Annotated in this window: 54 protein-coding genes, 1 other RNA gene and 2 pseudogenes (2 of these 57 only partly in view); 24 read left to right on the forward strand and 33 right to left on the reverse strand. The window is 56.3% G+C overall.

Translation table 11 applies throughout. The annotated features are described in order from the left end of the window. The 5 genes from pnp to mtr all read left to right on the forward strand — a co-directional run. On the forward strand, window positions 1–940 hold the end of the coding sequence (gene pnp / locus H7R58_RS03080; RefSeq protein ID WP_106927214.1) for a polyribonucleotide nucleotidyltransferase. Its footprint begins 1,196 nt before the window's first position; 940 of the gene's 2,136 nt are visible here — the last part of the coding sequence; its start codon lies off the left edge, out of view; the stop codon is at window positions 938–940. Between the two features lie 111 nt (window positions 941–1,051). Beyond that, the gene (nlpI, locus tag H7R58_RS03085) at window positions 1,052–1,936 is read left to right on the forward strand and encodes a lipoprotein NlpI (protein WP_106927212.1); all 885 of its coding nucleotides are present in this window, start codon (window positions 1,052–1,054) and stop codon (window positions 1,934–1,936) included. Between the two features lie 106 nt (window positions 1,937–2,042). Continuing rightward, window positions 2,043–2,123, forward strand: a complete 81-nt coding sequence (gene yrbN, locus H7R58_RS03090) for a protein YrbN (protein WP_100249910.1) — start codon at window positions 2,043–2,045, stop codon at window positions 2,121–2,123. Beyond that, entirely contained in the window at window positions 2,116–4,068 is a 1,953-nt protein-coding gene (locus H7R58_RS03095) for a DEAD/DEAH family ATP-dependent RNA helicase (protein WP_182928506.1), read from the forward strand. The genes yrbN and H7R58_RS03095 overlap by 8 nt, the downstream gene beginning before the upstream one ends. A 145-nt stretch (window positions 4,069–4,213) precedes the next feature. After that, entirely contained in the window at window positions 4,214–5,458 is a 1,245-nt protein-coding gene (gene mtr, locus H7R58_RS03100; RefSeq protein WP_182929957.1) for a tryptophan permease, read from the forward strand. 87 nt (window positions 5,459–5,545) lie between these two features. Here mtr and H7R58_RS03105 read toward each other — a convergent pair whose 3' ends face one another. The 3 genes from H7R58_RS03105 to ubiU form a co-directional block, all read right to left on the reverse strand. Further along, complete coding sequence (locus H7R58_RS03105; RefSeq protein ID WP_106927206.1) at window positions 5,546–6,553, reverse strand: luciferase-like monooxygenase; 1,008 nt, start codon at window positions 6,551–6,553, stop codon at window positions 5,546–5,548. 134 nt (window positions 6,554–6,687) lie between these two features. Then, window positions 6,688–7,566 carry a U32 family peptidase gene (locus H7R58_RS03110; protein ID WP_106927204.1) on the reverse strand — a complete coding sequence of 293 codons (879 nt, stop codon included), beginning with the start codon at window positions 7,564–7,566 and terminating at the stop codon, window positions 6,688–6,690. An 8-nt stretch (window positions 7,567–7,574) separates the two neighbouring features. Beyond that, window positions 7,575–8,570, reverse strand: coding sequence for a ubiquinone anaerobic biosynthesis protein UbiU (ubiU, locus tag H7R58_RS03115; RefSeq protein ID WP_106927202.1), 996 nt, complete (start codon window positions 8,568–8,570; stop codon window positions 7,575–7,577). 219 nt (window positions 8,571–8,789) lie between these two features. On the opposite strand from ubiU, the gene ubiT reads away from it, so the two are divergent. Next, window positions 8,790–9,314, forward strand: a complete 525-nt coding sequence (gene ubiT, locus H7R58_RS03120) for a ubiquinone anaerobic biosynthesis accessory factor UbiT (RefSeq protein WP_106927200.1) — start codon at window positions 8,790–8,792, stop codon at window positions 9,312–9,314. Next, a complete protein-coding gene (locus tag H7R58_RS03125) occupies window positions 9,308–9,811 on the forward strand; it encodes a GNAT family N-acetyltransferase (RefSeq protein WP_106927197.1) in 504 nt (167 codons plus the stop codon). The genes ubiT and H7R58_RS03125 overlap by 7 nt, the downstream gene beginning before the upstream one ends. Here the strand turns inward: H7R58_RS03125 and H7R58_RS03130 are convergent. Further along, entirely contained in the window at window positions 9,798–10,082 is a 285-nt protein-coding gene (locus H7R58_RS03130; RefSeq protein WP_106927195.1) for a GIY-YIG nuclease family protein, read from the reverse strand. The two genes, H7R58_RS03125 and H7R58_RS03130, sit on opposite strands and share 14 nt — an antisense overlap. A 54-nt stretch (window positions 10,083–10,136) precedes the next feature. Between H7R58_RS03130 and H7R58_RS03135 the strand changes: the two genes are divergently transcribed. After that, window positions 10,137–10,562: a YhbP family protein gene (locus H7R58_RS03135; RefSeq protein ID WP_106927193.1), complete on the forward strand. Its 426-nt coding sequence runs from the start codon at window positions 10,137–10,139 to the stop codon at window positions 10,560–10,562. Here H7R58_RS03135 and H7R58_RS03140 read toward each other — a convergent pair. The 3 genes from H7R58_RS03140 to H7R58_RS03150 form a co-directional block, all read right to left on the reverse strand. Continuing rightward, complete coding sequence (locus H7R58_RS03140) at window positions 10,559–11,995, reverse strand: Cu(+)/Ag(+) sensor histidine kinase (protein ID WP_182929959.1); 1,437 nt, start codon at window positions 11,993–11,995, stop codon at window positions 10,559–10,561. The two genes, H7R58_RS03135 and H7R58_RS03140, sit on opposite strands and share 4 nt — an antisense overlap. Further along, window positions 11,985–12,668 carry a copper/silver response regulator transcription factor gene (locus H7R58_RS03145; protein ID WP_106927189.1) on the reverse strand — a complete coding sequence of 228 codons (684 nt, stop codon included), beginning with the start codon at window positions 12,666–12,668 and terminating at the stop codon, window positions 11,985–11,987. Before H7R58_RS03145 ends, H7R58_RS03140 begins: the two co-directional genes overlap by 11 nt. A 175-nt stretch (window positions 12,669–12,843) precedes the next feature. Continuing rightward, the gene (locus H7R58_RS03150) at window positions 12,844–14,130 is read right to left on the reverse strand and encodes an ABC transporter substrate-binding protein (protein ID WP_106927187.1); all 1,287 of its coding nucleotides are present in this window, start codon (window positions 14,128–14,130) and stop codon (window positions 12,844–12,846) included. Between the two features lie 507 nt (window positions 14,131–14,637). Here H7R58_RS03150 and H7R58_RS03155 point away from each other — a divergent pair. From H7R58_RS03155 to H7R58_RS03175, 5 genes are all read left to right on the forward strand, one after another. Further along, window positions 14,638–16,020, forward strand: coding sequence for a Cu(I)/Ag(I) efflux RND transporter outer membrane protein (locus H7R58_RS03155; protein WP_182929960.1), 1,383 nt, complete (start codon window positions 14,638–14,640; stop codon window positions 16,018–16,020). 22 nt (window positions 16,021–16,042) lie between these two features. Next, window positions 16,043–16,387 carry a copper-binding protein gene (locus tag H7R58_RS03160; protein ID WP_106927183.1) on the forward strand — a complete coding sequence of 115 codons (345 nt, stop codon included), beginning with the start codon at window positions 16,043–16,045 and terminating at the stop codon, window positions 16,385–16,387. Between the two features lie 5 nt (window positions 16,388–16,392). After that, on the forward strand, window positions 16,393–17,652 hold the full coding sequence (locus tag H7R58_RS03165; RefSeq protein ID WP_182929961.1) for an efflux RND transporter periplasmic adaptor subunit: 1,260 nt from the start codon (window positions 16,393–16,395) through the stop codon (window positions 17,650–17,652). Further along, on the forward strand, window positions 17,645–20,788 hold the full coding sequence (locus tag H7R58_RS03170) for a CusA/CzcA family heavy metal efflux RND transporter (protein ID WP_182929962.1): 3,144 nt from the start codon (window positions 17,645–17,647) through the stop codon (window positions 20,786–20,788). Before H7R58_RS03165 ends, H7R58_RS03170 begins: the two co-directional genes overlap by 8 nt. 125 nt (window positions 20,789–20,913) lie before the next feature. Continuing rightward, entirely contained in the window at window positions 20,914–21,552 is a 639-nt protein-coding gene (locus H7R58_RS03175; RefSeq protein ID WP_182929963.1) for an NAD(P)H-binding protein, read from the forward strand. A gap of 22 nt (window positions 21,553–21,574) precedes the next feature. Here the strand turns inward: H7R58_RS03175 and dolP are convergent, their stop codons facing one another. Genes dolP through H7R58_RS03195 form a run of 4 tightly spaced genes read right to left on the reverse strand, consistent with a single transcriptional unit; the run spans window position 21,575 to window position 25,204 of the window. After that, a complete protein-coding gene (dolP, locus tag H7R58_RS03180) occupies window positions 21,575–22,150 on the reverse strand; it encodes a division/outer membrane stress-associated lipid-binding lipoprotein (protein WP_106927175.1) in 576 nt (191 codons plus the stop codon). Between the two features lie 9 nt (window positions 22,151–22,159). Beyond that, window positions 22,160–22,750: a DnaA initiator-associating protein DiaA gene (diaA, locus tag H7R58_RS03185; protein WP_064542037.1), complete on the reverse strand. Its 591-nt coding sequence runs from the start codon at window positions 22,748–22,750 to the stop codon at window positions 22,160–22,162. Between the two features lie 16 nt (window positions 22,751–22,766). Continuing rightward, window positions 22,767–23,156 (reverse strand): YraN family protein, encoded by a 390-nt coding sequence (locus H7R58_RS03190; protein ID WP_106927174.1) that lies wholly within the window; start codon window positions 23,154–23,156, stop codon window positions 22,767–22,769. Further along, on the reverse strand, window positions 23,114–25,204 hold the full coding sequence (locus H7R58_RS03195) for a penicillin-binding protein activator (RefSeq protein ID WP_182929964.1): 2,091 nt from the start codon (window positions 25,202–25,204) through the stop codon (window positions 23,114–23,116). Before H7R58_RS03195 ends, H7R58_RS03190 begins: the two co-directional genes overlap by 43 nt. A gap of 62 nt (window positions 25,205–25,266) precedes the next feature. Here H7R58_RS03195 and rsmI point away from each other — a divergent pair, with 62 nt between their 5' ends. Beyond that, window positions 25,267–26,130 (forward strand): 16S rRNA (cytidine(1402)-2'-O)-methyltransferase, encoded by an 864-nt coding sequence (rsmI, locus tag H7R58_RS03200; RefSeq protein WP_106927170.1) that lies wholly within the window; start codon window positions 25,267–25,269, stop codon window positions 26,128–26,130. Between the two features lie 65 nt (window positions 26,131–26,195). On the opposite strand, the gene H7R58_RS03205 is transcribed toward rsmI, so the two are convergent. The 11 genes from H7R58_RS03205 to kbaZ form a co-directional block, all read right to left on the reverse strand. Continuing rightward, complete coding sequence (locus H7R58_RS03205) at window positions 26,196–28,085, reverse strand: alpha-galactosidase (protein WP_182929965.1); 1,890 nt, start codon at window positions 28,083–28,085, stop codon at window positions 26,196–26,198. A 14-nt stretch (window positions 28,086–28,099) separates the two neighbouring features. Beyond that, window positions 28,100–29,275, reverse strand: a complete 1,176-nt coding sequence (locus tag H7R58_RS03210) for a MalY/PatB family protein (protein ID WP_182929966.1) — start codon at window positions 29,273–29,275, stop codon at window positions 28,100–28,102. A gap of 11 nt (window positions 29,276–29,286) precedes the next feature. After that, the gene (malX, locus tag H7R58_RS03215) at window positions 29,287–30,858 is read right to left on the reverse strand and encodes a maltose/glucose-specific PTS transporter subunit IIBC (RefSeq protein WP_106927164.1); all 1,572 of its coding nucleotides are present in this window, start codon (window positions 30,856–30,858) and stop codon (window positions 29,287–29,289) included. A gap of 114 nt (window positions 30,859–30,972) precedes the next feature. Continuing rightward, window positions 30,973–31,845, reverse strand: a complete 873-nt coding sequence (kbaY, locus tag H7R58_RS03220) for a tagatose-bisphosphate aldolase subunit KbaY (RefSeq protein ID WP_106927162.1) — start codon at window positions 31,843–31,845, stop codon at window positions 30,973–30,975. Between the two features lie 12 nt (window positions 31,846–31,857). Further along, complete coding sequence (locus tag H7R58_RS03225) at window positions 31,858–33,012, reverse strand: AgaS family sugar isomerase (protein ID WP_182929967.1); 1,155 nt, start codon at window positions 33,010–33,012, stop codon at window positions 31,858–31,860. Window positions 33,013–33,310: 298 nt separating this feature from the next. Continuing rightward, the gene (gene nagA, locus H7R58_RS03230; RefSeq protein ID WP_106927158.1) at window positions 33,311–34,444 is read right to left on the reverse strand and encodes an N-acetylglucosamine-6-phosphate deacetylase; all 1,134 of its coding nucleotides are present in this window, start codon (window positions 34,442–34,444) and stop codon (window positions 33,311–33,313) included. Continuing rightward, window positions 34,441–34,875 carry a PTS galactosamine/N-acetylgalactosamine transporter subunit IIA gene (agaF, locus tag H7R58_RS03235; protein WP_106927156.1) on the reverse strand — a complete coding sequence of 145 codons (435 nt, stop codon included), beginning with the start codon at window positions 34,873–34,875 and terminating at the stop codon, window positions 34,441–34,443. The genes nagA and agaF overlap by 4 nt, the downstream gene beginning before the upstream one ends. Before the next feature lie 17 nt (window positions 34,876–34,892). Next, on the reverse strand, window positions 34,893–35,771 hold the full coding sequence (agaE, locus tag H7R58_RS03240; protein ID WP_182928508.1) for a PTS N-acetylgalactosamine transporter subunit IID: 879 nt from the start codon (window positions 35,769–35,771) through the stop codon (window positions 34,893–34,895). Beyond that, window positions 35,761–36,540, reverse strand: a complete 780-nt coding sequence (gene agaW, locus H7R58_RS03245) for a PTS N-acetylgalactosamine transporter subunit IIC (RefSeq protein ID WP_106927154.1) — start codon at window positions 36,538–36,540, stop codon at window positions 35,761–35,763. Before agaW ends, agaE begins: the two co-directional genes overlap by 11 nt. 10 nt (window positions 36,541–36,550) lie before the next feature. Further along, complete coding sequence (gene agaV / locus H7R58_RS03250) at window positions 36,551–37,024, reverse strand: PTS N-acetylgalactosamine transporter subunit IIB (RefSeq protein WP_106927152.1); 474 nt, start codon at window positions 37,022–37,024, stop codon at window positions 36,551–36,553. Window positions 37,025–37,043: 19 nt separating this feature from the next. Beyond that, on the reverse strand, window positions 37,044–38,321 hold the full coding sequence (gene kbaZ / locus H7R58_RS03255) for a tagatose-bisphosphate aldolase subunit KbaZ (RefSeq protein WP_264988179.1): 1,278 nt from the start codon (window positions 38,319–38,321) through the stop codon (window positions 37,044–37,046). A gap of 269 nt (window positions 38,322–38,590) precedes the next feature. Between kbaZ and H7R58_RS03260 the strand changes: the two genes are divergently transcribed. Beyond that, window positions 38,591–39,406 (forward strand): DeoR family transcriptional regulator, encoded by an 816-nt coding sequence (locus H7R58_RS03260; protein WP_106927148.1) that lies wholly within the window; start codon window positions 38,591–38,593, stop codon window positions 39,404–39,406. Between the two features lie 118 nt (window positions 39,407–39,524). Here the strand turns inward: H7R58_RS03260 and garD are convergent, their stop codons facing one another. Continuing rightward, window positions 39,525–41,096, reverse strand: coding sequence for a galactarate dehydratase (gene garD / locus H7R58_RS03265; RefSeq protein WP_106927146.1), 1,572 nt, complete (start codon window positions 41,094–41,096; stop codon window positions 39,525–39,527). A 413-nt stretch (window positions 41,097–41,509) separates the two neighbouring features. On the opposite strand from garD, the gene H7R58_RS03270 reads away from it, so the two are divergent. The 3 genes and pseudogenes from H7R58_RS03270 to garR (H7R58_RS03280) form a co-directional block, all read left to right on the forward strand. Further along, window positions 41,510–42,850, forward strand: coding sequence for an MFS transporter (locus H7R58_RS03270; RefSeq protein ID WP_106927144.1), 1,341 nt, complete (start codon window positions 41,510–41,512; stop codon window positions 42,848–42,850). Window positions 42,851–42,877: 27 nt separating this feature from the next. Beyond that, window positions 42,878–43,648 (forward strand): 2-dehydro-3-deoxyglucarate aldolase, encoded by a 771-nt coding sequence (garL, locus tag H7R58_RS03275; RefSeq protein WP_182929970.1) that lies wholly within the window; start codon window positions 42,878–42,880, stop codon window positions 43,646–43,648. 29 nt (window positions 43,649–43,677) lie between these two features. After that, window positions 43,678–44,496, forward strand: a pseudogene (gene garR, locus H7R58_RS03280) (2-hydroxy-3-oxopropionate reductase); the annotation flags it as partial. A gap of 11 nt (window positions 44,497–44,507) precedes the next feature. Here garR (H7R58_RS03280) and H7R58_RS03285 read toward each other — a convergent pair. After that, window positions 44,508–45,113, reverse strand: coding sequence for a recombinase family protein (locus tag H7R58_RS03285; RefSeq protein ID WP_080901903.1), 606 nt, complete (start codon window positions 45,111–45,113; stop codon window positions 44,508–44,510). Window positions 45,114–45,207: 94 nt separating this feature from the next. Between H7R58_RS03285 and H7R58_RS03290 the strand changes: the two genes are divergently transcribed. The 4 genes and pseudogenes from H7R58_RS03290 (at window position 45,208) to rnpB (ending at window position 49,890) form a co-directional block, all read left to right on the forward strand. Beyond that, window positions 45,208–48,105 carry a Tn3-like element Tn5403 family transposase gene (locus H7R58_RS03290; protein ID WP_001553819.1) on the forward strand — a complete coding sequence of 966 codons (2,898 nt, stop codon included), beginning with the start codon at window positions 45,208–45,210 and terminating at the stop codon, window positions 48,103–48,105. Between the two features lie 27 nt (window positions 48,106–48,132). Then, window positions 48,133–48,237: pseudogene (garR, locus tag H7R58_RS03295) on the forward strand (2-hydroxy-3-oxopropionate reductase); the annotation flags it as partial. Between the two features lie 94 nt (window positions 48,238–48,331). After that, complete coding sequence (garK, locus tag H7R58_RS03300) at window positions 48,332–49,477, forward strand: glycerate 2-kinase (protein ID WP_106927138.1); 1,146 nt, start codon at window positions 48,332–48,334, stop codon at window positions 49,475–49,477. A gap of 32 nt (window positions 49,478–49,509) precedes the next feature. Beyond that, an RNA gene (rnpB, locus tag H7R58_RS03305) (RNase P RNA component class A) lies at window positions 49,510–49,890 on the forward strand. 115 nt (window positions 49,891–50,005) lie between these two features. Here the strand turns inward: rnpB and H7R58_RS03310 are convergent. Then, entirely contained in the window at window positions 50,006–50,167 is a 162-nt protein-coding gene (locus H7R58_RS03310) for a hypothetical protein (protein WP_181358003.1), read from the reverse strand. 26 nt (window positions 50,168–50,193) lie between these two features. Continuing rightward, window positions 50,194–50,895: a pirin family protein gene (locus H7R58_RS03315; RefSeq protein ID WP_106927137.1), complete on the reverse strand. Its 702-nt coding sequence runs from the start codon at window positions 50,893–50,895 to the stop codon at window positions 50,194–50,196. A 104-nt stretch (window positions 50,896–50,999) separates the two neighbouring features. On the opposite strand from H7R58_RS03315, the gene H7R58_RS03320 reads away from it, so the two are divergent. After that, complete coding sequence (locus H7R58_RS03320; RefSeq protein WP_182934591.1) at window positions 51,000–51,896, forward strand: LysR family transcriptional regulator; 897 nt, start codon at window positions 51,000–51,002, stop codon at window positions 51,894–51,896. Between the two features lie 109 nt (window positions 51,897–52,005). Here the strand turns inward: H7R58_RS03320 and H7R58_RS03325 are convergent, their stop codons facing one another. The 3 genes from H7R58_RS03325 to H7R58_RS03335 form a co-directional block, all read right to left on the reverse strand. Continuing rightward, window positions 52,006–52,371: a DUF805 domain-containing protein gene (locus tag H7R58_RS03325; protein WP_106927135.1), complete on the reverse strand. Its 366-nt coding sequence runs from the start codon at window positions 52,369–52,371 to the stop codon at window positions 52,006–52,008. A gap of 130 nt (window positions 52,372–52,501) precedes the next feature. Beyond that, window positions 52,502–53,488, reverse strand: coding sequence for a glutathione S-transferase family protein (locus H7R58_RS03330; RefSeq protein WP_106927134.1), 987 nt, complete (start codon window positions 53,486–53,488; stop codon window positions 52,502–52,504). 67 nt (window positions 53,489–53,555) lie between these two features. Next, window positions 53,556–53,948, reverse strand: coding sequence for a DoxX family protein (locus H7R58_RS03335; protein WP_106927133.1), 393 nt, complete (start codon window positions 53,946–53,948; stop codon window positions 53,556–53,558). Between the two features lie 273 nt (window positions 53,949–54,221). On the opposite strand from H7R58_RS03335, the gene H7R58_RS03340 reads away from it, so the two are divergent. Next, window positions 54,222–55,133 carry an Rpn family recombination-promoting nuclease/putative transposase gene (locus tag H7R58_RS03340; RefSeq protein ID WP_182929971.1) on the forward strand — a complete coding sequence of 304 codons (912 nt, stop codon included), beginning with the start codon at window positions 54,222–54,224 and terminating at the stop codon, window positions 55,131–55,133. A gap of 6 nt (window positions 55,134–55,139) precedes the next feature. On the opposite strand, the gene H7R58_RS03345 is transcribed toward H7R58_RS03340, so the two are convergent. The 4 genes in view from H7R58_RS03345 to H7R58_RS03360 are tightly spaced (at most 29 nt apart) and all read right to left on the reverse strand, a layout consistent with a single transcriptional unit that may run on beyond the window. Then, complete coding sequence (locus tag H7R58_RS03345; protein ID WP_106927131.1) at window positions 55,140–55,430, reverse strand: YqjK-like family protein; 291 nt, start codon at window positions 55,428–55,430, stop codon at window positions 55,140–55,142. Then, entirely contained in the window at window positions 55,427–55,825 is a 399-nt protein-coding gene (locus tag H7R58_RS03350; protein ID WP_106927129.1) for a phage holin family protein, read from the reverse strand. Before H7R58_RS03350 ends, H7R58_RS03345 begins: the two co-directional genes overlap by 4 nt. A 2-nt stretch (window positions 55,826–55,827) precedes the next feature. Continuing rightward, window positions 55,828–56,133 (reverse strand): ElaB/YgaM/YqjD family protein, encoded by a 306-nt coding sequence (locus H7R58_RS03355; RefSeq protein WP_106927127.1) that lies wholly within the window; start codon window positions 56,131–56,133, stop codon window positions 55,828–55,830. Between the two features lie 29 nt (window positions 56,134–56,162). Continuing rightward, a protein-coding gene (locus H7R58_RS03360; protein ID WP_106927125.1) for a DUF1090 domain-containing protein crosses the window boundary here: on the reverse strand, window positions 56,163–56,294 show its final stretch. The gene runs 237 nt beyond the window's last position; 132 of the gene's 369 nt are visible here — the last part of the coding sequence; its start codon lies off the right edge, out of view; its stop codon occupies window positions 56,163–56,165.

Consider the following 56,294-nt stretch of genomic DNA (forward strand, 5'->3'; position numbering starts at 1 on the left):
TGAAATTGGTCACGGTCGTCTGGCGAAGCGCGGCGTGCTGGCAGTGATGCCGGAAGGCGACAAGTTCCCGTACACCGTTCGTGTGGTTTCTGAAATCACCGAATCTAACGGTTCTTCTTCTATGGCTTCCGTATGTGGCGCTTCCCTGGCGCTGATGGATGCAGGCGTGCCGATTAAAGCGGCCGTAGCGGGCATCGCGATGGGTCTGGTGAAAGAAGGCGACAACTTTGTTGTTCTGTCTGACATCCTGGGCGACGAAGATCACCTGGGCGATATGGACTTCAAAGTAGCGGGTTCCCGCGACGGTATCTCTGCGCTGCAGATGGATATCAAAATTGAAGGTATCACCAAAGAGATCATGCAGGTTGCTCTGAACCAGGCTAAAGGTGCGCGTCTGCACATCCTGGGCGTGATGGAACAGGCGATCAACGCACCGCGTGGCGATATTTCTCAGTTCGCTCCGCGTATCCACACCATCAAGATCAATCCGGACAAGATCAAAGACGTTATCGGTAAAGGCGGTTCTGTTATCCGTGCACTGACCGAAGAAACCGGCACCACCATCGAAATCGAAGATGACGGTACCGTGAAGATCGCAGCAACCGACGGCGAGAAAGCAAAACACGCTATCCGTCGTATCGAGGAAATCACTGCTGAAATCGAAGTCGGTCGTATCTACAATGGTAAAGTGACCCGTATCGTTGACTTTGGCGCATTCGTTGCCATCGGTGGCGGTAAAGAAGGTCTGGTCCACATTTCCCAGATCGCCGACAAGCGCGTTGAGAAAGTGACTGACTACCTGCAGATGAATCAGGAAGTGCCGGTTAAAGTTCTGGAAGTTGACCGTCAGGGCCGTATCCGTCTGAGCATTAAAGAAGCAACCGAGCAGTCTCAGCCTGCCGCCGCACCGGAAGCTCCGGCAGCGGAACAGGGCGAGTAAGGTTTGCCTTTTGCCCTCCGCGCTTGCGGAGGGCACATTTCGCTGGCGGGATGCCTTGTTTGCAGGCGGGGGACAGGACGTTCATCCAATTGTTGTCTTCGGGAGTGGGAAATGAAGCCTTTTTTGCGCTGGTGTTTCGTTGCGACAGCACTCACGCTGGCAGGATGCAGCAACTCTGCCTGGCGTAAGAGTGAAGTCCTCGCGGTGCCATTGCAACCGACTTTACAGCAGGAAGTAATCCTGGCGCGCATGGAACAAATACTTGCCAGTCGGGCTTTAACCGATGACGAACGCGCACAGCTTTTATATGAGCGCGGAGTGTTGTATGATAGTCTCGGTCTGAGGGCATTAGCGCGCAACGATTTCTCGCAAGCGCTGGCAATCCGACCCGATATGCCTGAAGTATTCAATTACTTAGGCATTTATTTAACGCAGGCAGGCAATTTTGATGCTGCCTATGAAGCGTTTGATTCTGTACTTGAGCTTGATCCAACTTACAATTATGCGCACTTGAATCGCGGCATCGCGCTTTATTACGGTGGCCGTGCGAAGTTAGCGCAAGATGATCTGCTGGCGTTTTATCAAGACGATCCCAATGATCCTTTCCGCAGCCTGTGGCTTTATCTTGCCGAGCAGAAGCTCGATGAGAAGCAGGCAAAAGTCGCGTTGAAGCAACGCTTCGATAAATCGGATAAAGAGCAATGGGGATGGAACATTGTCGAGTTCTACTTAGGCAACATTGACGAAAAAACGTTAATGGAGCGCCTGAAGGCGGACGCAACGGATAACACCTCGCTCGCTGAGCATCTCAGTGAAACCAACTTCTATTTAGGTAAGTATTACCTAAGTCTTGGGGACAGGGACAGCGCTACGGCACTGTTCAAACTGGCGGTTGCCAACAACGTACATAACTACGTTGAGCACCGATACGCATTGTTGGAATTATCGCTCCTGGGCCAGGACCAAGATGACCTGGCAGAATCGGACCAGCAATAGCTGACGACTACATCAGCCCGTAATCTTTTTTGATTGCCATCACCTTCGCGGGTGAGGGCGTTGTTGTTCGTTAATACACCTACTTTGAGCCGGTTCACACTTTTCAATGAAAATTGCAGATCAATTTCATGATGAGTTATGTAGACTGGCCGCCATTAATATCGAGGCACTTGTACTACATGGCTGAATTCGAAACCACTTTTGCAGATCTGGGCCTGAAGGCTCCTATCCTTGAAGCCCTTAACGATCTGGGTTACGAAAAACCATCTCCGATCCAGGCAGAGTGTATCCCGCACCTGCTTTCTGGTCGTGACGTGCTGGGCATGGCCCAGACTGGTAGCGGTAAAACCGCAGCGTTCTCTCTGCCGCTGCTGAACAATATCGATCCTGAGCTGAAAGCACCGCAGATTCTGGTGCTGGCCCCGACCCGCGAACTGGCGGTTCAGGTGGCTGAAGCCATGACGGACTTCTCTAAACATATGCGCGGCGTAAACGTGGTTGCCCTGTACGGCGGCCAGCGTTATGACGTGCAGCTGCGCGCCCTGCGTCAAGGGCCGCAAATCGTTGTCGGTACCCCGGGTCGTCTGCTGGACCACCTGAAGCGCGGCACCCTGGACCTCTCCAAACTGAGCGGCCTGGTGCTGGACGAAGCAGATGAAATGCTGCGCATGGGCTTTATCGAAGACGTTGAAACCATTATGGCGCAGATTCCAGAAGGTCATCAGACCGCGCTGTTCTCTGCAACCATGCCGGAAGCTATCCGTCGTATTACCCGTCGCTTTATGAAAGAGCCGCAGGAAGTGCGCATTCAGTCCAGCGTCACTACGCGTCCGGACATCAGCCAGAGCTACTGGTCCGTGTACGGCATGCGCAAAAACGAAGCGCTGGTACGTTTCCTGGAAGCGGAAGATTTTGATGCGGCGATTATCTTCGTACGTACCAAAAACGCGACCCTGGAAGTGGCTGAAGCGCTGGAACGCAGCGGCTATAACAGCGCCGCGCTGAACGGCGACATGAACCAGTCTCTGCGTGAACAGACTCTGGATCGTCTGAAAGATGGTCGTCTGGACATCCTGATCGCGACCGACGTTGCGGCCCGTGGCCTGGACGTTGAGCGTATCAGCCTGGTCGTTAACTACGACATCCCGATGGACTCCGAGTCTTACGTTCACCGTATCGGTCGTACCGGTCGTGCGGGTCGTGCTGGCCGTGCGCTGCTGTTCGTTGAGAACCGCGAACGTCGTCTGCTGCGCAACATCGAACGCACGATGAAGCTGACCATTCCAGAAGTTGAGCTGCCGAACGCAGAACTGCTGGGCAAACGCCGTCTGGAAAAATTCGCCGCGAAAGTACAGCAGCAGCTGGAAAGCAGCGATCTGGATCAGTACCGTGCACTGCTGGCGCAAATCCAGCCGACCGCGGAAGGCGAAGAGCTGGACGTTGAAACGCTGGCCGCTGCGCTGCTGAAAATGGCACAGGGCGAACGTTCTCTGATCGTTCCACCCGATGCGCCAATGCGTCCTAAGCGTGAGTTCCGTGACCGTGACGATCGTTTCGAACGTCGTGACCGCAACGACCGTGGTCCGCGCGATCGTAATGAGCGTGGTGGCGAAGATCGTCCTAAACGCGAACGTCGTGACGTTGGCGATATGGAACTGTATCGCATTGAAGTGGGTCGTGATGATGGCGTTGAAGTTCGTCACATCGTTGGCGCTATCGCGAACGAAGGCGACATCAGCAGCCGTTACATCGGTAACATCAAGCTGTTCGGTACCCACTCTACTATCGAACTGCCAAAAGGCATGCCGGGCGAAGTACTGCAGCACTTTACTCGTACCCGCATCCTGAACAAACCGATGAACATGCAGCTGATCGGCGACGCGCAGCCTCGTCCAGAGCGCAGCGGTCGTAGCTTCGGCGGCGAACGTCGCGAAGGCGGTCGTAGCTTCGGTGGCGAACGTCGTGAAGGCGGTCGTGGCTTCGGCGGCGAGCGTCGTGAAGGCGGTCGTGGTGATGGTCGTCGTTTCAGCGGCGAACGTCGTGAAGGCAGCCGTGCTCCGCGTCGTGATGATGCTGCTGCGCCGCGTCGTGATGACTCCGCAGGCCGTCGTCGTTTCGGCGGTGACGCATAAGCCCAACGGCTTAAAAGCGTAAAGTAAAATATACAGCCCCGATCGTGACGATTGGGGCTTTTTTTATTCCCTTTGTACTCGTGTACTGGTACAGTGCAACACATTAAAATGCAGTAGCAAAATAATACACTGGAGAAAAGGCTGTATGGCGACACTAACCACCACCCAAACGTCACCTTCGCTGCTTGGCGGCGTGGTGATCATCGGCGGCACAATCATTGGTGCGGGGATGTTTTCTCTGCCGGTGGTGATGTCCGGTGCGTGGTTCTTCTGGTCAATGGCGGCGCTGGTGTTTACCTGGTTCTGCATGCTGCATTCCGGGCTGATGATTCTGGAAGCTAACCTGAACTATCGCATTGGCTCCAGCTTCGACACCATCACCAGGGATCTGCTGGGTAAAGGCTGGAACGTGGTGAACGGTATCTCCATCGCCTTCGTGCTCTATATTCTGACCTACGCCTATATTTCAGCGAGCGGGTCGATTCTGCACCACACGTTCTCTGAGATGTCGCTAAACGTCCCGGCGCGTGCGGCGGGCTTTGGCTTCGCGCTGCTGGTGGCCTTTGTGGTGTGGCTGAGCACCAAAGCGGTGAGCCGTATGACCGCGATTGTGCTGGGCGCGAAGGTGATCACCTTCTTCCTGACCTTCGGTAGCCTGATGGGGCACGTTACGCCCGCGACGCTGTTTAACGTTGCTGAGAGCCACGCCAGCTATACGCCTTATCTGCTGATGACGCTGCCGTTCTGTCTGGCCTCCTTTGGCTATCACGGCAACGTGCCGAGCCTGATGAAGTACTACGGCAAAGATCCGAAGACCATCGTGAAATGCCTGGTGTACGGCACGCTGCTGGCGCTGGTGCTCTACACCGTATGGCTGCTGGGGACGATGGGCAACATCCCGCGTCCGGAATTTATCGGTATTGCGCAGAAGGGCGGTAACATTGATGTGCTGGTACAGGCGCTGAGCGGCGTGCTCAATAGCCGTGGCCTGGATCTGCTGCTGGTGGTGTTCTCCAACTTTGCGGTGGCGAGTTCATTCCTTGGGGTGACGCTAGGCCTGTTTGACTATCTGGCGGATCTGTTCAAATTTGATGATTCTGCGCTGGGTCGCTTCAAAACGGCGCTGCTGACCTTCCTGCCACCGATTATCGGCGGCCTGCTGTGGCCGAACGGTTTCCTGTACGCCATTGGTTACGCAGGGTTGGCGGCAACGATCTGGGCGGCAATTGTTCCGGCGCTGCTGGCGCGCAAATCCCGTAAACGCTTCGGTAGCCCGAAATTCCGCGTCTGGGGCGGCAAGCCGATGATAGCGCTGATTCTGGTGTTTGGCGTGGGTAACGCGCTGGTGCATGTGCTGTCGAGCTTTAACCTGCTGCCGGTTTATCAGTAAGGCATTCGCCCGGTGGCGCTACGCTTACCGGGCCTACATTCTTGTGTAGGCCGGATAAGGCGCAGCCGCCATCCGGCACAAACCACACTACCCCAACAGTTCCCGCTTCACATCCATCGCCAACCCAAACGAATGCAGCCGCGCCTGGTGATCGAAAATCTGGCCGTTAACCATAATCTCATCCGCCTGCGTTTCCCGCAGAATCGACTCCAGCCCGTGGCGCACCTTCGCTTTATCGCCTACCAGTGACATCCGCAGCGCCTGATCGACACCGTATTTTTCCGACGGCGTCCAGAAATGTTCCATTTGCTGCACCGGCGGTGGCAACTGCCCGGTTTCACCACGGCGCAGTTTGGTAAATGCCTGTTGCATCGAGGTGAAGAGGAATTCGGCATCGCGGTTGCTGTCGGCGGCGATAATATTAATGCACACCATTGCATACGGTTTCTCGAGCCGCGCTGACGGCTGGAAGTGAGTGCGGTAGAGGTGCAAGGCCTGGAACAGCATATCCGGTGCAAAGTGCGAGGCGAAGGCAAACGGTAGGCCAAGCTGTGCCGCCAGCTGCGCACCGTACAGGCTTGAGCCTAACAGCCACACCGGTATTTTCTCGCCATAGCCCGGTACCGGGCGCACCTGCGGGTTAGGATCGGCCGCATCAAACCAGTCCACCAGTTCCGCCACGTCGCGCGGGAAGTTATCGATATCCCCGCTCATATGACGACGCAGCGCGCGCATCGTCGGCTGGTCGCTACCCGGCGCGCGGCCAAGGCCGAGATCGATACGTCCCGGATACAGCGTATTCAGCGTCCCGAACTGTTCGGCAATCACCAGCGGTGAGTGGTTAGGTAGCATCACGCCGCCTGAACCCAGATGTAGCGTAGTCGTGTGGGCGGCGAGATAGCCAATCAGTACCGAAGTTGCCGCACTGGCGATACCGACCATATTGTGGTGTTCTGCCAGCCAATAGCGGTGATAGCCGCGCTTTTCAGCGAGCTGTGCGAGATCGAGAGAATGGGAGAAGGCTTCTCGCGCGGAGGAGCCCTGAGGGATCGGCGCGAGGTCGAGCACCGAGAAGGCAACGGTTTTGTCAGTCATAAAGGCTCACTTTGCTACAGCATAGTCATCAGATTGAAGGTCTTGTTCCCACCGGGGTCGCCCGGCCAGAAAAGCTGCATCTTTAATAATGCATTAAAATCTGACGACAGTTGTTAACAAAGTGAGCGGTTTTATCAGGCCTGTAGCTCCAGCCCGGCCAGACGCTTCCAGTAGCCGTTGCAGTCGCTGTTGGCGGTCAGCGGCAGCGGGGCTGCGCCATTTTCGTTAGCGCGGAAGGCGTCAAGCATGGCGAAGGTCTCATTGCCCATCGGCGACAGACGCACCATATCAACCAGTCCGTGCATCGATGTCAGTTCGTTGCCGAGGTTGTAAACGTAGCCGCTCATAGTCTGAATACCGTTCAGCACGAACACCTGCTGATTCTCCTGCGACAGCATGCTGCGCCCGTTAGGGTACTTGATGCAGCAGGTCTCGCACTCATCTTTTGGCTTATCTTCTGAGCGCGCGGTAAAGCAGCGGGCGGAATAGGCCAGCGGCAGGTGACCGTAGCTCAGCACTTCCACTTCAAACTTATCGCGGATGCCCAGCTCTTCACACTGATTGAGCAGGTTTACCAGCCAATCGCGCGAGAGCTCAACCGGCATGCACCAGCGAACCATGCCCTGCTTTTGCAACAGGCGCAGGGTGACCGCGTTATAGCAGTTCAGCGCATGGCCGGCGACGAACGGTAGCTTACGCTCAGCGCACAGGTTAACCACGCCCAAATCGCTGGCTTCAACGAGGAAGTCACCGTTCTCAACATAGCGCTTGAGCTCGCCCAGCTCGGACGATGCCTGGACCAGCGCGAGGGTGGAGAGCACCACCTGTTTACCGCTACCGGCCAGCGATTTGGCCATATCCAGCCAGTCGCCCACTTTGGTGGCGCGGCGTTTGCTGCATACGGCTTCACCCAGATAAATGGTGTCGGCGTTGCTGATGGCGGCCTGCTGGTAGAAATCTTCCAGCGTCTCTTTTGACCAGTAGTAAAGCACCGGCCCTAATGAATATTTCATGGGAATTCCTACTGCCATTTACGGTGATACGCGCCGAGCGTGGTCTGGGTGCCTTCGGACATCGAGCCGAGGGTTTCCATCCACGCGGCCTGCGGAACGAAGTTCTGCGGATCGGCCATACAGCGGTCGATCGCCTGACGCCAGACTTTGGCCACCTGGCTAACGTACGCCGGGCTGCGCTGGCGGCCTTCAATTTTCACCGAGGCGATGTTCGCGGCCAGCAGTTCCGGCAGCAGCTCCAGCGTGTTAAGGCTGGTGGGCTCTTCCAACGCGTGATAGCGCTCGCCGTCTACCAGATAGCGGCCTTTGCACAACGTTGGGTATCCGGCGTTTTCGCCGTCCTGATAGCGGTCAATCAACACTTCGTTAAGCCGTGACTCCAGCCCCTGCGGCGTTTGCTGCCAGCGTACGTAGCGGGCCGGTGAACAGGCACCCACGGTGTTCGGCGACTCGCCGGTTAAATAAGACGAGAGGTAGCAGCGGCCTTCGGCCATAATGCACAGACTGCCGAAGGCGAACACTTCCAGCGGCACCGGCGTGACGCGAGCCAGCTGTTTCACCTGGTGAATCGACAGCACGCGCGGCAGCACTACGCGGGCAACGTCAAAGTTGCGATGATAGAACTGAATCGCCTCTTCGTTCGTCGCGGATGCCTGAACGGAGACATGGCGCTCAATATGCGGGTAGCGCTCTGCGGCATACTCAAGCATGGCGAGGTCGGCAAGGATCAGCGCATCGGCACCCAACTGGGCGGCCATGTCTACGGCGCGCTGCCAGCGCACGTAGCCGTCCGGGTGCGCGAAGGTGTTGATGGCGATATGCAGCTTACGGCCGTGTTGATGCACGAAGCTGACGGCTTCCTGCAATTTCTTTTCGGTAAAGTTCAGACCAGCGAAATGGCGGGCGTTGGTATCGTCTTTCAGCCCGATGTACACCGCATCCGCGCCGTTTTCGATAGCCGCTTTTAGCGCCGGGAGGTTTCCGGCAGGGCAGAGCAACTCCATAATTCTTCCTGAGTTAGCGGCCCAGCAGGGCGCATTATTGTTAATGAATGGGGATTTTAGTTAACCTATCGCTAATCATTTTTGATTTGAGGCAGACAAAAGCGTATTGATTGCGCCAATAATCCCTCTGTCTCACGACATAATTGTTGATTTACGCCGCTATGTCGTTTATCTGATATGGCAAAATAACGGAACTATTGCATTCAGGGAGTAAAGCTTGTGTTGGATAAACTGCGTTCACGTCTGGTTCATGTTGCTCCGACTTTAATGAGCGTTCCGGTAAAATTGACGCCGTTCGCGCTTAAGCGTCAGGTGCTACAACAGGTGTTAAGCTGGCAGTTCCGCCAGGCGCTAAACGATGGCGAACTGGATTTTCTCGACGGCCGCTGGTTAAGCATTGAGGTGCGTGATATTGGCCTGAAATGGTTCACCTCCGTTGAGAATGAACGTCTTATCGTGAGCGATGCTGCCCAGGCAGACGTGAGCTTTAGCGCGGACGCCAGCGATTTGCTGATGATCGCCGCGCGTAAACAGGACCCGGATACGCTCTTTTTCCAGCGTCGGCTGGTGATTGAAGGCGACACGGAGCTGGGTCTTTATGTCAAAAATCTGATGGATGCTATCGAGCTTGAGCAGATGCCAAAAGCGCTGCGCGTGATGCTGATGCAGCTGGCTGATTTCGTTGAAGCTGGCCTAAAATCACCATCAGAAACTAAACATACATCGGTAGGTGAGCCATGCTGATTCGAGTAGAAATTGGAATTGATGCCCCGGGCATCGACGCGCTGCTGCGTCGGACCTTCAACCGTGACGGCGAAGCCAATCTGGTACGCGAGCTGCGCGAAGACGGTCTGATCACGCTGGGCCTGGTGGCTACGGATGATGAAGGCCATGTGGTGGGCTATGTGGCATTTAGCCCGGTCAGCATTGAAGGCGAAGAGCTACAGTGGGTCGGTCTGGCTCCGCTGGCGGTCGATGAAGCCTATCGCGGCCAGGGGCTGGCGCGTCAGATGGTCTATGAAGGTCTGGATTCACTCAACGAGTTCGGCTATGCGGCGGTCGTCACGCTTGGCGATCCGGCGCTGTACGGGCGCTTCGGCTTCGAACGGGCGTCCCAGTACGATCTGCGTTGTCGTTGGCCGGGGACCGAAGAAGCGTTTATGGTGCACCGTCTGGCCGACGATGCGTTAAACGGCGTGCACGGCCTGGTGGAATACTCTGACCACTTTAACCGTTTCTAAGGCTGTCCAGTAACGTTTCAAACGAACCGTCACCTGCGACGAGGCGCTCTTTCTGGCGCTTCGTTAGCTGTTTAATGCGGTACTCCAGGCGTAGTGCCAGCGAGTGCTCGCCCACTTCACCGGAAAATGCCAGCCGCAGCGCGCCTTTGCCGCGCAGCGCCTTCGCGCCTTTACCGCTCTGATGCTGGTGAAATCGCCGTTCAACATCGGTGGTGATACCGGTGTACAATTTGTCGTCCTCGGTGCGGACAAGATAAAGAAACCAACGCACGTGTGCCAACCTGTCTGTGTAGGTGAGCGCACCATAGCATATCGGAGAGAACAGATGGAAACGCTGGCAACCATCAGCCGCTGGCTGTCGAAACAACATGTCGTAGGCTGGTGCGTAGCGAATGAGGGCGAGCTGTGGTGTGCCAATGCGTTCTACGTCTACGACCCGCAGAGGGTGGCGTTTTATCTGCTGAGCGAAGAAACCACCCGCCATGGCCAGATGACCGGCAAACAGGCCTCGGTGGCCGGGACGGTCAACGGCCAGCCGAAAACGGTGGCGCTGATTCGCGGCGTGCAGTTTAAAGGGCAAATTCGTCTGCTTGAGGGCGAAGAAGCCGATGAGAAGCGCGCGCTATACGTCCGTCGCTTCCCGGTGGCCCGCATGCTCTCTGCCCCGGTATGGGAGCTACGTCTCGACGAGCTAAAGTTTACCGACAATACCCTTGGCTTCGGCAAAAAACTACACTGGCTGCGCGACTAAAGCCGCGGCAGCTCCAGCGTAAAGCGCGTGGCGACGGTATCGGAGGTCACGCCAATCTTCCCGCGATGCGCCAGTACGATCGATTTTACGATCGCCAGACCAATCCCGCTGTTTTCCCCTTTCCGCTGGCGCGACGGATCGACCCGGTAAAAACGATCGAACAAACGCGGCAGATGCTCTGCCGCAATCGGCGTACCGGGATTCTCGACACAGTACTCCACCCAGCCGCCTTTCTCGCTGACCTGTACGGTGACCGACATTCCACGCGGAGTGTAACGGATAGCATTGGAGAGCAAGTTGTTGATCACCCGGCGAATCATAAGCGGATCGCCCGATATCAACGACGGCTGCCCTGCAAACCTCAGCGTCACTTCACGTTCTTCCGCCCAGGCTTCAAAGAACTCAAATACCTTCATCGTTTCACTTTGCAGATCCAGCGGTACACGCTCGGGGATCAGCAGATTTTCATCGGCCTGCGCCAGAAATAGCATATCGCTGACCATCTTCGCCATCCGGTTGTACTCTTCGAGGCTGGAGTACAGCACGTCTTCCAGCTCTTTGACCGTTCGCGGCTGGCTGAGCGCTATTTCGGTTTGAGTCAGCAGATTGGTAATCGGCGTGCGGATTTCATGGGCGATATCGGCCGAGAAGTTGGCCTGTCGACGGAATACATCTTCGATCCGGCCGATCATCTGGTTGAACGACATCACCAGCTGTTCCAGTTCGATCGGCACCCTGGACGGATCCAGCCGCACGTCGAGATTTTCTGAGGTAATACTTTTAATCTCATGGCTGACGTCGCGCAGCGGCTGGTGGCCCTTGCGCACGGCGATCAGCACGATCACGATAATCAACAGGCTGATGACGGCAGCAATCATCATCAGGTTGCGTTTTAGCGCATCGAGATAATGCAGATGAAAGTCGATCGACAGCGCGGTCAGCAGGGTGTAGGTCCGATCCTTTGCCTGGAGGGTGGAGGTGATGACCCGATAGGTTGTGGGGTGCTGAGCGCTCACGGCATGTTCTGCCATCGGACGCATCGCGCTGCCGGTCCAGCGGAACATTTGCCCGGACTGACGTTCACGAGTGAAACGATCGCTGGTGAGAATCGGCGACAGATCCGGCCCGCCCGGTGAGTGGTAGAGATGGGCGTTATCCGGCGTGGCGAGCAGCACGGCGGTGTTGCGATAGCCCGCCAGCACATTGTTAATATTCGCGAGCTTCTCCGCTTCTGAGGTATCAGGTGCGGTCAGCAGCGCGTTCAGCGTCGCGTTGACTTGCTTCAGGTCGCTGACATCCTGCTCAGCGAAGTGTTGCTCCACCGAGTGCAGCATGATGCCGGTGAAGGCGGCAAAGGCGATGACGGTGGCCAGGCTGATAAAAAAGGTCAGACGCGTTGCCAGCGAGAACGGGCGGCGTAGGCTAGCCTTCATCCCGAACCTCAAGCACGTAGCCCACGCCGCGTACGGTCTGAATCAGTTTGGGCGAGAAGTCGTTATCAATTCTGGCACGCAGACGTTTGACGGCGACGTCGATAACGTTGGTGTCGCTGTCGAAGTTCATATCCCAGACCTGTGAAGCAATGAGCGAGCGGGGCAGCACTTCTCCCTGATGGCGGAGAAAGAACTCCAGGAGCGTAAACTCTTTACTGGTTAGCGTGATGCGGGTATCGCCGCGGGTGACTTTGCGCGAGACCAGATCGAGCGTAAGGTCGGCCACCTGAAACTGACTTTCGACAATGGCGGCCGCGCCGCGCCGCAGCAGAGTGCGCACGCGCGCCAGCAGTTCGGCAAAGGCGAACGGCTTGACCAGATAATCGTCGGCACCCAGTTCCAGCCCCTTCACCCGTTGCTCAATCGTGCCCAGCGCGGTTAGCAGCAGAATCGGCATCCCTTTATTGGCGGCGCGCAGCATGCGCACGATATCCCAGCCGTTAACGTCCGGCAGCATGATATCCAGCACAATCAGATCGTAATCGGCGGTCATGGCCAGATGATAGCCGTTGAGGCCATTGTCGGCGTGATCCACCACGAAGCCTGCTTCCGTCAGCCCCTTGCACAGGTACTGCCCGGTTTTGACTTCGTCTTCTACCACCAGAATTTTCACGCGTCCTCCGTCGCTGCTGTGTGATGGGGCCATTCTAATGAGGTGTAAGGAATGACGGAAGAAAAAAGCCCGTCCTGATGTTACCTGTAGTCCGCAGAGCAGTGACGCCGCCATCGGGCAGCCTGAGCCAGGCAGCCCGATGGCGCTACGCTTATCAGGCCTACAAGCGTTGGTATTACTCCGCCCACGCGTTCTGCCGTTTCAGCTCCTCGTTGACCTTGTCGTTGAGCGTCTTGAGTACCGCCGGAATATCGCCCTCGCAGTCGGCATAAATTTTGTTAAAACCGTCGGCGGTGATCTGCCTTACCGGGATCCAGTTTGGGATCTGCGGCATGTAGCGCCCTTCCTTCGCGTAGGTTTCCGCAAACACTTCCCAGCGCGGATCGTCATGGTAATCCTTGATGTTCAGCGTTTTATTGATCGGCAGGCGGACGATCGGCATCGAGGTACTGTCGGTCGCCATACCGATCTTCTGGCCTTCTGGTGAAATTAAAAACTCGAGGAATTTTTTAGCCGCCGCTTTGCGCTGGCTGGTTTTCATCAGGAATGCCGTGGTGCCTTCGGCCATCGACGCTGCGCCGCCGGGGCCCGCCGGCGGGGGGACTACGGTATAGGTCGCTTTACCCGGATCTTTATCAAACAGGGCAATATGGTACGGGCCGGAGGAGTACATCCCGCTTTGTCCGGAACGGAAGGCCGTGTTCGCATCGGCAGTGGTGTGATTAATCGCGCCCGGCTGTGCAAGCCCTTCGCAAACCATGCTTCGCATAAATGTCATCGCGGCGACCGCTTCCTGGCCGTTGAGCGCGGCCTTAAATTTTCCCGGCTGGGTGGCAACCAGATAATTACCGCCCGCCTGCCACAGATAGGAAGATGAAAATGAGCTGGCATAGCCGCGGGTGGTCGATAGCGGCATGGTAAAGCCGTAGGTATCATTCTTACCGTTACCGTCAGGATCGTTGCGGGTGAACGCCTGCGCCACGTTTTTCAGTTCATCCCAATTGGTGGGGGCCTTAAGGTTAAGCTTGTTGAGCCAATCCTGGCGGATAAACAGCGCATAGGTATGCGCCGACGTTGGGACGCCGTAGTACTTACCGTCCGGGAGCTGTGCGGATTTCCACGCCGTCTCGTAAACATCGCCGCCGCCTTTCAGTTCGCCGGGTTTGATTTCATCGACGATACCTAGCTGCACCATCTGGCCGACAATAATGGCGTCGTTGAAAACCACGTCCGGCAGCGCGTTGCCGGTTGCCGCGCGCGCCAGTCGCTGGTCAAAGTCGGTGACGGCGTTGAAGTACTTGATGGATATCCCTGTCTCTTTCTGGAACTGGTCGGCGAGTTTTTGGTAAATCACTTTTGAATCATTGCTGGCGCGTATCCAGACGTCGAGCTGTTCGCTGAAGGCATTTTGTGAAAGGGCACATAACAAGGCTAAACCAAGCGCTTTTGTTCTGAATTTCATAGAGAGACTCCGGTTTTGCGATAGGTATTATTTTCATCCCTGAACAGAGGTAAGGATTGGTGAAAAGGAAAACGAAAGTGATGATAGGAGCGCTATTTGTATGAAACAATGTTCTATTATGGCTAACCGGTAAATATCGTATCGTTATGCGGTGCGTCTCACAGAGAAAATGCAGAGAATTCTTTCGGGGAAATATAACCTCTTGAAAAAGTTATCTTGCTTTTTTTCTAATAAAAATACTTATTTGTCATTCAGACGTTAATTTGTGAGCAATCTGGCATATTATTGAATAAATGTGATCGCGGTTAATTTCTTTCCACCGATATTCCCTTTTTTTATGTTCGTAAAAGCTAATTTATTTTTTCTGCACGACTTTTCGCTGTGCGGATCACGTTATCTCAGGCCTTAAATGACAACTTTGTCATTATCCTGTCAGGCTGCAAACAGAGTCGCTCCCGTAAGGTAATTGCCAGGCCAGCCCTTTTCCTTGGCCATACAGGACGTGACATGTTGAAAGTAAAACCGCTGACGCTGCTGATGGCGTTGTTTCTGGCCGGGTGCGTCTCGCTGGCGCCGGACTATCAACAGCCGGAAAATACCGTGCCCGAGCAATTCTCGCTGTCTTCGGGAGCGCTGGTGCCAACCGGCACCCGCTGGCAGGAGACCGGCTGGCAATCGTTTTTCGCCGATCCGCAGGCAAAGCGGCTGATTGACATTGCGCTGCGTAACAACCGTGACTTACGTATGGCGGTACTCAACGTTGAGGCCGCGCGCGCGCAGTATCAGGTCACCGACGCCGGGCGTTATCCGCAGCTGGATGGCACTGCGGACGCCAGCTATAAAGGCGACCTGCAGGGCAATAACCCCACCGATAAAGGCTACGCGACCGGGTTGAACCTGAGCTATGAGCTCGACTTTTTCGGCAAGCTGAAAAACATGAGCGAAGCTGACAGGCAGAACCTCTTCGCCAGTCAGGCGGCCCAGCGCGCCGCGCAAATTACCCTGGTGACCAGCGTTTCGCAGGCCTATTTCAACCAGCGTCGGCTGGCCGCACAGCTGGCGATCGCCAAAGAGACGCTGCGTAACTATCAGCAGTCGTACGGTTTTGTTGAACAGCAGCTGGTCACCGGCAGTACCAATGTGCTGGCTCTGGAACAGGCGCGCGGCGTGATAGAAAGCACCCGTGCGGACATCGCTAAGCGTGAAGGCGAGCTGGCGCAGGCCGGCCATTTACTGCAGCAACTGCTGGGTACCTACAGCACGCCGCTAAGCGATAGCGCGCAAAGTGAGGCGGTGAACCCGCTGGTGCTGCCAGCAAACCTGCCGTCAGCGATTCTGCTTCAGCGCCCGGACATCATGGCGGCGGAGCACCAGCTGCGTGCCGCTGATGCCAATATTGGCGTGGCGCGTGCGGCATTTTTCCCCTCCATCACCCTAACCAGCGGTGTCTCAACCAGCAGCTCGGCGCTCTCCAGCCTGTTTAACGCAGCAAGCGGTATGTGGAGCTTTGTGCCGAAGGTTGATCTGCCCATTTTCAACGCCGGGCGTAATGAAGCCAATCTGGCGCTGGCAAACGTGAAGCAGCGTCAGGCCGTGGTGGCCTATGAGCAAAAAATTCAGGCGGCGTTTAAGGATGTGGCCGACGCACTCTCGCTGCGCGACAGTATTCAGGGGCAGCTGGCGGCCCAGCGGCGTTATTTATCCTCGCTGCAAATCACCCTACAACGCGCACGTGGTTTATATGCCAGCGGTGCGGTGAGCTATATCGAGGTGCTCGATGCTGAGCGCTCAATATTCACCACGCAGCAAGCCATTCTCGATTTAATTTATTCCCAACAGGTTAACGAAATCAATTTATTCACCGCCCTTGGCGGCGGCTGGAAAGCATAAAACTTATTCAGGAGTCTTAAATATGCGTCACTTTACCACTCTGCTTGGCGGTATTTTTATGGTTATGACGATGAACGTTCAGGCGACAGAAATGCAGCATGACGGTCATGGATCCATGACGACGATGAATGCGCAACCCACGGTTATTCAGGGAACCGGGATTGTGAAGTTAATTGATCGACAGGCGAAGAAAATCACCATTGCGCACGATGCGATTGCGGCAATCGGCTGGCCGGCGATGACCATGCGTTTTACCTACGCTGAACCGACGGCGGCAATCGAGCAGCTTAAAGCGGGTAGCCAGGTGGATTTCAGCTTTATCCAACAGGGAAATATTTCCCTTCTTCAGGACATTAAGACGCGCTGAACGCTATGACCAACGCACAATTCAAATACGCCGTGACGATCGTCTGTAGCCTGATAGTCGGCGGAATAGCCCCGGTGATGATGGGCCACCTGTCGACCCCGGCGGAACATGCCCATGCGCAGCCAGCCGAGCGTAAGGTGCTCTACTGGTACGATCCGATGAAGCCGGATGTCCGCTTTGATAAACCGGGTAAGTCGCCGTTCATGGATATGGATCTGGTGGCAAAGTACGCCGACGAGGGCGGTGAGGCCTCCGCGAATGGCGTACGCATCGACCCTACTCAGGTGCACAACTTAGGGCTACGCACCGTGGCGGTCAGCAAGGGGCGGCTGAGCGACAGCCAGACGCTCCCGGCTAACGTCAGCTATAACGAGTACCAGTTTGTGATTGTACAGGCGCGTGCGGAAGGCTTTATCGAAAAGGTTTATCCGCTGACGGTGGGGGATACGGTCCACAAGGGCGCGCCCTTAGTCGAGGTCACTATCCCATCGTGGGTCGAGGCGCAGAGTGAATACCTGCTGCTGGCGAACTCGGGCGGAACGCTAACTCAGCTGGATGGCGTGCTCGAGCGCCTGCGGCTGGCGGGGATGCCGGAGGCAGACATCCAGCGTATGCGTGCCACTCGCCGGGTGCAGACGCGCTTTACGCTCACCGCACCAATTGATGGCGTGCTGACCGCCTTTAGCCTGAAAAGCGGCATGAATATCGCCAAAGACAACGTGGTGGCACAAATCCAGGGCATGGACCCGGTCTGGATCAGCGCCGCCGTACCGGAGTCGATGGCCTGGCAACTGAAGAATGCCGCCCAGTTCCGCATCGCGATCCCTGCTTATCCGGATAAAACTTTCCCTATCCAGACGTGGTCGGTACTGCCGAGCGTCGATCCGACGACGCGTACCGTACAGGTACGTTTGCAGGTCAATAACCGCGATGGGCTGCTTAAGCCCGGCATGAATGCCTCGCTGAAACTGCAAAGCCAAAGCGATGAGATGCTGCTCATCCCCTCGCAGGCGGTGATTGATACCGGTGACGAGCAGCGGGTCATTACCGTTGGCCCGGACGGTGAATTTATCCCGAAGACAATCCAGGTGCTGCACGAATCCCGGCAGCAGACGGGGATTGCCGGTGGTCTGGTCGAGGGGGAGTCGGTGGTCCTCAACGGCCTGTTCCTGATTGACTCTGAAGCGAACATCAGCGGCGCGTTAGACCGTATGCGCCGCGCCGCCGACGCCCACGCCGGGCACTCAGGAGGCGGTAATGATTGAATGGATAATCCGGCGCTCGGTGGCAAACCGTTTCCTGGTCATGATGGGCGTGCTGTTTTTAAGCCTCTGGGGAGGCTGGACCATACTGAATACGCCAGTGGATGCGCTGCCGGACCTCTCGGATGTACAGGTTATCGTTAAAACTAACTATCCAGGGCAGGCGCCGCAGATTGTGGAAAACCAGGTGACTTATCCGCTGACGACCACCATGCTTTCGGTCCCGGGGGCGAAGACTGTCCGCGGCTTCTCGCAGTTTGGGGCCTCTTACGTGTACGTCATCTTTGAAGACGGGATGGATTTGTACTGGGCGCGCTCGCGCGTGCTGGAGTACCTCAACCAGGTGCAGGGGAAACTGCCGCAGGGCGTCAGCTCGGAGATTGGCCCTGATGCGACCGGCGTCGGTTGGATCTTTGAGTACGCGCTGGTGGACAAAAGCGGTAAGCACGATCTGGCCGCGCTGCGATCGTTACAGGACTGGTTCCTGAAGTACGAGCTGAAAACGATCCCTAACGTTGCCGAAGTGGCGTCAATCGGCGGCGTGGTAAAACAGTATCAGGTGCAGGTCGACCCGATGAAGCTCGCCCAATACGGCATCAGCCTCAGCGACGTCAAACAGGCGCTCAGCACGTCTAACCAGGAGGCGGGCGGTTCATCAGTAGAGATTGCCGAAGCCGAATACATGGTACGCGCAACCGGATACCTGAAGAGCCTGGCAGACTTTAACCATATCGTTTTGAAGGCGGGTACCGACGGCGTACCGGTGTATCTGCAGGATGTGGCGCGCGTGCAGATCGGTCCGGAAATGCGTCGTGGTATTGCCGAACTAAACGGTGAAGGCGAAGTGGCGGGCGGCGTTGTCCTGCTGCGTTCGGGCAAGAACGCCCGAGAAGTGATTACGGCGGTGAAAGACAAGCTGGCCGCGCTGCAAAAAAGCCTGCCTGATGGCGTTGAGGTGGTGACCACCTACGACCGTAGCCAGCTGATTGACCGGGCAATTGACAATCTGCGCGGCAAGCTGATTGAGGAATTTATCGTTGTGGCGGTCGTGTGTGCGCTATTCCTCTGGCACGTCCGTTCGGCGCTGGTGGCCATTGTCTCGTTGCCGCTGGGGCTGTGCATTGCCTTTATCGTCATGCACTTCCAGGGGCTGAATGCCAATATCATGTCGCTCGGCGGTATTGCGATTGCGGTTGGGGCGATGGTGGACGCGGCGATCGTGATGATCGAAAACGCCCACAAGCGGCTGGAGCACTGGCAGGAAGCGCATCCCAACGTGCAGATGGATAACGCCACGCGCTGGAAAGAGATTACCGACGCGGCGGTCGAAGTCGGGCCGGCGCTGTTTATCAGCCTGCTGATCATCACTCTGTCGTTTATCCCGATCTTTACCCTCGAAGGGCAGGAGGGGCGGCTGTTTGGCCCGCTGGCGTTTACCAAAACCTACGCCATGGGCGGGGCTGCGGCGCTGGCGATCGTGGTGATCCCTATCCTGATGGGGTTCTGGATCAAAGGCCGGATCCCGGCAGAGTCGCGCAATCCGCTGAACCGCGTGCTGATAGCCTTGTATCATCCGCTGCTGCTGAATGTATTGCGCTGGCCAAAGCTGACGCTGGTGGTCGCGCTGCTGTCGATGTTGACCGTGCTCTGGCCGCTTAGCAAGGTGGGCGGCGAGTTTCTGCCGAAAATTAACGAAGGCGATCTGCTCTACATGCCCTCCACGCTGCCGGGCATTTCTCCGGGCCAGGCGGCGGTGCTGCTACAGCAGACTGATAAGCTGATAAAGACGGTACCGGAGGTGGCATCGGTGTTTGGCAAGTCGGGAAAAGCGGAAACGGCGACCGACTCCGCGCCGCTGGAGATGATTGAAACCACCATCCAGCTCAAGCCGCAGGATCAATGGCGCCCGGGGATGACGCTCGACAAAATCATTGATGAACTGGACGCCACCGTGCGCCTGCCGGGCCTGGCGAACCTGTGGGTGCCACCGATTCGTAACCGTATCGATATGCTCTCTACCGGCATTAAAAGTCCCATTGGTATCAAAGTGTCGGGCACGTCGCTGGCGGATATTGATGACGTGGCGCAGCGTATTGAAACCGTGGCGAAAACCGTGCCCGGGGTCGTCTCTGCGCTGGCAGAGCGGCTGGAAGGTGGGCGCTATATTGATGTGGATATCGACCGGCAGAAAGCGGCCCGTTACGGCATGACCGTTGGCGATGTACAGCTGTTCGTCTCATCGGCGATCGGCGGCACGACGGTGGGGGAGACCGTGGAGGGCGTGGCACGCTACCCGATTAATATTCGTTATCCGCAGGGCTTCCGCGATGGCCCAACGGCGCTGCGCCAGCTGCCGATTCTGACGCCGGCAAAGCAGCAGATTACGCTGGGTGATGTGGCGCAGGTGAAGGTGGTTTCCGGGCCAACGATGCTGAAAACGGAAAATGCGCGTCCCACCAGTTGGATTTACATCGACGCCCGCGGCCGCGATATGGTGTCTGTGGTGCATGACCTGCAAACGGCGATTAGCCAGCAGGTCACCCTCAAACCGGGGACCAGCGTGGCGTTTTCCGGCCAGTTTGAACTGCTGGAGCACGCGAATAAAAAGCTTAAGCTGATGGTGCCGATGACGGTAATGATTATCTTCATTCTGCTCTATCTGGCATTCCGGCGGGTAGAAGAGGCGATGCTGATCCTGATGAGCCTGCCGTTTGCGCTGGTGGGCGGTATCTGGTTCTTGTACTGGCAAGGGTTCCATATGTCGGTAGCGACCGGCACTGGGTTTATCGCCCTGGCTGGGGTGGCGGCAGAGTTTGGCGTGGTGATGTTGATGTATCTGCGCCACGCCGTCGAGGCCGACCCTAAACTGCAGCGCCCGCAAACTTTTACCGAGCAAGGGCTGGACGACGCGTTGTACCATGGGGCGGTGCTGCGCGTGCGGCCAAAGGCGATGACGGTTGCCGTGATTATTGCCGGGTTATTGCCCATACTATGGGGGACAGGCGCAGGATCTGAGGTGATGAGCCGCATCGCCGCGCCGATGATAGGGGGGATGATCACTGCGCCGCTGCTGTCGTTGTTTATCATTCCGGCAGCCTATAAATTGATATGGTTACATCGGCACTGGCGTAGTTTGTAGGCCGGATAAGGCGGTTACGCCGCCATCCGGCAATGTGCACGGTATTGCCTGATGGCGCTGCGCTTATCATGCCTACAAACTACAAACGGTGAACCATTCGATTCCAGGGAAATAGGGAGACCCTCATGCACCACGTCCTCATTACCGGTGCCACCGGCCTTGTTGGTGGGCACTTACTTAACTTACTTCGCCGGGCGTCGCAGGTTGAATCCATCGTCGCACCTACGCGCCATCCGCTGGTGGATGTCTTCGGCATTGAGAATCCGCATCATCCGGATCTCAGCGCCGCGCTGGCGCAGATAGACTCACCGATCGATACCGTCTTTTGCTGTCTTGGCACGACGATACGCGACGCAGGTTCAAAAGCCGCGTTCACCCACGTTGACTACGATCTGGTGCTGGAGACCGCACAAACCGGTTTACGCTTGGGCGCAAAGCAAATGCTGGTGGTGAGCGCGATGGGGGCTAACGCCCATTCACCGTTTTTCTACAATCGCGTGAAGGGTGAAATGGAGTCGGCCTTAATTGAACAAGGCTGGCCGCGATTGACGATTGTGCGTCCTTCGATGCTGCTGGGCGAACGCCGCGCGCCGCGCTTAAACGAGCGCCTGCTGGCACCGTTGTTCAGCCTGCTACCGGGGAACTGGAAATCCATTGCTGCTCAGGATGTGGCGAAAGCGATGCTGAAAATGGCGAAGAATCCGGGGACATCACCGGTAACGATTCTGACGTCACGCCAGCTCAGAGAAACTGCCCGGCAGTGAACCTACCGGGCGAACGTACGGATTACTGAATGTAGGTAAATGCGGTGGTGACGCGCTTCACGCCGCTCACGCGGCTGGCGATGTCAGCCGCTGCTTTCCCTTCGCGGTCGGTCACCAGGCCCATCAGGAACACTTCTCCATTCTCGGTGGTGGCCTTCACGTTGGACGATTTGACCTGATCGCTGGTTAACAGCTGCGAACGTACTTTAGTGGTGATCCAGGTATCGGACGACGAGGTCCCCAGGCTAATCGGCTGGCCCTGGCGCACTTCGTTAAACACCTCGGTCGCGCCATCGACGCCCACCGCAATCTGCTTCGCCCGGGTGGCGAGGCTGAGGTCCGGCGCCTGGCCGGTCAGCAGGACTTTGCCCTGATAAGCCGTCACGTTAATGCGCGCTTCTTTTTTAATCTGCTCGTCTTTTGACAGAGCGCTGTTCACACGAAGCTCCAGCGTGCTGTCATCGACCTGAGTCCCCACCGTTCGCGGGTCAGTTGCGGCTTTGGTCCCCACTGCAGCGGTGCCGACAACGGCGGCTGCAATGCATCCCTGGAGCAGCAGTGCGGAAATAAGGACCGCGAGGGTCGAAATTACCTTCATGTGTTCTCCTTAGTCGTCCTGGTGTGGGAAAAGGGTGTTATCAATTAAATCGCACAGGCAGTTAACCGTGAGCATGTGCATCTCCTGGATGCGCGCGCTGCGATGCGACGGGATGCGAATTTCCACATCCTGCTGGCCCAGCAGGCCCGCCAGCTCGCCGCCGTCGTAGCCGGTCAGGGCCACGATGGTCATATCGCGGGTCACCGCGGCTTCGACCGCTTTCACAATATCGCGACTGTTACCGCGCGTGGAAATCGCCAGCAGAACGTCCCCGGCGTGGCCCAGCGCGCGTACCTGCTTGGCATAAATTTCATCATGCAGACGATCGTTGGCGATTGCCGTTAAGACCACGTTATCAGTATTAAGTGCAATCGCGGGTAAACCGGGACGCTCGGTTTCATAACGGTTAATCATGCAGGCCGCAAAATGCTGTGCGTTGGCCGCGGATGAACCGTTACCACAACAGAGAATTTTGTTGCCGTTCAGCAGCGATTGTACCAGGGTCATCGCTGCTCGGGAGATAGCGTCCGGGAGCGCTTCCGCCGCCGCAATTTGGGTCTGGATGCTTTCAGTGAAGCACACTTTGATTCTTTCGAGCACGATATCCCTTTACATTCTATGAGCTAAAAGCGTTTTGAAACCATTCGATCTCATGGCCCGTGAAGGCTATCACATCGAAACGGCAATCCACAGTGTCAAAACTCCCATTGTGACGTGCAAGCCACAAGCGGGCAGTTTGTAACAGTTTGTTTTGTTTGCTCCGGGTCACGCTTGCGGCTGCGCCGCCGTAGGCACCGGAAGAACGATAACGGACTTCGACGAAAACCGTTACCGCTCCTTCACGCATAATCAGATCGATTTCGCCGCCGCGCTCATGCACGTTGGCGGCGATAAACACCAGTCCCTGGTGTTCCAGCCAGCGACGCGCGCGTTGTTCGGCGGCGTCGCCGGTCTGCCTGGCGGTCAGTTTGCCGGGACGACTTGCCCCTGTTGGTATTTGAGCCATGATAACTTCCTGTTAATCACGCAGTCCTGATTCGCGCTCAGATCGCCGGTGTTGCCGTTCAGTTCAAAGCCCGGTACACCGCGCATCTGAGAGAAATGATTCGCCAGCGCCCAGGCATCGACGCCCATTGCGTACAGGCGCGCCAGCGAGTAGTCGTTGTTGACCGCGCGTAGCGCCTGCTGCATCAGCGCCGGATTGCTGCCGGCCAGCATCGGGATTTCACTGTACTGCAAACCTTCCATTTCCAGACGGAAGTCCGGGCCCGCAGTGCCCTGTGCGCTGCGGGAACTGGCATACAATAGCGCGCCGCTCTGGCTGCCGTTACGCATCGCAATCATTGGCTTGATGAAGGCGATTTCTTCCGGAGTTGCCACAATGTAGGCCGCATCAACTTTACTACTGCCGGTAATCTGCGCATCGGTTGGCGCTGCCGGAATCGTTAAGCCGCCGATGGTTACACCCTGCGCCTGAGAAGCGGCAACCGGCGTACCTGACAGCGAAATACCGGAACCGCCGTTGACGCCGCCGCGCAGCTCAGAGAGCGAACCAAATTTCTGCTGCAGCACGGTACCGCCGCCCAGCTTGTGCCATTCGTCGGCAAAGGCTTTGGTGACGCGATCGCCGAGGGCGTTACGCGGAATCAGCAGCAGCGGCGACTGTTTACCCTGGTCATGGATATGGCGCGCGGCATCGCGGGCCTCATCTTCTGGCGAAAGGGCAAAATAGCACACGTTGGCGCGGCTGGTGACCGACTCCGGCTGGTTAAGCGCCAGCACGTTCAGCGTGGTATTGCTTTTGAGCAGCTCATCAACGTTATTTTTTAACAGCGGGCCGACCACCAGGCTGACGCCGTCCTGCTGCGCCTGCGCCAGAATCTGGTTTAGCGGCTGGGATGAGGTGTCATAGATTTTCAGCTCCGCAGACGGATTGGCCGCTACGCTGGCGACCGGCTGCGGCGATGAGGGGGCAGTAGATGCTGGAACGGGGGCCGGGTTAGTCTGCTCCGCGTCGGCTTGCGGCTGTGCGGCGGCTTCGACCGGGGCTGCGGCGGCAGGTGCCTGAACCGGTGCCTGAGTTTGCGGGCTGGTCAGATCGGTGACTTCCGCCTGTGACGGGCTGACGACCGCGGCGTTAGCCGCCTGGGCAACCTGCTGCGGGACAGCGCTTCCGGTGACCGGCGTCGTACCGTTTTTCGCCGCTTCAAAGCCTTGCTGGATGGTGCGGCCAAAGACCGACGCCTGGCCGCTCAGCGGCAGCAGCAGGGCAATTTTATTGACCGAAGCCGGTTTAAAATTCTGCACGTTAGCCAGCTGCGACGGCAGCACTTTCGCGCCCGGGTTTTGCGGGTAGCGGGTCTGCCAGTCTTTAATACCGGCCTTCAGCATGGTGGGATCGTTGCGATTGTCAAACCACATGCGCTGCAGGTCGAGCCAGCCCTGCAGGTCGTTTTCATCGGCATTGATCACCAGCGCGTTAGCCTGCGGTTGGGTCATTGAGGACAGCGTCTGCCAGGTTGCGTCGCTGTTTTGCTGTTTTTCCTGCTGTGACGCGAGCAACGGGGCCTGTGCAATCAGGGCGCGCAGCAGCGTGAGTGAGGGTTTTCCCTGTTCTGCCGAAATAGTGTCTTGCCAGAATCGCACCTGTAACGCACTGTCGAAATCACTCGCCTTCAGCGGCTGCAGCAGCGCTTTTGCGCCCGCAAAATCCTTCAGCGCCAGCTTAATTTCGACGGCCAGCAGAGACTGCTCCTGACGCTGGGCAGCATTGAGTTCTTTAGGCAACTGATTGTACAGCTCCAGCGCCCGCTGGCTTTTGCCTTCTTTCAGCAGTGCACGAATGGCGAGTAATTGCCAGTTGGTCTTGCTATCATTCGAACTTTGCTGCATCTGCTGCAGGTAAAAGCCGGAATCAGCCTGCGACGCACCCTGAAGCTGGGAGGCACTCTGATCGGAAGCCTGCTGGGTTCCACAGCCTGCGAAAATCAGCGCAGCCAGGATAACCGGCAGACAACGCGCGGCTTTCATACGAGAAAATGTTGAGGGTACCATACTGTATCCAGTGATATTTTTTACGCAATGCTCAATATTAAATCGGCAATACGGACGAAACAATGAAACAACACGAATCGGCGGATAATTCTCAAGGCCAGCTCTTTATTGTACCTACTCCTATCGGAAATTTGGCTGATATTACCCAACGAGCGCTCGAAGTATTGCAAGCTGTTGATTTAATTGCGGCTGAAGACACCCGACACACAGGTTTATTGCTGCAACACTTCGCCATTAACGCCCGTTTGTTTGCGCTGCACGATCATAACGAGCAGCAAAAGGCCGAAACGCTGGTGGCAAAACTGAAAGAAGGGCAAAACATTGCGCTGGTGTCCGACGCGGGCACGCCGCTGATTAACGATCCTGGCTATCATCTGGTGCGTACCTGCCGCGAAGCGGGTATCCGGGTCGTGCCGCTGCCGGGCCCGTGCGCTGCGATCGCCGCGCTGAGCGCCGCCGGTCTGCCATCGGACCGTTTTTGCTATGAAGGTTTCCTGCCTGCCAAGTCAAAAGGCCGTCGCGACGCGCTGAAGGCGATTGAAGACGAGCCGCGCACGCTGATTTTTTATGAATCAACCCACCGTCTGCTCGATAGCCTGGAAGACATGGTGGCGGTGTGGGGCGAAGCGCGCTATGTGGTGCTGGCGCGCGAGCTGACCAAAACCTGGGAAACCATTCACGGCGCGCCGGTTGGCGAACTGCTGGCGTGGGTGAAAGAGGATGAAAATCGCCGCAAAGGTGAGATGGTGCTGATTGTTGAGGGCCATAAAGCTCAGGACGACGAACTGCCTGCCGATGCGCTGCGTACGCTGGCGCTGTTGCAGGCCGAGCTGCCGTTGAAGAAGGCGGCGGCGCTGGCGGCGGAGATCCACGGCGTGAAGAAGAATGCGTTGTATAAGTATGCGCTGGAGCAGCAGGGGGAGTAAGCCCCTGCTGCCGGTTTTGCCGGGTGGCGGTTGCGCTTTACCCGGCGACTCATTGGTGCAGGCCTTTAGTTAACGGGCACCGCCTCAAACACCAGCGTTTCCAGCGGCTGTAACGTAATTACCGTCGCGTTTTTATACTCAACGGGCACGGTTTTGTTACTGCCGTATACCGCTTTCAGCCTAAACTGCGCCGCGTCTCCTGTTGGTATTTCGAAATCTTTCGCTAAATCCAGATAGTAGGTTTGTGGCTTATCCGACGGGTTGCGCAAACCGAGAATGGCCTTGTCTTTGCTCCAGGAGGCCCAGCCGTACACGGCAAGCGCCGTCGGGTCGCCGCCAATCCAGTGGGTATCAACCAGCACGCTGGCGTTTTCCTTCGACCATTTTGCTGCCTTCGCCAGCGTATCCCACTTCACCTTGTTCAGCATGGACGGGGTAATATACAGCTCCTGCAGCTGGGTGCCGGTCGCGAAGTAGCTCCAGACCTGATCGGCAAAATCGCTGTCCGTTTGCACCTTCTCCAGCCCGTAATAGGCATTCGCGGCGCTGACTATCCCGTGGTACATCAGCGAGTTCAGCGGGAACAGTGGGCCTTTACGGACAATGGAGCGGTACGTCTCGGCATCGCGGTAGGTCATCCACTGCTGTACCGGCGTGCCAGGACCATACAGGTTGATGTCATCCCCCTGACGCCAGATTGAATCAGCGTAGAACAGCCAGGACGGGCTGGCGTCGGTGCCGGTGGTCAGGTTGATAAACAGATTCGGGTTTGTGCTGCGCATATTGTGCAGCAGGGCGATTGACGCATCGAAATCTGAGGCGAACGAGCTGCCTTTGATATGTGAACTGGCGTTACCCATCCCGTCGAGCTTAAACGAGGTGATGTGCTCGTTTTTGATAAGCTTGATGATCTGCTCATTGAAGTTTTTAAAGTAGTTCGCTCCCGACAGCGCCAGCTTGCCGTCCACGGTTTCGAACCCATACTCTTTTGCATGCGAAACGCGAACATCGCGCGGTTTGTTGTAGCCGCCCCACGGAGAAAGCCATAGCCCTACGGAGCTGTGCAGGCTGTCGGCTTTCTCCCTGACTTTGCTAAAACCGTTGCTGAATGCCGGGCCAAATAGCCAGCGTCCGGTCAGATCGTCCCAGCCATCGTCCAGCAAGAAAGCGTCTAAGGTCACGCCGCGGCCCGTAATGAACTCCTTGTTCCATTCGTCCATACGCCCCAGCACATCCTGTTCGGTGTAGGGAGTGAAAAAGCCGATATCCATCCAGCTGTTGTAGTGCAGATAAGGCTTGTAGGGCCGTGGACGTACGTCATTAATAAACTGGTTCACGCTGCGGCGCAGCTGACTGGTCTCCGGGAAAGTGCCGAACCAGGTGGTAAAACTGACCGGGGCCTCTGGTTGAATCGGCGTTTTCAGTTCTACGTTGAGATTGGTTGTGGCTTCATAGGCGTAGGTATTGACGATCGGTTTATCCGGCAGGATAAAGAACGAGTCGGCAACGATCGGTGAGCTATTGATTGCGCCATCTACGTAAGGAGCCTGAGACTGCTTTTTGGTTGGGAAGAAGGTGATTTTAGCCACGTCTCGCGGCTGCCCAACGGCGGCAATGGTGTAGCCGATGTTGGCGTATTTTCCCTTCACCAGGTTCAGCTTCACCGTGACGTTAAAATCCGGATGCGTAAAGTCGATGACAATCGCGTTGCCCTGTTTTTCAACGTGCTTGATTTTGAAATCCGCGGTGTGGATTTTGCTCTCATCCGGTAGCGTCAGAAAGAACAACTCCTGCGGCGTGAGCGGATGGTTAGCCCTGTTGTCCTTCACCACGACCGTTGAGTTGGTATCATCGAATGAGAGAGCAATATTGTCGTTATTGAGCGCGTAGTTTGCCGCCACTGCGCCATGAGAAACACAGAGAGCCAGCAGTGAGAGAGTGAGCACCTTTTTCATTGTGGGTAAGATCCTTATTTGTAATTTTTCAGCATTCGGTTAATGGCCTGCTCCAGCCAGTAGCGCTGGGTGCCAAAATTAATCCGCAGGTAGTTTTCGCCGTTTTGTACGTAGTGGCTGCCGTCTTCTATGACTACGCCCGCCTGCTGTGCGAAATGTTGGGTTAGCTGCGTTGCGCTACGGTCATCCGCGCTTACGTCTATCCACGCCAGATACGACGATTCCGGATTCATCATCTTCCACGCCGGGAAGTGGGTCGTAATGGCCTCCGCCAGATAACGGGCGTTGCCTTGCAGATAACCGTTCAGCGCGTCGAGCCATGGCAGACCGTGTTGATAGGCCAGAATAATTCCCCATACCCCGAACATATTGGGCGAGGTAATGGAGTTCTTCTCAAGCTGTTGGCGGAAGCGCTGGCGCAGCGAGCCGTTCGGAATCATGGAGTAGGAGGTTTTCAGCCCGCCCAGATTGAACGCCTTGTTGGGTGACGTGAGCACGATCAGGTTGTCCTGTGCGGCACAGCCAGAGGTGAGGCAACTGACGAATTTGCCATCCAGAATGTGCTCGGCGTGAACCTCATCGACTACCAGAATCGTACCGTAGCGTTGACAGAGATCGGACACCTGACGTATCTCTTCCGCGCGCCAGATCCTGCCGGACGGGTTATGCGGCGAGCAGAAGAACCACAGCGTTGGACGGTGGGTTTTGAGCTGTTCTTCTATCAGATTAAAATCAAGCTGATAGCGGTTGTCCTCCACGCGAAGCGGGTTAGCAAGTACTTGCACGCCCTGGCGCTGTGCCGCCATCGCAAAAGGATCGTAGACCGGCGTGTTCATCATCACGCTGTCACCCGGTTTGCAGAACGCCTGAACCGTGTAGTGCAACGTAGAGACGGTGCCGTAGGTTAGCGTGATCCACGACTTTTCTACCTCAACCTGATGACGTTTACGCTGGAAAGCGATAACCGCGTCGTAGAATTCATCAAAGCACCAGGTATAGCCAAAGGTGCCGTGCTCCACGATGCGCCGGAAGCCGTCAATCACCGCAGGCGGCGAGGTGAAATCCATATCGGCTATCCACAGGGGGATAAAGGACTGCGGGACGTCACCGAAACGTGAGCACACAAAGGCATGGTCCCATTTACGGCACTTATCACTTTGGCGCTCGATGATTTTGTCGAAATCAAACATCACTCCCCCTGTTAAATTAAGGCTTCAATGCCGGTTTTGACGCTCTGTACCTGCGGGCCGATGATCACCTGTACGCTGTGAGCATCAAGCACCACCACCGACAACGCGCCGGCCGCTTTCAGCGCCTGTTGATCGATAAGGCCCATATCTTTCACCACCAGACGCAAGCGGGTAATGCAGTTATCAAGCGACTCAATGTTCTCTTTACCGCCGAGCGCACGCAGGATAAGACCATGATCGTATTTTGATTTTCCACGCGCGCGGGTGTTAGCCTCGACGGCTTGCTGCGCCCCCTGAGCATCCACCTCGCGGCCCGGCGTTTTGATGTCGTGTTTGAGGATGTACCAGCGGAAGACAAAGAAGTAGATGGCAAACCAGGCAATACCGACCGGGAACAGCAGATACCATTTGGTCGACATGCCCTGCATCACGCCGAAAATCAGCAGATCCAGAATGCCGCCATCGGTATTGCCAATGGTCACCCCCAACAGGGCCATTACCATCAGCGCCAGGCCAGACATGACGATATGGAAGGCGTAAAGCGCGGGGGCGATAAACAGGAACAGGAACTCAATCGGCTCTGAAATACCGGTGACGACGGAAACCAGCACGCCGGAAAGCAGCAACCCCTTAATGACTGGCCGATTTTCCGGACGCGCGGTGCGGTAGATGGCGTAAGCCACAGCGGGCAAACCGAAGATAAAGGTCGGCATAAACCCTTGTGACAGAAACGCGGTAACGTGCGGGCTAAACGGCAGGCCGGCTTTAAGCTCTGCGTAGAAGATATTCAGCGCCCCGGCGACCTCATGGCCATTCACCATTTCAATGCCGCCTGCTGGGGTAAAACGCACCATCGCCAGCAGGATGTGGTGCAGACCAAAAGGTTTCAGCAGCAGCACGCCCACGCCGTAGAGGAAGGGGCCGAAAACGCTGGTGCTCTGGATGATATGCCCAATACCCGCGATACCCAGCGCGACGTATTCCCACAGAAGAGGAATGAACAGACCCACCAGCGACAGGGTAAGAGCGGTCATAATCGGCACAAAACGAATGCCGCTAAAGAACGCGAAGGCGTCGTGCAGAACCGTGTCCTGAAAACGTTCGTGCAGAAAATAGGTGATAACCCCAACCACGATGCCGCCCAGTACACCCATCTCCAGGGTTTGAATGCCCAGCACGATCGATTGTCCCACCTGTTTCATGGTGGCGGGGTCGGCAAGCTGGTGGGTAGCCGTCAGGTAATAGTTAATGCTCATATTCATCAGCATGTAGCCAACGAACCCGGCAAAGGCGGCGACCGCCTTGTTGCGGTTGGCAAGCCCCATGGGGATCGCCATGGCAAACATCAGCGGCAGATAGGTAAATGCAAAGCCACCGACCATGGCGATAAAGCCAAAGGTCAACTGCGTAAATTCGCCACCCAGAAAGGGAAAACTCGTAATGGTGGAAGGGCTGGTCACTGAACTACCGATACCCAGCAGCAATCCCATAAAGGCAAGAAGTGAAACCGGGAACATAAAGGTTTTTCCCAGACTTTGGAAAAACTCCCATGATTTTGACTTAAAAGATTTTTTCTGTGTCATGTAGGGACCCTCGGATTTTTAGGATAATGGAAGGCGCTACCCGGTTTAAGGGCGCGCCTTCATATTTGCGAGGCTTATAGTTATTTTGAGATATTGCTGTAATACGCTGTAAGATCAGGCCTCCGCCGGTAGCCGTAACCGATTCGCTGAGCCGCAGACGGCGATTTTGCTTCTGACCACTTCTTTCATGGCGTCCATGCCAACCCGCATGTAAAAGCGCGGGTCATTGCCCTGCGGATTTTCAGCAAACCAGGCTTTGACGGCGTCAGAGAAGGCGATCTTCAACTCGGTTGCGACGTTGACTTTGCAGATGCCCAGCTCGATGGTGCGGCGAACATATTCATCCGGCACATCACTTGCGCCATGCAGCACCAGCGGCACCGTCACCACTTCCCGGATTTCTGCCAGCCGCTGGAAGTCGATTTTTGGTCGTTTGGTATAGAGGCCATGTGCCGTGCCGATAGCCACGGCAAGGCTGTCAACACCGGTCAACTCAACAAAGCGTTTCGCCTCCTGCGGGTCGGTGAGAAAGGCGCTTTCCGCGTCGACGCTCATGTCGTCTTCTACCCCGCCCAGACGGCCCAGTTCGGCCTCAACGCTGCAATCGTTGAGGTGGCAGAAGTCAACCACCGATTTCACCAGCTTCACGTTTTGTTCAAACGGATAGTGGCTGCCATCGATCATCGCGCTGCGTACACCGGCATGAACCTTACGGCGAATGTCATCCAACGATTCGTGATGATCGAGATGCAGCGCCAGCGGCATGTCGTAAGTGAGCGAATACGCGCTGCACAGGGCGTAGATCTCTTCCAGGGCAATGTGTTTGAACGTGCCGGGAGTCCCCGCGAGGATCACGGGCGAGCGCATTTCGCTGCACACCTCGAGGATCGCCTGGATCGTTTCGGCGTTGTGGATGTTAAACGCCGGCACGGCGTAGCCGTTGGCCTGCGCATCCTGCAGAAGGTATTTCGTTGAGATAATGCTCATATGGAGATCCTCTTAAGCCTGCCACGGATGAATAATCACGCCTTGCACAACACGATTGACCGTGCCGCTGGCAGAGGGGGTATCTGGGGTATTGCCAACACGAATCGACTGAGTCAGCGCAAAGATCTGGGCGTACATCAGGAAGCAGAACGCCTGTTCCATGTCGATAAACGAACGGGAAGGAGGCAGCAGAATATGCGGGCCAGCTTCGATGATGGCATCCGTTTCCGCGGCAATCGCGACCACGCGCATTGCCTGACGATCGCGGCGCAGTTCCGCCAGCAGATCCAGGTCGTACTGGCGCGTGTAAGAGTGGCTGGAGATGAACACCACGATAAGCGTTTCGTTATCGACCAGCGATTTTGGTCCGTGGCGGAAACCGGTTGGCGAGTCGTAGAAGGCCGCCAGTTTGCCGGCGGTTAGCTCCAGCACCTTCAGCGCAGACTCACGCGCGATACCTTGTAATCCGCCGCTGCCCAGATAGACGACGCGTTTCCAGGCGCCGTCGCCAAAGACACCCAGGCTAAAATCACCGAGTGAGTCGAGGATCGCCTGGCTGCGATCGGCCACGTCCCGGAAGGTCTGGCTGTTAATGATCTCCGGCGCGAATACCGCCAGACAGCTTGCCATCATGGTGGTGATGCTGCTGGTCATGGCAAAGCCGCGATCGTGCGTTTCGGCCGGCATCAGCAGGGCGAAAGCGTTATCGCTGTCGACCAGATTTTGGTACAGGCTGCCCGCTTCGTTACAGGTAATTGACAGGTGGTAGCACTCAGGAACGAACTGGTTGGCCAGCTCAACGGCAGCCACGCTCTCCGGGCTGTTGCCCGAGCGGGCAAATGAAACCAGCAGCAGCGGATGTGCCGGGTTCAGATAGTCCATTGGATTGGTGACGAGATCGGTGGTGGGTACGGCGTTGATATTTTTCCCCGTCTGGTGGCAAAGCCAGGGGGCAATCGTCTCGCCGATAAAGGCCGACGTTCCGGCGCCCGTCAGGACGATCCGCAGGTTTGGTTTGCGCAGCAGCGGCGCAAGAAAACCGTCGATCGCCGAGCGGTTTGCATCAATATTTTTGAGTGAGCGGATCCAGCTAGCGGGCTGTTGGCGGATCTCTTTTTCGGTCCAGGTGCCGGTGGTCGCGGCAGCGGGGGTATAGGTTTCTGGCATAACGTAGGTCCTTAGTCTTGTTAATTCCACATCAGACGCTGGCAAAAGCTGTTATCTTTCGTTTTGTTTCACTTGTTAACTTTAGCGGTTGATTAAAATCTATAGAAAAGAAATCGAAAGGTCAATGGCGTGCGTCGAAATAAAACGAAAACTGTGATCGCAAAACGAAAGATGTATTTATATATTTGATATATAACGATTAATATAGATTTTCGCTGAATAGCGCTGTTACTGGTAGAAAGGAAAAGAAAGGCCTTGCGCGGATAAAGCGAAGGCCTGGCAGGAAAAAACGAAAGGATTAATGGGTATAAGGCTGGCCCTGGATCCAGAGATGCTGCAGATGCAGGCCGCCGTCGAGCGCAATGATGTTGGCGCGCTTGCCTGGTTTGAGCGACCCCAACTGACTATCGATACCGAGCAGGCGAGCCGGATGCAGCGAAGCCATGTGGATCGCGTCTTCCGCCGTCATTCCCGCGAGTTCGACCATATGACGTACGGCAGCGTCAACCGACAGGGTACTTCCGGCCAGGCCACCCGAGGCGGTGCGTACGATCCCGCCGCGCATGTCGACCTGTTCACCGCAGAGCGTGTAGCGGCCGTCGGGCATTCCGGCCGCCTGCATGGCATCGGTAATCAGCACAATTCTCTCTTTTGCGCAGATGCCGCAGAGCCGCATCGCCGCTGGATGGACATGATGGCCGTCGGCGATGAGCTCAAGCCATGCGCGCGGATCGGTGAGCCCCGCGCCCACCATTCCCGGTTCGCGATGATGCAGCCCGGTCATGCCGTTGTAGCAGTGCACTAACCCGTCCGCCCCTGCGTCAAACGCGGCGCGGGTTTGCGCCCAGGTTGCCGCGCTATGCCCTAACATAACCCGCACGCCCTGCTGTTTGAGATGCTGGATAGCCCGCAGCGCACCGGGTTTTTCCGGCGCTAACGCCACCACGCGAAGGGTATGTCGGGATACGGCTATCAACGTATCCAGTTCATCCGCGTCCAGCTCGCGAAATAGCTCGGGGGGATGGGCGCCTTTGTTCTGTGGCGTAAAGTAAGGCCCTTCCAGATAGCTCCCCAGTACCTGGGCGCCCGGCCCGCCTGAATGATAGCGCTCGGCAATGCGCGCCAGCGTCCGGTGAATCGACGCCAGCGGCGCAGTCACCGTCGTGGGCAGCCAGGCGGCGACGCCCTCTTGCGCCTTATGGTGGGCGAGTTTATCCAGCGTACCTGGCGCATCGTCCATCACATCAACGCCCGCGCCGCCGTGAACGTGAACATCGATATACGCGGGGCAAAGCAGCTCAGCATCACGCCAGACAATACCCGCCGGTATCGGTTCTATTGCGGCGATCGTGCCCGCTTCAATACGCAACTGACAATCATCCTGCCAACCGTACTCCGTTAACAGGCGGCGAGCGCGGAGAATTTGCGTCATATGCCTTCCTCTACGGGAGACGCCTCGCGACAGCGTCCCAGCTCGTCGACCAGGCTGGTTAAGCCGCGATGCCCGCACTCCAGCGCCTGTAGTCGGAAGGCCTCGCCGCTTAATCCATCGCGGTCCAGCACCATTTCCAGCAGCAACTGGAGGTTGGTGCCGGCGATCACTTCGCGCCCGGCCTTTTGCATTGCCAGGGTTGATGCCACGCGAAATGGCGTGCCGCCGAGCAGGTCGGTCAGAAACACGATATCTTCTTCAGCATCCAGCGTAGCCACCGCCTGTTCCAGCTGTTCGGTAAGCCGCGCGGTGGTTGAGGTTTCCGGAAAATCAATCGCGATAAACTGCGTTTGCTCACCGAGGATCTGCCGCATGGCTTTTTCCATTCCGCTGGCGAAGCCGCCGTGACCGGTCAAAATAATACCTAACATCGAGGACCTCTTTTGCTTTACAGGAAGTGGCAGAATTTACCGACGACGCCCAGCACCACGGTGATGGCGATCAGGCGCAGCGGGCTCCAGCCGCGGCGTACCAGCCAGAACATCGTCAGGGTGTAGACCAGCGGTAAAAAGGCGGGCATGAGCTTGTCGATAACGTCGGCCTGCAGTTTGACGACCGCATCGCCGGCTTTAATTTCGAGCGTGGTGTTCAGGCGAACGTAGGTTGCCACCAGTGCACCAATCACCGTCATCCCGACGATAGAGGCGGCGTGGCCGACTTTTTTGGTGTTGGCCTTGATAAGCGGAATCGCCGCCACGCCCATTCGGTAGGCATAGTGAGCCAGGCCGAAGCGCAGGCCGAGATGCACCACGTTAAACAGCACGATAAACACCACGGCGCCAAGAATGGATCCCTGTAACGCGAGGCTGGCGCCAATCCCGCCGCAAATAGGCAGCAGCGTTAACCAGAACATGGCATCGCCAATCCCGCCCAGCGGCGCGCCGACGGCAATTTTGGTGCTTTGAATACTGTTAACGTCCTGTTTGGAGCGCTCCATCGCCAGAATGATGCCGATGACAAAGGTCACCAGGAAAGGGTGGGTGTTGAAGAATCCCATGTGGCCTTTCATGGCTCTCGCCAGATCGCGCTTGTTGGTATGAATTTTTTTCAGCGCAGGCAGCAGACCGTAAAGCCAGCCGGAGGCCTGCATACGTTCATAGTTAAAGGACGCCTGTAGCAGCATGGAACGCCAGGCGACGCGGTTGATATCTTTTTTGGTCAGCTCAGCGCCAATGGTTTGATCTTCATAAATGTTTTCGTTTACGCCGGTCAGCAGCGTTTCTTCATTCTCGGAAACATTCGGCAGAGTCTGTTGATTAGATGCCATCTTCGAATTCCTCTTTCTGTGCCGCAGGTTGGGTCGGTTCAGGGGATTTACGCAGCAGGTCAATCAGCGCCATCGCCAGCGCCGCAGCGGCGATAGCCAGCACGGGAAGCTTGAGCCAGGCCGCGGCAACGAAACCGATAATGAAGTACGGAATGTAGACGTTTTTCATCATGATTTTCAGCAGGACGGCAAAGCCGATGGCTGGCATGATGCCGCCCGCGACGCCCAGGCCGTCAATCAGGCGTTCCGGCAGCACGTCAATGGCGGTTTTGGCGTGTTCAGCCCCGAAGTAAATCGGTAAAAAAGCGCACAGGAAGTAGAACGTGCCTAACGCCAGCAGCGCCAGATAGTTAACCCGTTCAATACCGTCGGTGTCGGCGTTTGCCGCCATACGGTCGCAGCGAGACATCACGCCGGACATGACCGAGAACAGGAAAGTAATCCCCATCTGTACCGCTACGGCGAACGGTACCGCGACCCCGACGGCGACGTCAGGTTTCACGCCGGTAGTGATGGCGAACGTGGTACCGACGATGGTGCCGATAATCACGTTTGGCGGCTGAGCGCCCGCCAGCGGGGCCAGGCCCATCCACACCAACTCCAGCGTACCGCCGGTTAAAATACCGGTATGCAGATCGCCGAGGATCAGGCCGACCAGCGGCCCAAGCACCACCGGGCGGTGCATGTGGGTTAAGCCGTTGAACATATCCAGACCCGCAATAAAGGCAAGAATGCCTAATGCAAAAGCCTGCAACAGACTAATTTCCATTGTGAATCCCTCAAAGTAGTTTAAAGAGATCCAAAGCAGGTTCTGTGGGCACGCCCTGAACGAAACATTCCACGCCGGCAGCCTTCAGGCCGTTGAACGCGTGGACATCGTTGGCATCGACAGAAACCGTTTTGGCAATTTGTGTTTTTCCTTCGGCGTAGTGCATGTTGCCTACGTTGATGCGCGTGATGGGGACACCGCCCTCAACCAGCGTAAGGAAATCTCCCGGCGTTCTGCACACCAGTAAAATTTTCTGCCGGTCGGCGGCGCGGTGGATGTTGTCGATCGTTTTTTGCAGCGACCAGAAGCGCACGGCGATCCCTTCAGCCAGCACCATTTCCATCAGGTTCTGTTGAACGGTGTCTTCTGCGACTTCATCGTTGGCGACCAGCACCAGATTTGCCCCCGCAAATCCTACCCACTGCACGCCAACCTGGCCGTGGATCAGGCGTTCATCTATGCGGCTTAATACAATATTTGGCATCGCGTTTTCCTCTTTGTTGTTATCCGTTATGGGGGGTAACGCCCTGACAGGCGGCATGGTACTGCTGCAGTATGTCCTGAATGTGGCTGATGATGAGTTCTCGCGGCGTTGCGTTGAGATCTCCCTCGCGGACTTTGACGTACTGCAACGGTAAATACTGGCTGATGAGCGGTAGCGGAATAGGTTCGTCCGCCAGATTGCGCACCAGCCGCGCGAAGGCATCATCAATTTGCCCATCAGGCCAGTAGTAGCGCACGCGGTCGGAATAGCTATAGCCGCGCGCCAGTCGCCGCGCGTTGCCGTCACCGTGATAATGGCTCTGCCAGTATTCCGGGCGATCGAGCATGACGCTCTCCAGAACGTTACGCAGGCCAGAACAGGCTTTAGCGGGCAGCAGTTCTTCTTCGATCGCCGCCAGTGAAAACAGCGCTTCGCGCAGGGCGAAGGTCAGCGCCGGACCCACTTTCAGGATGGCGAAGTGATCGACCACCAGCTGGCGCAGCGATTGTGGCGTCTGGTAATCGGTGGAATGCGCCTCGAACACCAGCGTGTCATAGGCTTCCACCATCTTGCTCAGCGCGACGGCTTTTTGCGGTTGATAATCAATGATATGGGTATGATCGAATTCGACGCCGGGCTGTACAACCAGCGCAATAATGCGTGGCCACACGGCGTTCAGCCCCTGCTTTTCAAACGCGTGGCGATGGGCTTCCAGCGTGGCCCGTGCTGCTTCAGGCGTGGTGACCGCCAGTTCGGTTAAGGTTTCATGGGCGCCGCCGGGTACCGGCACCTCGGTCCCGATCACGTAGACCAGATCCGATTCGCCAAACAGCGCGGCGTGGGTTTCTTCGGCGATTTTTGCCAGACGCGCGGCGCGTTCGGCGACGATCTCGTCGGTGAGTGGAACCGGATCGCCCTGACAGGACATGCTGCAATCGAGGTGGATCTTTTTAAATCCAGCGGACACATAGCTTTTGATCAGATCGTCAGCGTGAGCCATCGCGATCTCTGCTGGCAGATCCTGCCAACGGTTGGGACCGAGATGATCGCCGCCGAGGATCAGCTGCGTTTGGGGAAAATGCAGCGCGTCGGCCAGCCCGCAGACAAAGCCGCGAAAATCGGCTGGCGTCATGCCGGTGTAGCCGCCAAACTGGTCAACCTGGTTTGAGGTTGCTTCGATCAGCAGCGGCGCCTGGTTGGCGTGGGCGTAGCGTATGGCAGATTCCAGTACCAGTGGATGCGCGGAACAAACGGCATAAATCCCGTTTGCCTTCCCCCGTTTATGCTGTTCCACCATGTTAGTCAGATGTTTCACTTTCCTCTCCAGGTCAGATGATGGTGACATCGTTCTTTCGTTTTGTTTCATTTGATACTGCATCATGGTGTGTTAAAAATAAAACGAAAGATAATAGTTTTCCGATCTGTTTCACAAAAGAAACATAATGAAAGGTTTGTGATCGGTGTTGCGGCCATTCTTTCGGCTTTTTAAGGCTTGCATTCCGATAAAAGAAAGGCGTTAATAAGCCAAACGAAATGAAACGAAAGAAATTGATCAAAGGATTACTTATGAGCAACACCGACTCTTCTGCGGATAAGCGGGTGCCTGGAACCAGCGAAAGGCGTGAGCAGATCATCCAGCGGTTGCGACAGCAGGGAAGCGTGCAGGTCAACGATCTTTCCGTGCTGTTTGGCGTTTCGACCGTGACGATCCGCAACGATCTGGCCTTTCTTGAAAAGCAGGGTATTGCCGTGCGGGCCTACGGCGGTGCGCTGATTTGCGACGGTAATACGCCGGGCGCAGAACCCTCCGTTGAAGATAAAAGTTCGCTGAATACGGCGGTGAAACGGCGTATCGCCAGGGCCGCCGTTGAGTTTATTAAGCCGGGGCATCGGGTGATTCTGGATTCGGGCACTACAACCTATGAAATCGCGCGGCTGATGCGTCATCACAGCGATGTGATTGCTATGACTAACGGTATGAATGTCGCCAATGCGTTGCTGGAAGCAGAAGGCGTTGAGCTGTTGATGACCGGTGGGCATCTGCGCCGCCAATCGCAGTCGTTCTATGGCGATCAGGCTGAGCAATCGCTGCAAAACTACCACTTTGACATGCTGTTTCTCGGCGTTGATGCTATCGATCTGGAGCGTGGAATCAGCACGCATAATGAAGATGAAGCGCGGCTGAACCGGCGCATGAGCGAAGTGGCTGAGAAGATCATCGTGGTGACCGACTCCAGCAAATTTAATCGCTCAAGCCTGCATAAGATTATTGATATGCAGCGTGTGGATATGATCATCGTGGATGAGGGGATCCCGCAGGAGAGCCTCGACGGATTACGTAAGAGCGGTATCGACGTGATTCTGGTGGCGCTGTCGGAATAAAAAAGGGGCGCCCTGGCGTAATGCTGGTCCGTTAAGGCGTTGAAGTCAGGAGCAGGAACGGTAGGCCGGATGTCGCTTTGCTTATCCGGCCTACGTATTTTCGATTGGCCGTCTGCCGTCAGGTTACCGGCGCCGGGTTGAACACCGCCAGCTGGTTGTGCAGCCCCCATTGATCCGAGAAGGTTTTTTTACGCCCGCTGGCCACATCGAGAATAAAGTGGAATAGCTTCGTCCCCACCTCTTCAATGGTCTCTTCGCCGGTGGCGATGGTGCCCGCGTTAATATCCATTAGGTCATACCAGCGGTTCGCCAGCGCGGTGCGGGTGGCCATCTTGATGACCGGTACCGCAACCAGGCCGTACGGCGTACCGCGCCCGGTAGTAAACACCTGTACGGTGATGCCGGAAGCAACCTGTTGAGTGCCGCAAACGAAATCGCTGGCCGGCGTCGCGGCGTAAATCAGGCCGCGCTTGGTCGGACGTTGGCCCGGTGACAGCACTTCGACGATGGCGCTTTTGCCAGACTTGGCGATTGAGCCCAGCGCTTTTTCCACTACGTTGGCAAGGCCGCCTTTCTTGTTGCCTGGAGATGGGTTGGCGCTGCGATCGGTTTGCCCCATGTTGAGGTAGTTATCATACCAGGCCATCTCTTCAAGCAGACGTTTGCCCACCTCTTCATTCACCGCGCGTGGCGTTAACAGATGGATGGCATCGCGCACTTCGGTGACTTCAGAGAACATAACCGTGGCGCCGCAGCGCACTAGCAGATCGGAAGCGTAGCCGACCGCCGGGTTGGCGGTCACGCCGGAGAACGCATCGCTGCCGCCGCACTGCATGCCAACCACCAGCTCGGAAGCTGGGCAGGTTTCGCGCTGACGTTGGTTGAGCTTTTGCAGGTGGCGTTCGGCAACCTGTAAGATATCGTCGACCATCGATTGAAAGCCGACGTGCTGCTCATCCTGCAGGCGCACGATGCTGGCGCTGTCGACCGCGATGCTTTGTACATCCTCCGTGCCTTCGAGCAGGCGTTCTGGCTGTAGCTTTTCACAGCCCAGTCCCACGACCATCACTTCACCGCCAAAGTTGGGGTTTAGCGCGAGGTTATGGATGGTGCGAATGGGGACCACCGCCGCCGGTGCGTTAATTGCCACGCCGCAGCCGTACAGGTGGTTCAGACCAACCACGCCATCGACGTTGGGGTATTTTGCCAGCAGATCGCGCTCAATGATTTTCACCACATAGTCCACCACGCCCGCTACGCAGTGTACGCTGGTGGTAATGCCCAGCAGGTTTTTGGTGCCGACGCTGCCGTCGGCGTTGCGATAACCTTCGAAGGTATAGCCTTCGAGCGGCGGCAGCGGCTCCGGGACTTTGGTCGCCAGCGGCAAGGTGTTGAGTGGCGGCGCTTCCGGTAGCACAACCGTGGATTCGTCAATCCAGCTACCTTTAGCAATATCGCGCACCGCGTAACCGATGACTTCGCCGTAGCGGATGATTTCACCGTTCTGAGGAATATCCACCAGCGCAACTTTATGCCCCTGGGGAATATGTTCAATTAATTCCAGACCGTCAGGAAAACGCGTTCCTGCTTTTAATCCGTTATCGTTAACAACGATCGCGACATTATCTGTTTCATGTACTTTTATATAAAAAGCCGTCGGCGATTCTTGTCTGATTTCAATGTTAGCCATTGTCCAGCATTCTCCAGCCAGGGGGTAAAAGAATTAGGGTTATTTATGGTTTGTTTCTGGTAATGGAAAATAAAATACCCATTGCTACATGAAATAAAGAATGTCAGGAGTTGAACCATAAAAATGTGATGAAGATCACCTATCGCCTTCATGCCGCGGGAGACAAGGGAGTCAATGGCTGAAATTGTGCATCAGCGCCCAGTGCTGTGTGCATATGGTCAATAAAATTAATTTATTGCGCGTTTAAATTGGTGATTTGCACAATGTGCGAGCGAGATATCCTGATTATACTGAACCTCGAATTCATGGCGTCTGATTTTTTATTACGAGATTCATTGGTAATTAAATAATCAGCGAAATTCGCTTTAATAAAAACAATAAAATTAAAGCATCCTGTACCCGAGGATAATAAAATGATACACGATACTGCTGATGTTGTTGAAGCAAAAAAGGGTATGCCTACCCGTTATTTAATTCTATTCATTATTTTTATTGTTACGGCCGTTAACTACGCAGACCGCGCAACGCTTTCCATTGCCGGTACGTCTGTCGCTAAGGAACTGGAACTTAGTGCGATTTCTATGGGGTATATCTTCTCTGCATTCGGTTGGGCGTACCTGCTCATGCAGATCCCCGGTGGTTGGTTACTGGATAAATTCGGCTCGAAGAAAGTTTATACCTATAGCTTGTTCTTCTGGTCTCTGTTTACCTTCCTGCAGGGCTTTGTCGGTTTCTTCCCGCTGGCCTGGGCCGGCGTTTCTATGTTCTTCATGCGTTTTATGCTGGGCTTCTCCGAAGCGCCTTCCTTCCCGGCAAACGCGCGTATTGTTGCGGCCTGGTTCCCAACCAAAGAACGCGGTACCGCCTCGGCTATTTTTAACTCCGCGCAGTATTTCTCTTTAGCGCTGTTCTCGCCGCTGCTGGGCTGGCTGACCTTCGCCTGGGGCTGGGAGCACGTCTTTACCGTGATGGGGGTGATTGGCTTTGTGTTGACCGGGCTGTGGGTGAAGTTCGTACACAACCCAACCGATCATCCACGAATGACCAAAGAAGAGCTGAAGTTTATTGCGGATAACGGCGCAGTGGTTGATATGGACCACAAAAAGCCGGGCAGCGACGCGGCAAAAGGTCCGAAACTGGATTACATCAAACAGTTGCTTAGCAGCCGTATGATGTTAGGTATCTTCTTCGGCCAGTACTTCTTAAACACCATCACCTGGTTCTTCCTCACCTGGTTCCCGATTTACCTGGTGCAGGACAAAGGTATGTCGATTCTGAAAGTGGGTATGGTGGCGTCTATCCCTGCGCTGTGTGGTTTTGCCGGCGGTGTGCTGGGCGGGCTGTTCTCCGACTACCTGATTCGCCGCGGTTGTACGCTGACCTTTGCACGTAAACTGCCTATTGTGCTGGGCATGCTGTTGGCGTCGACGATTATTCTGTGTAACTACACCGACAACACGGCGCTGGTCGTAGGATTAATGGCGCTGGCGTTCTTCGGCAAAGGCTTTGGCGCACTGGGGTGGCCGGTTATCTCCGACGTGGCGCCAAAAGAGATTGTTGGGCTGTGCGGTGGGGTGTTTAACGTCTTTGGTAACGTCGCCTCTATCGTTACGCCGCTGGTGATTGGTTATATCGTAAGTGAACTGCACTCCTTTAATGGCGCACTGATTTTTGTCGGCTGTTCCGCGCTGATGATGATGGTTTGCTACCTCGTCGTGGTCGGCGACATCAAACGTCTGGAACTGCGGAAGTAAGCCGCGACTAACGTAAGGTAATAAAAAATGGATAACGCGATTTTTCCTAACAAATTCAAAGCGGCGCTGGCTGCTCAACGGGTTCAGATTGGCTGCTGGTCAGCCCTCTCCAGCCCGATCAGTACTGAAGTGTTAGGCCTGGCCGGTTTCGACTGGCTGGTGCTGGACGGTGAACATGCGCCGAACGATGTGACGACGTTAATCCCACAGCTGATGGCACTGAAAGGCAGCCAGAGCGCGCCGGTCGTACGTATTCCGACCAATGAGCCGGTCATTATCAAGCGCATGCTGGATATCGGCTTCTATAACTTCCTGATTCCGTTTGTGGAAACGCAGGAGCAGGCGGCGCAGGCGGTCTCTTCCACGCGCTATCCGCCGGAGGGGATTCGCGGCGTATCCGTTTCGCATCGCGGCAATATGTTTGGCACCGTACCGGACTACTTCGCGCAGTCCAACAAAAACATCACCATTCTGGTGCAGATTGAAAGCCAGCTGGGCGTCGATAACGTGGATGCCATCGCGGCAACGGAAGGTGTGGATGGCATCTTTGTCGGGCCAAGCGACCTGGCCGCCGCGCTGGGGCATCTGGGTAATGCTTCGCACCCGGAGGTTCAGAAAGCCATTCAGCATATTTTTTCCCGTGCGAAAGCCCACGGCAAGCCAAGCGGCATCCTGGCACCGGTTGAAGCCGACGCGCGTCGCTACCTCGAGTGGGGAGCCACCTTTGTGGCCGTTGGCAGCGACCTGGGCGTCTTCCGCGCCGGTACTCAAAAACTGGCTGATGCTTTTAAAAAGTAACCACCACCGATTAACGCAATATTGAGGAAATGACGATGAAAGTTGGTTTTATTGGCCTGGGTATCATGGGTAAACCGATGAGTAAAAACCTGCTGAAAGCGGGTTACTCGCTGGTGGTGTCGGACCGTAATCCTGAAACGATTGCCGAAGTGATTGCCGCCGGAGCGGAAACGGCGACCACGGCGAAAGCCATTGCCGAGCAGTGCGATGTCATCATCACGATGCTGCCAAACTCGCCGCACGTAAAAGAAGTGGCGCTGGGGGAAAATGGCATTATCGAAGGTGCCAAACCGGGCACGGTACTGATCGATATGAGCTCAATTGCGCCGCTGGCGAGCCGCGAAATTAGTGAGGCGCTGAAAGCAAAAGGCGTAGATATGCTTGATGCGCCAGTAAGCGGCGGCGAACCGAAAGCCATTGATGGCACGCTGTCGGTGATGGTTGGTGGAGATAAAGCGATTTTCGACAAGTATTATGACCTGATGAAAGCGATGGCCGGCTCCGTGGTGCATACCGGGGAGATTGGCGCGGGTAACGTCACCAAGCTGGCGAATCAGGTGATTGTCGCGCTGAACATCGCTGCAATGTCGGAAGCGTTGACCCTGGCGACCAAAGCGGGTGTGAATCCTGACCTGGTTTATCAGGCCATCCGCGGCGGTCTGGCGGGCAGCACCGTGCTGGATGCCAAGGCGCCGATGGTTATGGATCGTAACTTCAAGCCGGGCTTCCGTATCGATCTGCATATTAAAGATCTGGCCAACGCGCTGGATACGTCCCACGGCGTTGGGGCGCAGCTGCCGCTGACCGCAGCGGTGATGGAGATGATGGGGTCGGTTCCGGCTGAGGGCGAAATGACACCCTAAGCGTTAGCTCTGTGTCGTTGCACGATGTCAGCGACGGTATTCTTGCTGATACCGAGCTCGCGTGCGATCCAGCGATAGCTGCGTCCCTCGGCCCTCATCGCAACCACCTTAGGCAAAAGTCGGTCTGATTTTGGTCGCACTCCGGCCTGACGACCAAGCCTCTTACCACGTGCCTTCGCAACAGCAAGGCCTGACTTGACCCGCTCGCTGATGAGATCCCGCTCAAACTCCGCAATGCCGGAAAGAAGCGTCGCCAGCATTCGTCCATACGGCGACGAAAGATCGAACGCCATTCCATTCATGGCTATCACGGAAACCTTCCAGTTCTCCAGTTCACGTAGCGTATTGAGCAGATCGAGCGTCGAGCGCCCCCACCGGGAAAGCTCAGTGACCAGGATTGCATCAATTTGTCTGGACTGGGCAAGCGCCAGGACTTTCTTTCGCTCGGCCCGGTCGAGTTTAGTTCCTGAACCTGTTTCCTTAAATATTCCCACCACGTCGTAGCCGGCACGGCCGGCGAAGGCTCGCAGATCAAATTCCTGGCGTTCACAAGACTGATCCGCTGTTGAAACCCGGCAGTAAATGGCGGCACGATGTCCCAATTGAACCCTCCTGGATTTTTGTATCGGAACGCCCTGATTTATATGGGCTGGCTGTTGTCCAAAACAGACTATACTTCAAAAGGGACGAATTTGTATGTCACGACGCCATATTTTCACCGAACGGCAGCGAGCAGCGCTGTTCGATCTGCCCACGGACGAACTGTCGCTACTGAAGTTCTACACGCTGGGCGATGATGACCTGGAAAACATTAGGCAGCGCCGCAGACCGGAAAACAGGATTGGCTTTGCCCTGCAACTTTGTGCCTTACGATATCCGGGCCGTGCACTGGCTCCTGGTGAGATGATCCCGCGTGAAGTCCTTTCCTTCGTCGGTGCTCAGCTTGGAGTTCCGGCTGATGCGCTTCTCACTTATGCCACACGGCGCCAAACCCGTCAGCAGCACATGGACACGCTGCGCGAAATTTACGGCTACAAGACCTTCACGGGCCGTGGTGCCCGTGATCTGCGGGAGTGGACTTTCGGCCAGGCCGAAGATGCCAGATCAAACGAGGATCTTGCTCATCGTTTTATTGTGCGGTGTCGGGAAACTTCCACCATTCTGCCCGCAGTATCGACAATCGAGCGCTTGTGCGCGGATGCTCTGGTCGCCGCTGAGCGGCGGATTGAAACGCGGATTGCGGAAAATTTAACAGCGGATGTTCGCGATCACCTGGACAAACTTCTGAGTGAAATGCTCGCCGGCAATATCAGTCGTTTCATCTGGCTTCGCAACTTCGAGGTTGGTAACAACTCGGCTGCTGCTAACCGTTTGCTCGACAGGCTCGAATTTCTGCGTACCCTGAATATCAATCATAGTGCTTTGGCCAGCATACCTGCCCATCGCATTGCCCGGCTGCGTCGGCAGGGTGAACGCTACTTCACCGACGGTTTGCGTGACATCACTTCGGACCGCCGCTGGGCGATCCTTGCCGTCTGTGTTGTGGAGTGGGAAGCGGCGATTGCTGATGCCATAGTCGAAACCCATGACAGGATCGTAGGAAAAACCTGGCGGGAAGCGAAGCGCCAGCATGACGAAACAATTTCCGGCTCTAAAGCCACACTCACGGATACGATCCGTACCTTCACCGCGCTGGGAGCTTCGTTGCTTGAGGCCCGCAGTGACGGAACCCCGCTGGAGATGGCTGTCGCCAGTTCGGTTGCATGGGACCGGCTCGCTCAACTGGTAGCGACAGGGACTCAACTCAGCAACACGCTAGCCGATGAGCCTCTTGCATATGTCGGGCAGGGATACCATCGCTTTCGTCGTTATGCGCCCCGCATGTTGCGCTGTCTGAAGCTCGAAGCCGCGCCGGTCGCCGGACCATTGGTAGCAGCAGCTTTGTCGATCGGAGAGATGAAAGGTGTTGCATCGCCAGAAAGGCGTTTCCTGCGGCCCAGCTCCAAATGGAACCGTCATTTACGAGCTCAGGAAAAAGGAGATACCCGTCTTTGGGAAGTGGCGGTACTCTTTCACCTCCGGGATGCTTTTCGTTCCGGAGATGTCTGGCTCGCTCATTCGCGCCGCTATGGTGACCTCAAGCAGGTACTGGTGCCGATGATCGCGGCGCAGGAAAATGCAAAACTGGCCGTGCCTTCCAACCCACAGGATTGGCTGGCAGACAGAAAGGCGCGACTCACGATCGCTCTTAAGCGGCTGGCCCGGGCTGCCCGTAACGGCACTATTCCGCACGGTAGCATAGAAGATGGAACGTTGCGGATCGACAGGTTGACAGCAGACGTGCCGGATGGTGCCGAGGCACTCATACTGGATCTGTATCGCCGAATGCCGTCCGTTCGGATTACCGACATGCTGCTTGAAGTTGATGCAGCCCTTGGTTTCACAGATGCGTTTACCCATCTGAGAACCGGGGCTCCATGTCGCGACCGGATCGGTCTGCTCAACGTCCTGCTCGCTGAAGGGCTCAATCTGGGCCTGCGTAAGATGGCGGAAGCTACAAACACGCATGATTACTGGCAGCTCTCACGCCTTGCCCGCTGGCATGTTGAAAGCGAAGCCATGAACCAGGCATTGGCAATTGTGGTGGCCGCGCAGGGTAAACTGCCGATGTCACGCGTCTGGGGGATGGGCACGTCAGCATCGAGCGATGGTCAGTTTTTCCCGACAGCGCGGCATGGCGAAGCCATGAACATGGTCAATGCCAAATATGGTTCTGTTCCCGGCCTCAAAGCGTATACTCACGTAAGCGACCAGTTCGCGCCATTCGCTTGTCAGTCGATCCCGGCGACCGTGAGCGAGGCACCGTATATTCTCGATGGACTACTGATGAACGAGGTCGGTCGCCATGTTCGCGAACAGTATGCCGATACAGCAGGATTCACCGACCATTTGTTCGGAGCCAGTAGCCTGCTCGGCTACAATCTCGTTCTGCGAATCAGGGATCTGCCATCGAAGCGGTTGTACGTATTTAATCCCGATACGACCCCCAGGGAGTTACGCAAGTTGGTAGGTGGAAAAGCCCGGGAGGATCTTATCGTTGCGAACTGGCCTGATATTTTCCGTTGTGCCGCGACGATGACCGCTGGCAAAATCAGGCCCAGCCAACTCCTGCGCAAGCTCGCTTCTTACCCACGACAAAACAACCTTGCAGTTGCGCTTCGTGAAGTTGGTCGTATTGAACGGACCCTTTTCATTATTGAGTGGATCCTGGATACGGACATGCAGCGGCGTGCTCAGATCGGTCTTAACAAGGGAGAGGCCCACCATGCGCTCAAAAATGCGCTCCGTATCGGGAGGCAGGGGGAAATTCGCGATCGCACGACAGAGGGGCAGCACTACCGAATCGCTGGGCTCAATTTATTGACTGCGGTGATCATTTACTGGAATACCGTCCATCTTGGTCATGCCGTCACGGAGCGGCGGAACGAAGGGTTGGATGTTCCCCCTGAATTTCTTCCCCACATATCCCCATTGGGCTGGGCGCACATTCTACTGACTGGCGAATATCTTTGGCCCAAGGAACCGAAAGCTTAGGGTGTCATTTCGCCCTCAGCCGGAACCGACCCCATGATGCAGGCGCTGCGTGCCGATGGGTTGGGAACGGCCGACCATAGTGCCCTGGCGTGCTACTACGAAAAACTGGCGAAAGTTGAAGTGACTCGTTAAGGACGTTGCGCCCGGCGGCGTTAGCCTGCCGGGCCGGCAAGGTAGGCCGGATAAGTTATGCGCCATCCGGCGTCGCGCGCTAATAGGCTCAGATATGAAAATCGTAATCGCCCCAGACTCTTATAAAGAAAGCCTTTCTGCCACCGAGGTAGCACAGGCGATAGAAAAAGGATTTCGGGAAATCTTTCCGCAAGCGCAGTTTGTGTCTGTACCGGTTGCCGACGGCGGCGAAGGTACGGTTGAGGCGATGATTGCGGCCACTCAGGGGCGCGCGGTGATGTCGACGGTAACCGGCCCGCTTGGCGACCCCGTGCAGGCTCAGTGGGGCATCTCCGGCGACGGCGGTACGGCATTTATCGAAATGGCCGCCGCCAGCGGCCTGGCGCTGGTACCGCCTGAACGTCGTAACCCGCTGATCACCACGTCCTATGGTACCGGTGAGCTGATCCTCCAGGCGCTGGAAAGTGGAGTGAAGAGCATTATTATCGGTATCGGCGGCAGCGCCACGAACGACGGCGGGGCGGGGATGGTACAGGCGCTGGGCGCAAAGTTATGCGACGCCAACGGTTCGCCGATTGGTTTCGGCGGCGGTAGCCTGATGAGCCTTAATCATATTGATATTTCCGGACTCGATGCGCGCCTGCAGGCGTGCACAATTCGCGTAGCCTGCGATGTGACCAACCCGTTAACCGGGCCGTCTGGCGCGTCCTGTATTTTTGGGCCGCAGAAAGGCGCTACCGCGGCGATGATCGCCGAGCTGGACCGCAACCTCGCGCACTATGCCGAGGTGATTAAAAAATCGCTACGGGTGGATGTTAAAGAGGTGCCGGGCTCTGGCGCGGCGGGGGGAATGGGCGGCGCGCTGATGGCGTTTCTCGGCGCAGAGCTGCGCAGCGGCATTGAGATAGTCACTCAGGCGTTAAATCTCGAAGAGCATATTCACGACTGCACGCTGGTGGTGACCGGTGAAGGGCGGCTGGACAGCCAGAGCATTCACGGTAAGGTGCCCGTTGGGGTGGCCAGCGTGGCAAAGAAATACCATAAGCCGGTGATCGGTATTGCCGGTAGCCTGACCCGCGATGTCGGCGTTGTGCACCAGTACGGCATTGATTCTGTGTTCAGCGTGCTGAACCGTATTGGCTCGCTGGAAGAGGCGTTCCGTGAGGCGGCGGACAATATTTATCTCACTTCCCGTAATATCGCTGCCACCCTTCAGGTGGGAATGCAGACGGAAAGGTGACATTGGCTCGTAAACCCTCTATACTTCGCGCCGAAGCTGACCAGACAGTCGCCGCTTCGTCGTCGTCCTCTTCGGGGGAGACGGGCGGAGGGGAGGAAAGTCCGGGCTCCATAGGGCAAGGTGCCAGGTAACGCCTGGGGGGTGTCACAGCCCACGACCAGTGCAACAGAGAGCAAACCGCCGATGGCCCGCGCAAGCGGGATCAGGTAAGGGTGAAAGGGTGCGGTAAGAGCGCACCGCGCGGCTGGTAACAGTCCGTGGCACGGTAAACTCCACCCGGAGCAAGGCCAAATAGGGGTTCATAAGGTACGGCCCGTACTGAACCCGGGTAGGCTGCTTGAGCCAGTGAGCGATTGCTGGCCTAGATGAATGACTGTCCACGACAGAACCCGGCTTATCGGTCAGTTTCACTTCTTAAAAAACCCCGCCTTGATGGCGGGGTTTTTGCTTTCTGACGTACCCTGCCGCGCACCGACAGAGCGAGGATGGCGAGGCGGTCAGCCCCGGTTACCAAACCAGGGCATTTGTTCAGGCGGTCTGTTCTTCCGCCTGGCTGCTCTCAGCCTGGGCCACGATGGCTTCCAGTTCGCTCAGCATGTCTTCCAGACCAAACTCCGGTGCCGCGTTGGTGGGTTGAGGGGCGTTGGCCACCTTCATCGTCTGCTGCTTTTTATTGTTTCTCTTACTCATTTTTGCTTCCGCTATCCTGAATAGACCTACACAGGTAAATCTATCAGCAAAGCGCGCAGTGGGGTATCAGCAACGAGTGTGATATTGGCTTCATCGCGAATAAATGCCCCATCGCCGCAGGTGAGCGATTTGTTTTCTGCGTCGTTAGCCAGCGCATGTACGGTACCGTGAATCGACTGTAAATAGGCGCGCGGCCCGTGCAGCGACAGAGAAACCTGCTCGCCTTTTGCCAGCTCAATATGGTGTAGCCACACCTGCTGACGCAGCTGCAGACTATGCTGACTGCCGTCCGGCGAGGCCAGCAGCTGGTGCGCGGTATCTTTCAGCTTCAGTTTCTGTACCCGCGAATTATCGCGTTCCGGGCAGGCGTCCAGCCAGATTTGTATCCGGGTTAACGGCTTGTCTTTGCTCAGGTTATGTTCGCTATAGCTGACACCCTGCTGGGTTGCAATCAGCAGCGCTTCACCGGCCTTCGCTTGAATATGGTGGCCTTCGCTGTCGCGGTACTCGGCCTCGCCTTCCAGAATCAGATTCAGAATATCGACCTTCGGATAGGTCCGCGGCTGGAAGGCCGCGCCGGGAGCAAGGACTTCCTGATTCAGCACGCGCAGAGACGCATAGCCCAGCAGTTTCGGATCGAAGTAGTGTCCAAAAGAGAAGGTATAGCGGGCCTGAAGCCAACCGAAGTCCGCCTGTCCGCACTGTTTCGCTGTTCTTGTGGTAATCATCTTCTTGACCCTCCTTTACATTAAATCAATGGTAAAGGTATGGACGCTGCATTGTTAGCCAGATATTCTGCCCGGTATGTTCAAATTTCCTGAATGAGCAAGCCATGGCTAAAGAGAGAGCACTGACGCTGGAAGCACTACGAGTAATGGACGCCATTGACCGACGCGGCAGCTTCGCCGCCGCGGCGGATGAGCTTGGGCGCGTGCCCTCGGCGTTGAGCTATACCATGCAAAAGCTGGAAGAAGAGCTGGACGTTGTGCTTTTTGACCGTTCAGGTCATCGAACAAAATTCACTAACGTCGGGCGTATGCTCCTCGAACGTGGTCGCGTCCTGCTGGAGGCGGCAGATAAGCTGACCACCGATGCCGAAGCGCTGGCGCGCGGCTGGGAAACGCACCTCACCATTGTGGCGGAAGCGCTGATCCCAACGGCAACGCTGTTCCCGCTGGTGGAAAAGCTGGCGGCGAAGTCTAACACCCAGCTGTCGATTATCACCGAAGTGCTGGCGGGCGCCTGGGAGCGTCTGGAGCAGGGGCGAGCGGACATCGTGATCGCACCGGATATGCACTTCCGTTCTTCCACGGAAATTAACTCGCGCAAGCTCTACTCGCTGATGAGCGTTTACGTGGCGGCGCCGGATCATCCGATTCATCAGGAGGCGGAACCGCTGTCTGAAGTGACGCGCGTGAAATATCGTGGGGTAGCGATTGCGGATACCGCGCGGGAGCGCCCGGTACTGACGGTGCAGTTGCTGGACAAACAGCCGCGTCTGACGGTGACATCGATGGAAGAGAAGCGTCAGGCGCTGCTCGCCGGGCTCGGCGTGGCGACCATGCCGTATCAGCTGGTTGAAGAGGATATTGCGCAAGGGCGCCTGCGGGTGGTGAGCCCGGAGTACAGCAAAGAGATTGACATTATTATGGCGTGGCGCCGCGACAGCATGGGCGAAGCGAAATCGTGCTGTCTGCGCGAAATTCAGAAACTGTTAACCGCAAAATAAAGCAGTAGGCCGGATAGGCGTTTACGCCGCCATCCGGCGATTTGTGCCGAATAGCCTGATGGCGCTGCGCTTATCAGGCCTACCAGACCCGCGTTGTGCCTGGTTGGGATCAGGAAATCCCCTTCGGATCGGGCCCGAAACGGTTATTGCCCGGCGTGCCGCTCTGACAGTTGAAGATCAAAATTACGATCCAGCCGATCACCGGAATAATCAGCAGCAGTAGCCACCATGCCGAGCGGTCGGTGTCATGCAGACGACGGAACTGCACGGCCCACCACGGCAGGAAAACCAGCACCCCATAAATGGTGGTGAGGATCCCTTCACCGCCGGCGCGCTGCCAGCCAAGCATCTTATCGACTACGCCCAGCACGAGCGTAAAAATCACGTTCACCAGGACGAACATCCAGTACTCTTTGCGGCGGGCGCGGCCGCCAAAGCCAATGTAGTTACGTATAACCTTGAGATACCAATCCATTTTTTTGCCTCAGTTGATCATTAATCACTTGTTTTTAAAGCGATCAAGCTAAGGATAGTCGCGAATGAAAATGAGGTAAATATTGATGAGGCGAATAAATTAGGGCGCCGATGGACGGCACCCTGAAGGTTTAGCGAAAACGAACGTCGCGACCGTGCGGCTGGTCCAGATCCTGCCACGGGCCAACCGAAATAATCCCGGTCGGGTTAATGGTCTTGTGGCTGCGGAAATAGTGATTGCGGATGTGGCCAAAATCGACGGTTTCCGCAATGCCCGGCATCTGGTAGATATCGCGCAGGAAGCCATGCAGATTGGGGTAATCGCTGATGCGGTGCTTGTCGCACTTAAAGTGGGTTACGTACACCGGATCGAAACGGATAAGCGTCGTCCACAGGCGGATATCGGCTTCGGTAAGCTGATTGCCGGTCAGGTAACGCTGCGTACCGAGAATATTTTCCAGACGATCGAGCGAGATAAAGACCTTTTCCACCGCCTCATCGTAGGCTGCCTGGCTGGTGGCGAAACCGGCCTTGTAGACACCGTTATTGACCGTGTCGTAGATCCAGCCGTTCAGCTCGTCGATTTGTTCGCGTAGCGCCAGTGGATAGTAATCCCCCGCTTTGGCGCCCAGGGCATCAAACGCGGTGTTAAACATGCGAATAATTTCGGCAGATTCGTTGCTGACGATGGTTTGATTTTTCTTGTCCCACAGCACCGGCACGGTTACGCGCCCGGAGTAGGTCGGGTCGGCGTGCTGGTAGAGCTGATACAAAAACTGATGCTGATAGAGCGCATCACCGGTCGCCGCCGGGAAGTCCGCGTCGAAGGTCCAGCCGTTTTCCAGCATCAGTGGGTTAACGACGGACACGGAGATAAACGGCTCCAGCCCTTTCAGTTTGCGTAAAATCAGCGTGCGGTGCGCCCACGGGCAGGCGAGGGAAACGTACAGATGATAGCGATCTTTTTCGGCGGCAAAGCCACCGCTGCCGGTTGGGCCTGGCTCGCCGTCGGCGGTCAGCCAGTTGCGAAAGGCGGAGACTGAACGCTGGAAACGTCCGCCGGTGGATTTGGTGTCGTACCAGGTATCCTGCCAGACGCCGTCAATAAGTTGTCCCATCATGTTCTCCTTTAGATAGCAAAAGCGAGGAGATATCTCCTCGCTTTGTGTATTCAGTATAGTGCGCTTACCACTTTTTATTCAGCACGCGGTCGATGCTGAAGGCGCCCGGACCGGTGATGCCCAGCAGCAGGTAGCCGCCAGCGATGGTCAGGTTTTTCATAAACATCAGCGAGTTCATGCCTTCCGCAAAGTTGCTGTGGAAGATAAACGCGGTCAGTACCGTGAACGCCGCGGTGAACAGCGCGGTGGTACGGGTCAGGAAACCGAACAGAATGGCCAGACCGCCGCCAAACTCAAGCAGAATGGTCAGCGGCAGCAGGAACCCCGGGACGCCCATGGCTTCCATATATTGCTGTGTACCCGCATACCCGGTTATTTTGCCCCAGCCAGCCGTGATAAACAGAATTGGCATCAGAATACGAGCAACCAGGAAACCAGTATCTTCTAATTTTTTCATCTTACACTCCAGAGAACCTTGCGGGCAGTTAAACCATTTTATTGAGCATTTACACGTCGATAGCGCGTAGCTGCTGTCGATGAAGAGCAATATAACTGCGGTGTATGACAATTGTTAGCAAGGAAAACTGTTGAACTCCTTCAAAGAATCTGAGTAATGATGTACGACTCCGCGATTTTTCCCGAGCCGCTACGCAAAGAAGCACTTGTGCGATTGCGCCTTTCTGACCCTGGAGGATACTCGCGGCAGGCTGGTTATCAGGGACGAAACGCGATGGTGAACACCCCGCATGATGCACTCTTTAAGACCTTTATGTCGCATCCCGAGACGGTGGGCGATTTTCTGGGAATACACCTACCGGCAGAGCTGCTGGCCCTTTGCGACCTGAAAACGCTGAAGCTGGCGTCGGGGAGTTTTATTGATGAGTCTCTCAGGGCAAGCTATTCCGATGTGCTGTGGTCGCTGCAAACCTGCGACGGCGTGGGCTATGTCTATGCGCTGATTGAGCATCAGAGTTCGCCGGATAAGCATATGGCTTTTCGCTTAATGCGCTATGCCTTTGCCGCCATGCAGCGGCATCTGGAGGCTGGGCACGATACGCTTCCACTGGTGATTCCCATGCTGTTTTACCACGGAGAAAAAAGTCCGTATCCGTTCTCCATGCGTTGGCTGGATGCGTTTGCTGAACCCGAGGTTGCGCGGGTACTCTATGACGGCGTGCTTCCGCTGGTCGATCTCACCGTGCTGTCGGATGATGACATCATGGGGCATCGGCGTATCGCGCTGCTGGAGTTTTTACAGAAAAATATTCGCCGTCGCGATCTGATGGAGATGACGGAAAACCTGCTCAGGTTGCTGCGCGCGGGGTACACCACCGACAGCCAGTTCCGTGCGCTAATTCACTATCTGGCCGAGACGGGAAGAACCACGCAGCCGGAGACGTTCTTTCGACAGCTGGCGGGGGGGATGACGCCCCGTGAGGAGAAGATGATGAAAAAGAAACTGACGCTAATGGAGTGGGCTGAAATACAGCATGACGAGGGCAGAAATGAAGGACGTAATGAAGGTGAGCAGCAAACAACGCTGAAAATTGCCCGCGCTCTAATCAGCCACGGCGTTGCGCTGAAAACCATCGCGCAGACGACCGGGCTGTCGATAGAAGAACTGGCTGAAATAAACCGCTAGACGCCGTCAGACTGGCTTATGCAGCAGGCTTTTAACCATCCGCCATGTGCTCCAGACGCCAAGGCCACGACGCGCCCAGCGAACCAGAAAACGTGGGTGGCGCAGTGACACTACGGCCATGGCGCTGCTGGCGACCATCGCCCACGAGCGCAGGCTGACCAGCCGGCTCCAGCCACGGTCATAGATCTGCGTTGCGTTCAGCCAGTCGCGACGGCTGGCGCTGAGATCCAGCCGCTGCTGCTGAATCTGGCGCAGCAGCGCGGCCTTGCGCTGTTCGCGCTCCTGGCGTGGGCTCATGGCTCGTCGTTCTCCAGCAGGGTGCGATCGTTAGCGAGCTCGTGGCGCGTATGGCGCAGCAGCGTGGAGCGGCGCGCTTTACGCAGCGTCCAGATGCCGCCAATCAACGCCAGCAGCAGCAGCGTAACGGTGGTGGCAATCATCACGTGAAGCCGATATTGCGGGTCAACGGCCCACATTATCAGTACCAGCAGGCTCATCAGGCCGAAGGCAGTAAACAACAGGGTTAACCCGGCCATCAACAGCAGCTGAATAAGGTTCGCTTTCTCCTCTTCCAGCTCAACGACGACCAGGCGCAGCCGCGTTTCAACCATCTGAACCAGCAGGGTGACGATGCGCTGGCCAATGCCGAGGACGTTTTTCCCCGGCCCCGGCGCGTGCTGAGAATCACTCATGCTTAGCGACGCGTCAGCAGTACGCCCAGCACCAGACCGACTGCGGCACCGATGCCCACGCCGGTCCACGGGTTTTCACGCACATAGCCATCGGCTTTAGCCGCCGCTTCGCGGGTTTGCTTCGCAATAGCATCCCCCGTTTCGCCCAGACGGTCACGGCTCTCTTTCAGCGCGCTTTCCGCTTTGCTACGCAGCTTACTCATCTCTTCTTTCGATTTATCGGTGGAAGCGTTCAGGACTTCTTCCAGGGTATCTGACAGGGCCTTCAGCTCTGCACGTAACTGATCTGAGGTTGAATCTTTCGCCATCGTCTCTCTCCTGTTTAGGTTCCACTTACTCAATACGCGCGGGATTCCAGCGCGTTAAGTTCTTTTTTGGCTTCCTGAAGCTTGTGCTCGCGTTTAGCCACTTTTTCCGCATCGCCGCTCTGTTTTGCTTCACGCAGATCGTGTTCGCGCTCGCGAATTTC

This window comes from Klebsiella sp. WP4-W18-ESBL-05 (assembly GCF_014169075.1).
Lineage (GTDB): Bacteria > Pseudomonadota > Gammaproteobacteria > Enterobacterales > Enterobacteriaceae > Kluyvera > Kluyvera ascorbata_B.

Bases quoted from the DNA above. Each gene is read 5' to 3' on its own strand.
- nlpI (WP_106927212.1), top strand. From the start codon at position 1,052: ATGAAGCCTTTTTTGCGCTGGTGTTTCGTTGCGACAGCACTCACGCTG.
- yrbN (WP_100249910.1), top strand. From the start codon at position 2,043: ATGAAAATTGCAGATCAATTTCATGATGAGTTATGTAGACTGGCCGCC.
- H7R58_RS03095 (WP_182928506.1), top strand. From the start codon at position 2,116: ATGGCTGAATTCGAAACCACTTTTGCAGATCTGGGCCTGAAGGCTCCT.
- mtr (WP_182929957.1), top strand. From the start codon at position 4,214: ATGGCGACACTAACCACCACCCAAACGTCACCTTCGCTGCTTGGCGGC.
- H7R58_RS03105 (WP_106927206.1), bottom strand. From the start codon at position 6,553: ATGACTGACAAAACCGTTGCCTTCTCGGTGCTCGACCTCGCGCCGATC.
- H7R58_RS03110 (WP_106927204.1), bottom strand. From the start codon at position 7,566: ATGAAATATTCATTAGGGCCGGTGCTTTACTACTGGTCAAAAGAGACG.
- ubiU (WP_106927202.1), bottom strand. From the start codon at position 8,570: ATGGAGTTGCTCTGCCCTGCCGGAAACCTCCCGGCGCTAAAAGCGGCT.
- H7R58_RS03125 (WP_106927197.1), top strand. From the start codon at position 9,308: ATGCTGATTCGAGTAGAAATTGGAATTGATGCCCCGGGCATCGACGCG.
- H7R58_RS03135 (WP_106927193.1), top strand. From the start codon at position 10,137: ATGGAAACGCTGGCAACCATCAGCCGCTGGCTGTCGAAACAACATGTC.
- H7R58_RS03140 (WP_182929959.1), bottom strand. From the start codon at position 11,995: ATGAAGGCTAGCCTACGCCGCCCGTTCTCGCTGGCAACGCGTCTGACC.
- H7R58_RS03150 (WP_106927187.1), bottom strand. From the start codon at position 14,130: ATGAAATTCAGAACAAAAGCGCTTGGTTTAGCCTTGTTATGTGCCCTT.
- H7R58_RS03155 (WP_182929960.1), top strand. From the start codon at position 14,638: ATGTTGAAAGTAAAACCGCTGACGCTGCTGATGGCGTTGTTTCTGGCC.
- H7R58_RS03160 (WP_106927183.1), top strand. From the start codon at position 16,043: ATGCGTCACTTTACCACTCTGCTTGGCGGTATTTTTATGGTTATGACG.
- H7R58_RS03165 (WP_182929961.1), top strand. From the start codon at position 16,393: ATGACCAACGCACAATTCAAATACGCCGTGACGATCGTCTGTAGCCTG.
- H7R58_RS03170 (WP_182929962.1), top strand. From the start codon at position 17,645: ATGATTGAATGGATAATCCGGCGCTCGGTGGCAAACCGTTTCCTGGTC.
- H7R58_RS03175 (WP_182929963.1), top strand. From the start codon at position 20,914: ATGCACCACGTCCTCATTACCGGTGCCACCGGCCTTGTTGGTGGGCAC.
- dolP (WP_106927175.1), bottom strand. From the start codon at position 22,150: ATGAAGGTAATTTCGACCCTCGCGGTCCTTATTTCCGCACTGCTGCTC.
- H7R58_RS03190 (WP_106927174.1), bottom strand. From the start codon at position 23,156: ATGGCTCAAATACCAACAGGGGCAAGTCGTCCCGGCAAACTGACCGCC.
- H7R58_RS03195 (WP_182929964.1), bottom strand. From the start codon at position 25,204: ATGGTACCCTCAACATTTTCTCGTATGAAAGCCGCGCGTTGTCTGCCG.
- rsmI (WP_106927170.1), top strand. From the start codon at position 25,267: ATGAAACAACACGAATCGGCGGATAATTCTCAAGGCCAGCTCTTTATT.
- H7R58_RS03205 (WP_182929965.1), bottom strand. From the start codon at position 28,085: ATGAAAAAGGTGCTCACTCTCTCACTGCTGGCTCTCTGTGTTTCTCAT.
- H7R58_RS03210 (WP_182929966.1), bottom strand. From the start codon at position 29,275: ATGTTTGATTTCGACAAAATCATCGAGCGCCAAAGTGATAAGTGCCGT.
- malX (WP_106927164.1), bottom strand. From the start codon at position 30,858: ATGACACAGAAAAAATCTTTTAAGTCAAAATCATGGGAGTTTTTCCAA.
- kbaY (WP_106927162.1), bottom strand. From the start codon at position 31,845: ATGAGCATTATCTCAACGAAATACCTTCTGCAGGATGCGCAGGCCAAC.
- H7R58_RS03225 (WP_182929967.1), bottom strand. From the start codon at position 33,012: ATGCCAGAAACCTATACCCCCGCTGCCGCGACCACCGGCACCTGGACC.
- nagA (WP_106927158.1), bottom strand. From the start codon at position 34,444: ATGACGCAAATTCTCCGCGCTCGCCGCCTGTTAACGGAGTACGGTTGG.
- agaF (WP_106927156.1), bottom strand. From the start codon at position 34,875: ATGTTAGGTATTATTTTGACCGGTCACGGCGGCTTCGCCAGCGGAATG.
- agaE (WP_182928508.1), bottom strand. From the start codon at position 35,771: ATGGCATCTAATCAACAGACTCTGCCGAATGTTTCCGAGAATGAAGAA.
- agaW (WP_106927154.1), bottom strand. From the start codon at position 36,540: ATGGAAATTAGTCTGTTGCAGGCTTTTGCATTAGGCATTCTTGCCTTT.
- agaV (WP_106927152.1), bottom strand. From the start codon at position 37,024: ATGCCAAATATTGTATTAAGCCGCATAGATGAACGCCTGATCCACGGC.
- kbaZ (WP_264988179.1), bottom strand. From the start codon at position 38,321: ATGGTGGAACAGCATAAACGGGGGAAGGCAAACGGGATTTATGCCGTT.
- H7R58_RS03260 (WP_106927148.1), top strand. From the start codon at position 38,591: ATGAGCAACACCGACTCTTCTGCGGATAAGCGGGTGCCTGGAACCAGC.
- garD (WP_106927146.1), bottom strand. From the start codon at position 41,096: ATGGCTAACATTGAAATCAGACAAGAATCGCCGACGGCTTTTTATATA.
- H7R58_RS03270 (WP_106927144.1), top strand. From the start codon at position 41,510: ATGATACACGATACTGCTGATGTTGTTGAAGCAAAAAAGGGTATGCCT.
- garL (WP_182929970.1), top strand. From the start codon at position 42,878: ATGGATAACGCGATTTTTCCTAACAAATTCAAAGCGGCGCTGGCTGCT.
- H7R58_RS03290 (WP_001553819.1), top strand. From the start codon at position 45,208: ATGTCACGACGCCATATTTTCACCGAACGGCAGCGAGCAGCGCTGTTC.
- garK (WP_106927138.1), top strand. From the start codon at position 48,332: ATGAAAATCGTAATCGCCCCAGACTCTTATAAAGAAAGCCTTTCTGCC.
- H7R58_RS03310 (WP_181358003.1), bottom strand. From the start codon at position 50,167: ATGAGTAAGAGAAACAATAAAAAGCAGCAGACGATGAAGGTGGCCAAC.
- H7R58_RS03315 (WP_106927137.1), bottom strand. From the start codon at position 50,895: ATGATTACCACAAGAACAGCGAAACAGTGCGGACAGGCGGACTTCGGT.
- H7R58_RS03320 (WP_182934591.1), top strand. From the start codon at position 51,000: ATGGCTAAAGAGAGAGCACTGACGCTGGAAGCACTACGAGTAATGGAC.
- H7R58_RS03325 (WP_106927135.1), bottom strand. From the start codon at position 52,371: ATGGATTGGTATCTCAAGGTTATACGTAACTACATTGGCTTTGGCGGC.
- H7R58_RS03330 (WP_106927134.1), bottom strand. From the start codon at position 53,488: ATGGGACAACTTATTGACGGCGTCTGGCAGGATACCTGGTACGACACC.
- H7R58_RS03335 (WP_106927133.1), bottom strand. From the start codon at position 53,948: ATGAAAAAATTAGAAGATACTGGTTTCCTGGTTGCTCGTATTCTGATG.
- H7R58_RS03340 (WP_182929971.1), top strand. From the start codon at position 54,222: ATGGTGAACACCCCGCATGATGCACTCTTTAAGACCTTTATGTCGCAT.
- H7R58_RS03345 (WP_106927131.1), bottom strand. From the start codon at position 55,430: ATGAGCCCACGCCAGGAGCGCGAACAGCGCAAGGCCGCGCTGCTGCGC.
- H7R58_RS03350 (WP_106927129.1), bottom strand. From the start codon at position 55,825: ATGAGTGATTCTCAGCACGCGCCGGGGCCGGGGAAAAACGTCCTCGGC.
- H7R58_RS03355 (WP_106927127.1), bottom strand. From the start codon at position 56,133: ATGGCGAAAGATTCAACCTCAGATCAGTTACGTGCAGAGCTGAAGGCC.